General features: G+C 57.0%; 43 protein-coding genes, 2 tRNA genes and 3 rRNA genes (2 of these 48 cut by a window edge). 26 read left to right on the top strand and 22 right to left on the bottom strand.

All coding sequences use genetic code 11. The annotated features are described in order from the left end of the window. Together uvrA and NXF97_RS07050 are read left to right on the top strand one after the other, a co-directional pair. Positions 1 to 2,153: the final stretch of an excinuclease ABC subunit UvrA gene (gene uvrA, locus NXF97_RS07055; protein ID WP_274955554.1), read on the top strand. The gene continues 3,670 nt to the left of window position 1, outside the view; 2,153 of the gene's 5,823 nt are visible here — the last part of the coding sequence; its start codon lies beyond the left edge, outside the window; it ends in the stop codon at positions 2,151 to 2,153. Then, positions 2,153 to 3,256: a CCA-adding protein gene (locus NXF97_RS07050; RefSeq protein ID WP_274955553.1), complete on the top strand. Its 1,104-nt coding sequence runs from the start codon at positions 2,153 to 2,155 to the stop codon at positions 3,254 to 3,256. The genes uvrA and NXF97_RS07050 overlap by 1 nt, the downstream gene beginning before the upstream one ends. Positions 3,257 to 3,258: 2 nt before the next feature. On the opposite strand, the gene NXF97_RS07045 is transcribed toward NXF97_RS07050, so the two are convergent. Beyond that, positions 3,259 to 3,450 carry a DUF2905 domain-containing protein gene (locus NXF97_RS07045; RefSeq protein ID WP_022372521.1) on the bottom strand — a complete coding sequence of 64 codons (192 nt, stop codon included), beginning with the start codon at positions 3,448 to 3,450 and terminating at the stop codon, positions 3,259 to 3,261. A 49-nt stretch (positions 3,451 to 3,499) separates the two neighbouring features. Here NXF97_RS07045 and NXF97_RS07040 point away from each other — a divergent pair, with 49 nt between their 5' ends. The 6 genes from NXF97_RS07040 (at position 3,500) to NXF97_RS07015 (ending at position 7,951) form a co-directional block, all read left to right on the top strand. Further along, entirely contained in the window at positions 3,500 to 3,895 is a 396-nt protein-coding gene (locus tag NXF97_RS07040) for a dihydroneopterin aldolase (protein ID WP_274955552.1), read from the top strand. After that, positions 3,892 to 4,827: a tRNA 2-thiocytidine(32) synthetase TtcA gene (gene ttcA / locus NXF97_RS07035; RefSeq protein WP_274955551.1), complete on the top strand. Its 936-nt coding sequence runs from the start codon at positions 3,892 to 3,894 to the stop codon at positions 4,825 to 4,827. Before NXF97_RS07040 ends, ttcA begins: the two co-directional genes overlap by 4 nt. 18 nt (positions 4,828 to 4,845) lie before the next feature. Then, on the top strand, positions 4,846 to 5,316 hold the full coding sequence (locus NXF97_RS07030; RefSeq protein ID WP_274955550.1) for a YbhB/YbcL family Raf kinase inhibitor-like protein: 471 nt from the start codon (positions 4,846 to 4,848) through the stop codon (positions 5,314 to 5,316). A 190-nt stretch (positions 5,317 to 5,506) separates the two neighbouring features. Then, entirely contained in the window at positions 5,507 to 6,286 is a 780-nt protein-coding gene (locus tag NXF97_RS07025) for a basic amino acid ABC transporter substrate-binding protein (RefSeq protein ID WP_274955549.1), read from the top strand. 178 nt (positions 6,287 to 6,464) lie between these two features. After that, positions 6,465 to 7,214, top strand: a complete 750-nt coding sequence (locus NXF97_RS07020) for an amino acid ABC transporter permease (RefSeq protein WP_022372526.1) — start codon at positions 6,465 to 6,467, stop codon at positions 7,212 to 7,214. After that, positions 7,211 to 7,951: an amino acid ABC transporter ATP-binding protein gene (locus NXF97_RS07015; protein ID WP_022372527.1), complete on the top strand. Its 741-nt coding sequence runs from the start codon at positions 7,211 to 7,213 to the stop codon at positions 7,949 to 7,951. The genes NXF97_RS07020 and NXF97_RS07015 overlap by 4 nt, the downstream gene beginning before the upstream one ends. Before the next feature lie 140 nt (positions 7,952 to 8,091). Here the strand turns inward: NXF97_RS07015 and NXF97_RS07010 are convergent, their stop codons facing one another. Beyond that, a complete protein-coding gene (locus NXF97_RS07010) occupies positions 8,092 to 8,469 on the bottom strand; it encodes a cytochrome c3 family protein (RefSeq protein ID WP_274955548.1) in 378 nt (125 codons plus the stop codon). A gap of 224 nt (positions 8,470 to 8,693) precedes the next feature. Here NXF97_RS07010 and NXF97_RS07005 point away from each other — a divergent pair, with 224 nt between their 5' ends. Next, positions 8,694 to 10,253, top strand: a complete 1,560-nt coding sequence (locus NXF97_RS07005; RefSeq protein ID WP_274955547.1) for an FAD-dependent oxidoreductase — start codon at positions 8,694 to 8,696, stop codon at positions 10,251 to 10,253. Positions 10,254 to 10,326: 73 nt separating this feature from the next. Here NXF97_RS07005 and NXF97_RS07000 read toward each other — a convergent pair whose 3' ends face one another. The 3 genes from NXF97_RS07000 to NXF97_RS06990 are packed head-to-tail and all read right to left on the bottom strand — an operon-like array spanning position 10,327 to position 14,209. Then, complete coding sequence (locus tag NXF97_RS07000) at positions 10,327 to 11,751, bottom strand: FAD-dependent oxidoreductase (protein ID WP_274955546.1); 1,425 nt, start codon at positions 11,749 to 11,751, stop codon at positions 10,327 to 10,329. After that, positions 11,748 to 12,395 carry a response regulator transcription factor gene (locus NXF97_RS06995; RefSeq protein WP_274955545.1) on the bottom strand — a complete coding sequence of 216 codons (648 nt, stop codon included), beginning with the start codon at positions 12,393 to 12,395 and terminating at the stop codon, positions 11,748 to 11,750. The genes NXF97_RS07000 and NXF97_RS06995 overlap by 4 nt, the downstream gene beginning before the upstream one ends. Next, the gene (locus NXF97_RS06990; protein ID WP_274955544.1) at positions 12,392 to 14,209 is read right to left on the bottom strand and encodes a PhnD/SsuA/transferrin family substrate-binding protein; all 1,818 of its coding nucleotides are present in this window, start codon (positions 14,207 to 14,209) and stop codon (positions 12,392 to 12,394) included. Before NXF97_RS06990 ends, NXF97_RS06995 begins: the two co-directional genes overlap by 4 nt. 190 nt (positions 14,210 to 14,399) lie before the next feature. Between NXF97_RS06990 and NXF97_RS06985 the strand changes: the two genes are divergently transcribed. Continuing rightward, the gene (locus NXF97_RS06985) at positions 14,400 to 16,796 is read left to right on the top strand and encodes a penicillin-binding protein 1A (RefSeq protein WP_274955543.1); all 2,397 of its coding nucleotides are present in this window, start codon (positions 14,400 to 14,402) and stop codon (positions 16,794 to 16,796) included. On the opposite strand, the gene cyaY is transcribed toward NXF97_RS06985, so the two are convergent. Next, positions 16,797 to 17,126 (bottom strand): iron donor protein CyaY, encoded by a 330-nt coding sequence (gene cyaY / locus NXF97_RS06980; RefSeq protein WP_274955542.1) that lies wholly within the window; start codon positions 17,124 to 17,126, stop codon positions 16,797 to 16,799. A 38-nt stretch (positions 17,127 to 17,164) separates the two neighbouring features. On the opposite strand from cyaY, the gene lptM reads away from it, so the two are divergent. The 3 genes from lptM to NXF97_RS06970 all read left to right on the top strand — a co-directional run bounded on the left by lptM (position 17,165) and on the right by NXF97_RS06970 (position 19,744). Continuing rightward, entirely contained in the window at positions 17,165 to 17,296 is a 132-nt protein-coding gene (gene lptM, locus NXF97_RS10800) for an LPS translocon maturation chaperone LptM (RefSeq protein WP_022372288.1), read from the top strand. Between the two features lie 29 nt (positions 17,297 to 17,325). Then, positions 17,326 to 18,603 (top strand): diaminopimelate decarboxylase, encoded by a 1,278-nt coding sequence (gene lysA, locus NXF97_RS06975; RefSeq protein WP_274955541.1) that lies wholly within the window; start codon positions 17,326 to 17,328, stop codon positions 18,601 to 18,603. A gap of 100 nt (positions 18,604 to 18,703) precedes the next feature. After that, entirely contained in the window at positions 18,704 to 19,744 is a 1,041-nt protein-coding gene (locus tag NXF97_RS06970) for a GMP reductase (RefSeq protein WP_022372286.1), read from the top strand. A gap of 3 nt (positions 19,745 to 19,747) precedes the next feature. Here NXF97_RS06970 and slmA read toward each other — a convergent pair whose 3' ends face one another. The 6 genes from slmA to NXF97_RS06940 all read right to left on the bottom strand — a co-directional run bounded on the left by slmA (position 19,748) and on the right by NXF97_RS06940 (position 25,661). After that, positions 19,748 to 20,377 (bottom strand): nucleoid occlusion factor SlmA, encoded by a 630-nt coding sequence (gene slmA / locus NXF97_RS06965; protein ID WP_274955540.1) that lies wholly within the window; start codon positions 20,375 to 20,377, stop codon positions 19,748 to 19,750. A gap of 68 nt (positions 20,378 to 20,445) precedes the next feature. Further along, positions 20,446 to 20,560: ribosomal RNA gene (rrf, locus tag NXF97_RS06960) — 5S ribosomal RNA — on the bottom strand. 158 nt (positions 20,561 to 20,718) lie between these two features. Then, positions 20,719 to 23,601, bottom strand: a 23S ribosomal RNA gene (locus NXF97_RS06955). A 265-nt stretch (positions 23,602 to 23,866) separates the two neighbouring features. Continuing rightward, positions 23,867 to 23,942 (bottom strand) — tRNA-Ala (locus tag NXF97_RS06950). A 21-nt stretch (positions 23,943 to 23,963) separates the two neighbouring features. Next, positions 23,964 to 24,040 (bottom strand) — tRNA-Ile (locus NXF97_RS06945). Between the two features lie 87 nt (positions 24,041 to 24,127). Continuing rightward, positions 24,128 to 25,661: ribosomal RNA gene (locus NXF97_RS06940) — 16S ribosomal RNA — on the bottom strand. Together the 16S, 23S and 5S rRNA genes with 2 tRNA genes alongside form the textbook arrangement of a ribosomal RNA operon. A gap of 388 nt (positions 25,662 to 26,049) precedes the next feature. On the opposite strand from NXF97_RS06940, the gene NXF97_RS06935 reads away from it, so the two are divergent. Continuing rightward, a complete protein-coding gene (locus tag NXF97_RS06935; RefSeq protein WP_274955539.1) occupies positions 26,050 to 27,840 on the top strand; it encodes a M61 family metallopeptidase in 1,791 nt (596 codons plus the stop codon). A 64-nt stretch (positions 27,841 to 27,904) separates the two neighbouring features. Here the strand turns inward: NXF97_RS06935 and NXF97_RS06930 are convergent, their stop codons facing one another. From NXF97_RS06930 to NXF97_RS06915, 4 genes are all read right to left on the bottom strand, one after another. Next, positions 27,905 to 29,404 carry a glutamate synthase subunit beta gene (locus NXF97_RS06930; RefSeq protein WP_274955538.1) on the bottom strand — a complete coding sequence of 500 codons (1,500 nt, stop codon included), beginning with the start codon at positions 29,402 to 29,404 and terminating at the stop codon, positions 27,905 to 27,907. 12 nt (positions 29,405 to 29,416) lie between these two features. After that, positions 29,417 to 34,090 (bottom strand): glutamate synthase-related protein, encoded by a 4,674-nt coding sequence (locus NXF97_RS06925; RefSeq protein ID WP_274955537.1) that lies wholly within the window; start codon positions 34,088 to 34,090, stop codon positions 29,417 to 29,419. Between the two features lie 308 nt (positions 34,091 to 34,398). Beyond that, complete coding sequence (gene aroB, locus NXF97_RS06920) at positions 34,399 to 35,481, bottom strand: 3-dehydroquinate synthase (protein ID WP_074008551.1); 1,083 nt, start codon at positions 35,479 to 35,481, stop codon at positions 34,399 to 34,401. Further along, positions 35,478 to 36,062: a shikimate kinase gene (locus tag NXF97_RS06915; protein WP_022372393.1), complete on the bottom strand. Its 585-nt coding sequence runs from the start codon at positions 36,060 to 36,062 to the stop codon at positions 35,478 to 35,480. Before NXF97_RS06915 ends, aroB begins: the two co-directional genes overlap by 4 nt. 189 nt (positions 36,063 to 36,251) lie before the next feature. On the opposite strand from NXF97_RS06915, the gene ahcY reads away from it, so the two are divergent. Then, complete coding sequence (gene ahcY / locus NXF97_RS06910) at positions 36,252 to 37,652, top strand: adenosylhomocysteinase (protein ID WP_022372394.1); 1,401 nt, start codon at positions 36,252 to 36,254, stop codon at positions 37,650 to 37,652. Positions 37,653 to 37,723: 71 nt separating this feature from the next. Here the strand turns inward: ahcY and NXF97_RS06905 are convergent, their stop codons facing one another. Continuing rightward, positions 37,724 to 38,293, bottom strand: coding sequence for a 5-formyltetrahydrofolate cyclo-ligase (locus NXF97_RS06905; protein WP_274955536.1), 570 nt, complete (start codon positions 38,291 to 38,293; stop codon positions 37,724 to 37,726). An 83-nt stretch (positions 38,294 to 38,376) separates the two neighbouring features. Between NXF97_RS06905 and NXF97_RS06900 the strand changes: the two genes are divergently transcribed. From NXF97_RS06900 to hydF, 9 genes are all read left to right on the top strand, one after another. After that, positions 38,377 to 40,614 carry a lytic transglycosylase domain-containing protein gene (locus NXF97_RS06900; RefSeq protein WP_274955535.1) on the top strand — a complete coding sequence of 746 codons (2,238 nt, stop codon included), beginning with the start codon at positions 38,377 to 38,379 and terminating at the stop codon, positions 40,612 to 40,614. 80 nt (positions 40,615 to 40,694) lie between these two features. Beyond that, positions 40,695 to 41,276: a hypothetical protein gene (locus tag NXF97_RS06895; RefSeq protein WP_274955534.1), complete on the top strand. Its 582-nt coding sequence runs from the start codon at positions 40,695 to 40,697 to the stop codon at positions 41,274 to 41,276. A 28-nt stretch (positions 41,277 to 41,304) separates the two neighbouring features. Continuing rightward, the gene (gene cysK, locus NXF97_RS06890; protein WP_022372323.1) at positions 41,305 to 42,231 is read left to right on the top strand and encodes a cysteine synthase A; all 927 of its coding nucleotides are present in this window, start codon (positions 41,305 to 41,307) and stop codon (positions 42,229 to 42,231) included. A gap of 197 nt (positions 42,232 to 42,428) precedes the next feature. Further along, the gene (locus NXF97_RS06885; RefSeq protein WP_274955533.1) at positions 42,429 to 44,279 is read left to right on the top strand and encodes an AMP-dependent synthetase/ligase; all 1,851 of its coding nucleotides are present in this window, start codon (positions 42,429 to 42,431) and stop codon (positions 44,277 to 44,279) included. A 153-nt stretch (positions 44,280 to 44,432) separates the two neighbouring features. After that, positions 44,433 to 45,743, top strand: a complete 1,311-nt coding sequence (locus NXF97_RS06880) for a coproporphyrinogen III oxidase family protein (RefSeq protein ID WP_022372325.1) — start codon at positions 44,433 to 44,435, stop codon at positions 45,741 to 45,743. Between the two features lie 326 nt (positions 45,744 to 46,069). Further along, positions 46,070 to 47,446 (top strand): [Fe-Fe] hydrogenase large subunit C-terminal domain-containing protein, encoded by a 1,377-nt coding sequence (locus NXF97_RS06875; RefSeq protein WP_022372326.1) that lies wholly within the window; start codon positions 46,070 to 46,072, stop codon positions 47,444 to 47,446. Positions 47,447 to 47,448: 2 nt separating this feature from the next. Then, positions 47,449 to 47,787: an iron hydrogenase small subunit gene (locus tag NXF97_RS06870; RefSeq protein WP_274955532.1), complete on the top strand. Its 339-nt coding sequence runs from the start codon at positions 47,449 to 47,451 to the stop codon at positions 47,785 to 47,787. Between the two features lie 15 nt (positions 47,788 to 47,802). Continuing rightward, on the top strand, positions 47,803 to 48,480 hold the full coding sequence (locus NXF97_RS06865; protein ID WP_022372328.1) for a cytochrome b/b6 domain-containing protein: 678 nt from the start codon (positions 47,803 to 47,805) through the stop codon (positions 48,478 to 48,480). A gap of 122 nt (positions 48,481 to 48,602) precedes the next feature. Then, a complete protein-coding gene (gene hydF / locus NXF97_RS06860) occupies positions 48,603 to 49,886 on the top strand; it encodes a [FeFe] hydrogenase H-cluster maturation GTPase HydF (RefSeq protein WP_074008558.1) in 1,284 nt (427 codons plus the stop codon). A 3-nt stretch (positions 49,887 to 49,889) separates the two neighbouring features. On the opposite strand, the gene NXF97_RS06855 is transcribed toward hydF, so the two are convergent. From NXF97_RS06855 to NXF97_RS06845, 3 genes are read right to left on the bottom strand one after another with little or no spacing between them, the layout of a single operon-like run. Next, positions 49,890 to 50,561, bottom strand: a complete 672-nt coding sequence (locus NXF97_RS06855) for an HAD-IA family hydrolase (protein WP_274955531.1) — start codon at positions 50,559 to 50,561, stop codon at positions 49,890 to 49,892. A gap of 14 nt (positions 50,562 to 50,575) precedes the next feature. Next, on the bottom strand, positions 50,576 to 51,070 hold the full coding sequence (locus NXF97_RS06850; RefSeq protein ID WP_022372331.1) for a GNAT family N-acetyltransferase: 495 nt from the start codon (positions 51,068 to 51,070) through the stop codon (positions 50,576 to 50,578). 14 nt (positions 51,071 to 51,084) lie between these two features. Continuing rightward, entirely contained in the window at positions 51,085 to 52,683 is a 1,599-nt protein-coding gene (locus NXF97_RS06845; RefSeq protein WP_022372332.1) for a peptide chain release factor 3, read from the bottom strand. A 284-nt stretch (positions 52,684 to 52,967) separates the two neighbouring features. Between NXF97_RS06845 and NXF97_RS06840 the strand changes: the two genes are divergently transcribed. After that, positions 52,968 to 54,245 (top strand): solute carrier family 23 protein, encoded by a 1,278-nt coding sequence (locus tag NXF97_RS06840; RefSeq protein ID WP_022372333.1) that lies wholly within the window; start codon positions 52,968 to 52,970, stop codon positions 54,243 to 54,245. Between the two features lie 62 nt (positions 54,246 to 54,307). Beyond that, on the top strand, positions 54,308 to 55,216 hold the full coding sequence (locus NXF97_RS06835) for a DMT family transporter (RefSeq protein WP_274955530.1): 909 nt from the start codon (positions 54,308 to 54,310) through the stop codon (positions 55,214 to 55,216). Positions 55,217 to 55,283: 67 nt separating this feature from the next. Here the strand turns inward: NXF97_RS06835 and NXF97_RS06830 are convergent, their stop codons facing one another. Together NXF97_RS06830 and NXF97_RS06825 are read right to left on the bottom strand one after the other, a co-directional pair. After that, entirely contained in the window at positions 55,284 to 56,564 is a 1,281-nt protein-coding gene (locus NXF97_RS06830) for a M20/M25/M40 family metallo-hydrolase (RefSeq protein ID WP_022372335.1), read from the bottom strand. A 62-nt stretch (positions 56,565 to 56,626) separates the two neighbouring features. Next, positions 56,627 to 57,671, bottom strand: partial view of a Tex family protein gene (locus NXF97_RS06825; protein WP_274955529.1) — the 3' end only. The gene runs 1,271 nt beyond the window's last position; the window shows 1,045 of its 2,316 coding nt (coding positions 1,272-2,316); its start codon lies off the right edge, out of view; its stop codon occupies positions 56,627 to 56,629.

The following is a 57,671-nucleotide window of genomic DNA, read 5'->3' as shown; positions in this document are numbered from 1 at the left end:
CCGAAGGCGTGGTGAGAATAACACCTGAAAACGAAAAGGAACTGCGGCGGCTCATCAGCGCGGCGCTTGCCCGCGGCAAAGGCACGATCCGCCTCTTTCCCGATCCGGAAAAAACAAAGAGCTGCTCCGCTTTGGGCGTTTACTCCACGGTACGGGCCTGTCCGGAATGCGGCAGAAGTTTTCCTGACCCCGATCCCCGGCTTTTCTCCTACAACAACCGTATGGGGTGGTGTCCGACCTGTTTGGGTTCGGGCGTCGTGTCCGACAAGGGCGGGGCCGCCCCCGAAGACGCGACCTTTGCCTACGCGCATGAACACAAAGGCGACATGGCCGACTTCATGGACAGCGACGAAAACATCACGGCAGCCGAAGGCACACACGTCTGCCCGGACTGCGGCGGCGCACGCTTAAACGCCGTTGCCCGCAATGTGCTGTTTGCCGGACGCTCCATCTGCGAAACAACAGCGCTGCCGGTGGACGAATCACTGGCTGCCCTCAAAGCCGTCCGGCTTAAGGGCCGGGAAAAACTGATCGGCGAAGACGCCCTCAGGGAAATCGTCTCGCGCCTTGCGTTTTTAAAGTCCGTGGGGCTCGGCTACATCGCGCTGGACCGTGCTTCGCCCACGCTTTCGGGCGGCGAAGCGCAGCGTATCCGCCTTGCCGCGCAGCTGGGCAGCAACCTGCAGGGGGTCTGCTATGTACTCGATGAACCCACAATCGGCCTTCATTCCCGCGACAACAAGCGCCTCATCGAAAGTCTTGTGGGACTCAGACAAAAAGGCAACACCGTGCTTGTTGTGGAGCACGACGAGGACACGATCCGCGCGGCCGAACATATCGTTGACATCGGCCCGGGCGCCGGAAGCCGCGGCGGCGAACTCATTTTCGAAGGAAGTTTCAAGGACCTTCTGAAAAACAAAAAGAGCGTCACCGCGCAGATGCTGAGAAACCCCTTAAAGCACACGGGTGTGGCCCAGCGCAAAACCACGAAGGAGACGCCCGCAATCACCGTACGCGGCGCGTTCCTGCATAACCTCAAGGATCTCACCGTGAGGCTGCCCCTGGGGCGCCTGATTGTGCTTTCCGGCGTTTCCGGCTCCGGAAAATCGACGCTTGCGCACGACGTGGTGGGCGCTAGCCTTGAAGCCGGGCTCACGAACCTCAAGGAAGTCAGGCGTCTGACGCGTGCCGGAAAAACGCGTTTTCCGGTCTTTACTCCTGCGGGCTGCAAAGCTGTTGACGGGATTGAACAGATCGCACGCGTGCTTGAAGTCGATCAGACCCCGATCGGCAAGACACCGCGCTCGTGCCCTGCGACCTACGTGGAATTTTTTAACCGCATCCGCGATATTTTTGCCAACACCAATGAGGCGCAGGAGAGGGGCTTTAGCGCAACACGCTTTTCCTTTAACACCGAAGAAGGGCGCTGCCCGGTCTGCGCGGGCCAGGGACAGATCCGGGAGGAAATGAACTTCCTGCCGGACGTCACGATGACGTGCGAAGCCTGCAAAGGCATGCGCTTTGACGAAGACACCCTTTCCATTAAGTGGCACGAGCGCTCGATCGGCGAAATTCTCAACATGTCGGTGGACGACGCGCTCGAATTTTTCGCCGCGCAGCCCGCGGTCTCCCATCCCCTGCAGCTCATGCAGGACGTGGGGCTCGGATACCTCAGGCTCGGTCAACCCTCCAACACGCTCTCCGGAGGCGAAGCGCAGCGTATCAAACTCGTGACGGAACTTGCGAAAGCCGGACGTCCCGGCGAGCAGATCCGGCAGAGAAAAACGCCGCACACCTTCTACATCCTGGATGAACCGACGGTGGGGCTTCATATGGCCGACGTTGCCAAACTCATCAACGTCCTGCAGCGACTGACCGCGGCCGGCAACACCGTGCTTGTGGTCGAACATAATCTCGACGTGATTGCCGAAGCCGACTGGGTGATTGATTTGGGCCCCGAGGGCGGCCCCGAAGGCGGCCGCATCGCCGCGCAGGGCGAACCTGTTGATGTAGCTAAAGCCGACACCCCGACGGGCCTGGCGCTTGCGGAATTTCTTGCGCAGCACAAGGGCTCTGAAAAGCCGGAAAACAAACCTCCGAAAAAGGCACCTGCCAAGCCGAAAGCCAAACGCAAACCCACGGAGGCATCCTGATGACAATTGAGATATTTCGTGTCGGAGGCTGCGTCAGAGACCTGCTGCTCAGAAAGGAGGGTCTTGACATTCCCGAGGGCGACCGTGACTGGGTGGTAACGGGTGCCACACCCGAAGACATGGTCTCCAAGGGCTATCTCCCGGTGGGCGCGGACTTTCCGGTCTTTCTGCATCCCGAAACGCATGAGGAATATGCGCTTGCCCGAACCGAGCGCAAAACCGCAGCGGGTTACCACGGCTTTCAGTTTTATGCGGCACCCGACGTGACGCTTACTGACGACTTAAGGCGGCGCGACCTCACCATCAACGCAATGGCCCAAAGTGCTGACGGTACGATCATTGACCCCTACGGAGGACAGAAGGATCTCAAAGCGCGGCTTTTGCGGCACGTAAGTAGCGCGTTTGCCGAAGACCCCGTGCGCATTCTGCGGATTGCCCGCTTTGCCGCCAAGCTTCCGGGCTTTACCGTGGCACCGGAAACCATGGTGCTTCTCAGAAAAATGGTGGCCTGCGGCGAAGCCGATGCACTTGTTGCAGAGCGCGTCTGGGCGGAATTTAAAAAGGGACTGATGTCGGCGGACCCCGCTGCGATGATTGCGGTGCTGAAAGCCTGCGGCTACTGGGAAAGGGCTTTCCCCGAAGTACCTGCTTCCGGCAACGAAATCCGTGCGCTCACGCGGGCCACGAAAGCCGGTTTTCCCCTCACTGTGCGCGCCGTGCTTCTTTTTGAAACAGCCGGCGAAGACGAAAGCGCCGTGCGCAGACGCTTTAAGGCGCTCAGGGCTCCCGCTGACGTGACGGAACTCGCGCTGCTTGACAACCGGTTAAGAGACGCCGTCACGACTGCCTCAACACCCGAAGCCATGGCCGACGTCCTGGAAAAAAGCGATGTGCTGCGGCGTCCGGCCCGTTTTGAAGCGCTTTTGGAGGCGGCAGAGGCAAGGCACCCGGACTTTAATCCCGAGAAACTCAGAAAAGCCGCAGCGCTTTGGTGCGCGGTTGACGCCGGTAGTGTTGCCCGCGAAGCGGTCAGCGAAGGTAAGCCCGCTGAAATTGCCGCGCGCGTTGCTGCCGCACGCCGCAAGGCTCTTATGCAGCCATAGTCTCAGAGAATGCGCGCAATAAGCCACGCTCCGATGAAAATAAGGAGCGTGCTTGCAAGCGGAATGCTGATTTTGCGGCGCCCGAGCATGAAATTGATGTCTCCGGGGAGCCTTCCGAGCCCGAATTTCGAAAGCCACGGCACGGCCGTCATCAGCACCATCAGAACAATTAAAATCGTGAAAATCCAGCGCATGAGCGCATTCTAACGAGCAGCCGCTGCAAAAAAAACGACTGTTGACACAATGTCCGATATTTTCGATGAGCTGCGGCTCACCTGCCGCAGACTCACGTTAAACCGCTACCATAAAGAAGCCGCCATCGGCGCTTTAACGAAGGAACACGGCCGCACGCAACCCGTCATTCTCACGATCGACGTGTGGGTCGGAAACACCCTTAAAAACGACCGGCTCGATGCGGTCTACGACTACCGTCTTCTTCCCGCGGCCGCCGACACTGTGATTGCCGCGGGGCACATTGAACTGCAGGAAACACTCGTTGAACGCATCGCGCAGACGCTCCTCGCAGACGACCGCGTCAGAGCCGTGCGCGTTTATTCCGTTAAACCTGAAGCCTATGAAAACTGTGACGGGATCGGGGTGGAAATCTTCCGCCTTGCCCGTCCGGGAAAGACGCTATGACAGACACCGTTGAGGAAAAACCCGTTGCCTGGCCCGCCGCGCCCAAAATGACCAAAAGCGGCGAAGACAATAAAAAGTGTGTTGAAGCAGCACCCGGCCGCCACGTCAAAGCCTCCGTTTCCGTGAGAAAACTCGAAAAGCGCATCGTGCGTCTTACCGCACAGGCCATTGCCGACTACGACATGATCCGTGAAGGCGACAAAGTGATGGTCGCGATGAGCGGGGGCAAAGACAGTTACGTGCTTCTTGAAGTGCTCCGGAAACTCCAGGCCCGCGCGCCCGTACACTTTGACATCATTGCCGTGCACGTCAATCAGCACATTCCGGGCGGGCCTACGCCCATTGTGGAAAAGTTTCTGGCGGGTGCGGGCGTCCCCTATCACATCGAGGATCAGGACACCAATTCCATCATCGAGCGGCTGATTCCCTCCGGTAAAAACGTCTGTTCGCTCTGCGCCCGGCTGCGGCGCGGCATTCTTTACCGCGTTGCCAAAGAACTCGGCTGCACCAAGATTGCACTCGGGCATCAGATGGATGACGTTGTCTCGACGCTCCTTCTTAATATGTTTTACGGCGGACGCATCAAGGCAATGCCCCCGGTTTTGTTCAGTGACGATCACAACAACACCGTTATCCGGCCGCTCATTTACGTACGGGAATACGAAAACCTCAAGTGGGCCAAAATCCAGGAGTATCCGCTAGCGCCCAAGGACCTGTGCGGGGCCGGAGAAAACAAGAAGCGGCGCGAAATCAAGGAACTCATGGCTGAGTGGGACAGAAAGTACGACAGCCGCATCTACAATCTCTTCATGAGCACCACGCGCGTCTCACCCTCGCAGCTTGCGGACAAAACGCTCTGGAACTTCTTTAACCGGGAAGCGGGCGGCGTGCGCATTGCGCCCGAGGCGCCGGGCGATGATGACGATGTCTGAAATTTTGGAGCAACACCTATGCGTATCTACAGCACTGCTTTTGCCGAAGGCGGCGAAATCCCCGTGAAAAACACGCAGGAAGCCGAAGACCTCTCGCCCGAGCTCGTCTTTGAAGACATTCCGGCGGGCACCAAGAGTCTGGTTCTCATTGCCGATGATCCGGACGCTCCCGACCCCAAGGCCCCGAAGTACCTGTGGCTTCACTGGCTCGTCATTAATCTGCCGGCAGACACCAAAGGTCTGCCCGAAGGTGTTAAGCAACTTCCGGCAAAGGCCCGCGCCGGCATCAACGACTGTGATGTTGAGGGTTGGTCGGGACCCCGTCCTCCCATCGGCGTGCACCGCTACTACTTTCACCTGTTTGCGCTTGATACGGAACTGACGCTTTCCGCGGGCTTTAAACGTGCTGACGTCGAAAAAGCGATGAAGGGGCACATCCTTGCCAAGGCTCAGACCTTCGGGACGTATCTGCTGCTTGCGAATCGGTGAGAGTACCTAAGAGGTGACTGTTTTCTCAAGCTTTTTCCTGAGAGAACAGTCCCGCTTCTTGCCGCACTCCGAAATATTCTTCAGAATTACGCCCTGAAGTGCGGCGCTTTCGGCCTGTGTCGGGCCTGCGGCGCCCGTCTTTGTTCAGGAATGTGTCCTGTTCGGCACTCTTTCAATAAATCTGACGCCTATGTCCATCAAAAATCTGCTTGTGGCAGCCGCTGCCGCCGCCACGATTTTCACGGGTTCCGCCAATGCCGCTCCGGTTGAATACACGGTCGGCACGGGTGCAACCTACCGTCCTTTCGAATTCCAGGCGCCCACGAAGGAAATCGTCGGCTTTGACATCGATCTGATGAAGGAGATCGCCAAGGCTCAGGGCTTTAAGGTGAAGTTTGTGAACACCCTCTGGGGCGTGATTTTTGAATCGGTAAAAAACGGCGACCGTGACATCATCATGAGCGGCATCACGATTACGCCGCAGCGCAAGGAGTCCGTTGACTTCTCCTATCCGTACTTTGCCGCGCACCAGCTCATCCTCACGCAGAAAAACCTGAAGGTGAACTCCCTTGCGGAACTCAAGGGCAAAAACATTGCCGTGTGCGCCAATTCCGCCGGTGACATTATTTCCAGCAAGGCTTTCGGCAAGGCTTCCCCCAACATCAAGCGCTTTGACAACACGCCCCTCGCCCTTGAAGAACTCAACGCGGGCGGCGTTGACGCTGCCGTGGGCGACGTCGGTGTCTTTGCCTACTATGCGCAGCAGAACCCCGACAAAGACTTCAACATGACGCGCGACACAAGCTTTGAAGATCAGTATTTCGGTATTGCCGTGCGTAAGGGCAACACCGAACTGCTCAACAAGATCAACGAAGGCCTCAAGAAGGTGATCGCTTCCGGCGCCTACGAGAAGGTCTACCGCAAGTGGTTCGGCGCCAAGGCTCCGATTCCCACACTGCCGATCCCGTAAAATAACAGTCTGACCGGATAAGAAACGCGCCCCGAAGCAGTCACAGCGCTGCACTTTCGGGGCTCTTTCGTATATAAAAACCCGTCATCCGGCACCGTTTGTCCGTGCCGGCGGCAGTCACAGAAAGAGCTGCAGCCGGCGCTTTCCGTCGTTTCGTCAACCAGAGGGGAACCTATCCATGAGCGGTTTTCGCTTAGACGTTCTTGCCGAATACTGGCCGCTTTTTGTCGAAGGCGCCGCCATGACGATCAAGCTCACCGTAGCCTGCGTCGTCTGCGGCGTGATGCTCGGCATGCTTCTCGGCATGGCCCGCATGGCTTCCGCGCGCCACGATCCCTGGAAATCGATTCTTTACTACGGCGTGCGCTGGCCCGTGACGATCTGGGTGAGCTTTTTCCGCGGCACGCCGCTTTTTGTGCAGATCTTTCTGATGTACTTTGCAGTGCTGCCGATCTTTATTCATCCGGTCGACGGCCTCATCATCAGCGGTTCGCTCGCCCGGGAACTGCGCGGCAGCTACGGCGCTCTGATTGCCGGCTTTCTGGCGATTTCGTTAAACGCCGGCGCCTACATGAGTGAAGTCTTCCGCGCCGGCATCCAGTCCCTGGACAAAGGCCAGAGCGAAGCGGCCAGAAGCGTCGGCATGAGCTACTGGCAGTGCATGCGCCACATCATCCTGCCGCAGGCCTTCCGCCGGATGCTTCCGGCCCTGGGCAACAACGCCATCGCTATTTTGAAGGACTCTTCTCTGGTGTCGGCAATCGGCCTGACGGAACTCGCGTACGCCGCGCGTACCGTTGCCGGCGCTTCGGCACGCTACTGGGAGCCCTACCTCACCATTTCCATCATGTACTGGGTGATGACGCTCGGCCTTGCCTGGCTCATCCGCCTTCTGGAGCAGCGCCTCGGTAAGGGAGACGACAAATGAGTGACGCACCCGTGATGATTTCCATCCGCAATCTCAAAAAAAGTTTCGGCGACCTGCACGTGTTAAAGGGCATTGACCTTGACGTGCGCCGCGGTGAAAAAGTGGTGGTTCTCGGCCCCTCAGGCTCAGGCAAGTCCACGATGCTTCGCTGCATCAATGCGCTGGAAGACGCCGACAGCGGCACGATCACGGTGGACGGCGTGGAAGTCACCAGCCGCCGCACCAACATCAACCGCCTGCGCGAGCACTTGGGTATGGTGTTTCAGCGCTTTAACCTGTGGCCGCACAAGACCGTGCTTGAAAACGTCATGCTCGGCCAGATGGTGGTCTCGGGCCGTTCAAAGGCAGAGGCCCGCGAGCGGGCTCTGAAAATGCTCGAGCGCGTGGGGCTTGCCGCCAAGGCCGACGAATATCCCGTGCGGCTTTCGGGCGGCCAGCAGCAGCGCGTCGGCATTGCCCGTGCGCTTGCCATGGATCCCAAGGCGATTCTTTTTGACGAACCCACATCAGCCCTTGACCCGGAACTTGTGGGCGAAGTGCTTGCCGTCATGAAAAGCCTCGCCGACGAAGGCATGACGATGATCGTGGTCACGCACGAAATCACCTTTGCCCGTGAGGTTGCCGACCGCGTGATCTTCATGGACGGCGGCGTGATTGTCGAGCAGGGCAATCCCGAAGACGTTCTCGTGCACCCCAAGGAAGAGCGCACCCGCGCCTTCTTAAAGCGCGTGCTCTAAGAGCATCCAGGCCTGTCCGCAAAGCCGGTACCCGTTTGGGGAACCGGCTTTTTCTTTACGACAAAAAAAGGGGCGGAAGTCCGGAGAATTCCGCCCGAAAAACGAAAGCAAGGAGAAGGAGAAATCTGGCTTTCGGTGTATTACGGCACTTTGAAATCAAACTGGTGGCACTGATTGCAGAAGTTTTCCGAGGGCTGGTGCCCGAGGTGGCAGTTCGTGCAGTCAAGCGAATCCTGATAGTGCGGGGACACATGGGGATTGACGGGCTTGACGTTCTTGGTTTTGGCAACAAGAGCCTTCACGTTATGGCAGGCCGTGCAGGTCGCGGTCGTCGGTTCCTGAGGATTGGCCTTATCGGGCCCGTGGCAGACCGTGCACTGCACGCCCTTGGCAACATGGCGGTCGGCAAGCATCGGAGCGGCCGTGACGGTAGAGACGGCTGCGGCTAAAAGGGCCGCGGTAAACACGGCGGTCATTGTCTTTTTCATGGCGGGATCTCTGTTATTGTCAGCCTTCATGTGCTGGCGACTCTTTTTGAGTGCCGCAGCACTGACTGCGTGAGACGCATCCTAAAGAGAGGTGCAAAGCCGCACTACATCCCAAAGCATGGGATACCTATCCCGCGGGATGTAGTCACTTTGCCGCTTTGATTTCAGAATGCTCCCCGTCACACAACAAAGGACGCCGGCCACGCCTTTCAATGCACACGGCGCCCGAACTCAACGAAAGAAGAGGAAACACCATGGATATGATTGATTCAAGCCGCCGCGGTTTTCTGAAGTCCGCTGTTGCCGCCGGTGCCGCCGTGATGGCTTCGGCTGCCGCCAATGCCGGCATTCCGGCCTCGAGCGTCAAAAAGTACGACGAAACCTTTGACGTCGTCATCATCGGTTCCGGCTTTGCCGGCATGGCCTGCGCCTATAAGGCTGCTCAGGCGGGGCTGAAGATCCTGATGCTCGAAAAGATGAGCGTCGTGGGCGGCAACTCCGCCATCTGCGGCGGCAACGTCGCCTGCCCGAACAACCCCGTGCAGAAAGCCCTGGGCATCAAGGACAGCAAGGAACTCTTCATCGCCGACTGCATGAAGGACGGCCTCGGCATCAACTATCCGGACCTCTTGGGCACGATCGCTGACCGCTGCAACGACACCATCAAGATGGTGGTCGATCTCGGCTGCGAATTCGTTCCCAACCACATGCTCTTTGAAGGCGGCCACTCCGTTCCGCGTTCTTATGAAATCAAGGCCGGCACCGGTTCCGGTTACATCCGCCCGATGCACGCCGCGTTGCAGAAGCTTCCCAACGTCGTGATCCGCACCCGCGCCAAGTTCGATGACTTCATCATCGGCGCCGACGGTGCCGTCGAAGGCGTCACCTACCGCTCCGGCTACCGCTTCAACAGCAAACTGGAAAGCGACGATCTGGAAAATAAGACCGGCCGCACCAAGACCGTTCGTGCCCTCAAGGGCGTGATGCTTGCCGCAGGCGGCTTCTCCCGCGACATCTGGTTCCGCCAGACGCAGGATCCGCGCGTTGTGCCCACGACGGACTCCACCAACCAGCCCGGCGCCACCGCAGGCGTTCTCACCAAGGCGCTCGGGATCGGTGCTGCCCCGGTGCAGCTTTGCTGGCTGCAGTTCCTGCCCTACTGCAATCCCCGTGAAAAGGGATTCGGCGTTTCCGTGAACTTCACCAACCACGCCTGCATGGACCTCGGCATGGTTGTCGACCGTAAGACCGGCAAGCGCTTCATGGACGAACACGCCGGCCGCAAGATCAAGTCCGACGCCCTCTTTAAGGTGATCGGCACGGATGAAAACTACCCGATCGCCGTCTGCGATGATGCGATTGTGAAGGCAATCAACCCATCCTTTGTGAAGCTGCCGCTGGAAATGGGGACGGTGAAGAAGTTCAACACCCTCGAAGAACTCGCCGATTACTTCAAGATCAACAAGGCCGCGTTCCTTGAAGAAGTCAAGCGCTTCAACGGCTTTGTGAAGACGGGCGAAGACAAGGACTTCCACCGTATTCTGAAGTTCAACAAGGGGCTCGATGTCTCCAAGCCCCCGTTCTACGGCATCGAATGCTGCCCGAAGATTCACCACACCATGGGCGGCGTGAAGATCAACCCGAAGGCTCAGGTGATTTCCGACGTGACGCACAAGCCCATCAAGGGGCTCTACGCCGGCGGCGAAATCGTGGGCGGTGTGCACGGCGCCTCGCGCCTCGGCACGGTCGCCGTGATCGATGCCCTTACCTTCGGCATGATCGCCGGTGAACAGTTCGCTGCGATGGCGAAGTAATTAAAAGAAAACGGCTCCTCCGAAAGAACGGAGGGCACCACGGTTTGTCCCGGTGCCCTCCGTCTTTTTTGCCTCAGAGTTTTTGTAAAGCCCGTTGTGCCGCTTCGCGCCCTGCGGTGCGCCCCATCACAAAGCACGCTGTCATTTGCATGCCGCCCAAGCGGTCACGGCCGAAAATGCCGCCCGCGGTTTCACCGGCCGCGTAAAGCCCCTCAATCACGCCGCCTCCGACTTTGCGCACGCGGCAGGCCGTGTCAGTGCTGATGCCTCCGAGCGTGTTGTGCACGCTTAAAACTTCTTTTCCCCAGTAAAAGGGGGGCTTTTCAATCGTCTGCAGGAAAACGGTTTTGCCGAAATCGGCATCTTTTTTCTCTGCGACGGCCTTGTTGTAGCGCGCAAGCGTGCGTCTTAACACAAAGGGCTCAATGTCCATGCCGCGCGCCATCGCCTCAAGCGTTTCGGACTTATGCACGTAGCCGTTGGCCAGCTTAATGCCGAGCGAGGTCCCCTTAAAGGAGCGTGCGTCCGTAATCACCCACATCGCTTTTTCCGGGAGGTCAAAAATCGCGTCGGAAATTTCGCCGGTGGAAGCCCCTTCATTGACAAAGCGCTTACCCTGCATGGTGAGATAGATTTCTGCGCCTGCGTATTCAAGTAGCCTGCCCCCGGAATAGGCAAGCAGCAGAATATTTTCCATGCCGGCAAGCTGCGCGCCGAGCTTGTCGGCAAGCGCTATGCCGTCGCCTGTTGCCCCGTCAAAATAAAGCCCCTGAGGATTGGCCGTCGTGGGCATTGCCATATCGATTCTCGGATCCCAGCGCATGCGCATCGCGGTGTTGGCGGTAAAGCCGCCGCAGGCGAGAATCACCGTGCGCGCCAGGCCCGTGTGCCGGCTGCCGTCGCGGGTATTGAGGACGGTAAAGCGCCAAAGCCCGTTTTCATGCGTGAGGTTTTCGAGCTTATGCATGAGCCTCAGCTCACAGCCGAGCTCCCGCACCCTGCGGTTTAAGACCGTGATGTAGTGCCGGCCGCCCGCGCTGCCCGCGGGACTGATGCAGCGCGGCCTTAAGCCCCCGAGCGCCTGAAAGACGACGGAAGAAAATTCCACGCCCTGCGCCTCAAGCCAGTCGGCTGCTTCTTCGGAGTGTTCGGCCAGAAACCGCACCATCGGCACGTCAATGCTGCCGCCGATACGACGGGCCTCTTCGGTGAGAATGCCGGCGGAGTCTTCAATCCCCTGCGGCTTTTGCCGCCGGGGGCTAACGACTGCCAGTGACCCGCTGCTGTAAACGCTGTGCCCGCCCACCAGGGGCCCTTTTTCAAGTATCAGCACGCGCGAAGCTCCCGCTTCCCGGGCGGTGGCGGCGGCCGTGAGGCCCGCTGCGCCGCTGCCGGCCACAAGAACGTCCCAGGGCGCTTCCTCTTCTGAGGCAAAAGCCTTCTGTCCGAGAAGAGCCGCGGCCAAAGCCGCCTTTGCCACTGTCCGGCGGGCAATCATCGCAAGCCTCCCGGTAAATCGTCCTTCTCACGGATAATGCCGAGCGCCGTAAGCAGCCGGTAGGCTTCCAGGGGACTTTTCACACCCAGTTTGGCAAAGGCGTTGGCGCGGTGCATTTTGACCGTGGGCTCACTGATCCCCAAGGCCTGCGCAATAGCCTCATTGGCCGTATCAAAGGCCGCAAGTTCAATCACCTCGCGCTCTCTGGGGGTGAGCTCATCGTAAACCGCCCGGCGTTTGTTGAGTTCGTCGCGGGCGCGCTGTGCCTCGCAGGACGCTACAACGGCTTTTTTGACGGCCGCGATAAGGACCTCGGGCTTAACGGGCTTTTCCAGAAAGTCGCTTGCTCCGTTACGCATTGTTTGCACGGCCATACTGACGTCGCCGTGCCCGGTGAGAAAAATCATCGGCAGCGAAAAGCGCCGCGTCTGCAGCACTTTCTGCAGATCAAGCCCCGTGAGTCCGGGCATGCGCACGTCGGCAATGAGGCACCCCGGGCGCGTCATCAGGTCGTGTTCCAGAAACGCTTCGGCGCTTGCGTAAGACACCGTCTCAAAGCCGCAGGTCTGCAGCAGCAGTTTCTGCGACATCAGAAAGATTTCATCGTCGTCCACGAGCCGCACCAAGGGCGTTAAATCCGTCATTTGTCTTCTCCGTTTTTCTTTTCCTGATGTTTCTCCGGCGCCGCGTCCGTCACAAACCGTACCGTGAGCCCCCCGGAAGGCCGCCGCTCAAAGGTGAGCGTCGCCCCGTGACTGTCGGCAATGCCCCGGACAATTGAGAGACCGAGCCCCAGGCCTTCGGGCTTCACGCTTTGCATGAGCGACTGCAGCCGGCTGAATTTTTCGTCCGTCAGATACGGGCCGTTATCCGTCACTTCAAGCCGCCAGTTGCCTTCATCATCGGCGGCAAGCGTCACGGCAACGGCAGGCCGTACGGTTCCCTCAAGCGCCTCGGCGGCGTTTTTAAGGAGATTGAAAACGAGGAGCTCAAGTTCCAGGGCATCCCCGATCACGGGCGCATGCTCCGGCACCGATACCGTCACGGGAACAGGGCTTCTGAGCGAACTCTTCATGCTGCGTACGGCGCGCCTCACCGATTCAGCAAGGTCGCACTCCGTATGCGCGAGTTTCTGGGACTTGGCGTAGCTGCGGACGCGGTTCACGATGCCGGCGATCCGTTCGGCCTCGGTTTGAATCCCCTCCAGGGCCGTATGCACGGTTTTTTCCTCTTTGACGTCTGCGGGCAGCACAAAGCCCAGAATTGCCCTGAAGTTACAGATTGCCCCCACCGGAGTCTTCACCTCGTGGGCAATCATCGCCGACATCTGGCTCACGATATTGCGCCGCTCGAGGCTCCCCAGCCGTTCGCGGTCAAGCCTTGCCTCCTCTTCCACAATATCGCGGCGCTTTAAGGCTTCCGACAACTGCGCCGTTCTGCGGCGCACCAGTACCTGAAGCCGTATTTCATAAGCAATGAGGATCACGAGCACAAGAAGCGCCGCGTGCACGATGCCGCTGTAGCGGTTGTAAAGGCCTTTTAAGGAGTAGTCGCGCAGATAACTGTAGGGGCCGATTTTAAGGGCCTGGTAAAGTGCGTCGACTGAACCGTGCGGCACAAAACTCAGCCACTCAAAGGTCTGCGCAGCAGGCGCCGTAAGAAGCGCCACGGCAACGCCTCTTACTGACTTCTCACTTGTCCACTCAAAGCCCCAGAGGCTTACGTCCGGAAAAAGGGCCGTTGATCGCCGGCACGCAAGCGCCCCGTCGGTTTTTTCGCCGACGACTTTGAGCGCATCGGTAAGAACAGCGCCGCTTTGGTGCAGTCTCTCAAGCGCACAGGCCGGAAAGACAGCCGCGTCGACCGCACCGTTAAGAAGCGCCGACACCACGTTGGGGTAAACGGCATTTAAAAAGAGCGTTTTGGCAAAAAATGTCGCGGGGTCAAATCCTGCGCGCCGCACTTCATCTTCAGCCGCAAGCCACCCCGGCAGCGACGTCGGCAGCGTTGCCGCAACAGTTTTTCCCTTTAAGTCCGCCAGCGTTTTAATGTCGTCCCGGTCGGCCCGGACAACAAAAAGAGCACCCGCCGAGCGCGCGGCGTCAGCAGCAAGCGTTGTCTTTCGCGTTGCCACACGAAAAGGCGCGGTTTTATTCTGTTCCCGGAAGCGCTGATCGAGGTCAGCCGCGGCAAGCACAAAGTCAGGCCTCAGCTTTTCAATGCCGGTGACGATGTCGGCGCCCTGAATCGGCACGACGTTCACCAACCAGTCCTGCGGCAGCTGCCGGGCTAAAAGCGCCTTCATGCCTTCATGAGCTTCGGCGTCAAGCAGGGTGTCCGACACCGCCACCGTCACAACTTCCGAAGCGGATGCTTCTGCCGCCTGCAGCCCCGGCAACAAACTGCAAAACAGGGCTACTGCAGCCAAAAATCCTGACATGAGCTTTCGCCCCGGCATAACGCTTACCTTCAAACTCCACGACTCCGAGTCTACCTGCAAAAATGCGCCTTCTTGTTGCCCTCTGCCACAATTTCACACCTTCGGACAACAATCCCTCTCTTTATAATCGTCCCCTCAATTGTCTTTTCATCCTGAGTGTGCAAGCCGGTCAACCGGAGTGGTGCCGCTTCGCCGGGGAATCTGTCGCGTGAAATCCTCCAAATCCAAATTCGGCCTTTCTTTTTGGGGTAAAGCCGCTGCCTGGGCCGCGGGCCTTGCCGTCTGCGGCGCCGTCTGTGCGGTCTCAGGCTTTCTGATCATCTTTTCGATCGTTTATTCACAGCTGCCCCCGATTGATTCGCTCACGGATTACCGTCCGAAGGTGCCGCTGCGCGTTTACAGCGCCGAAGGCACGTTAATCGGCGAATTCGGCGAAGAACGCCGCGACTTCGTGCACTTAAAGGATATTCCGCTCTTTGTGCGGCATGCGGTACTCGCCGCTGAAGACAATGGCTTTTACGAGCATTCCGGCATTGAATTTTCAGGTATCGCCCGCGCAGCCATCTCCAACGTCATCTCCGGCCGCAAGGGTCAGGGCGGCTCCACCATCACCATGCAGGTGGCCCGCAACTTCTTTCTGTCTTCGGAAAGAACGTACACCCGTAAGCTCTACGAAGTGGCAATGGCCTATAAGATCGAGAAAAACCTGACGAAGGATCAGATTTTTGAGGTCTATCTCAATCAGATCTATCTTGGACAGCGCGCCTACGGTTTTTCCGCTGCCGCCCAGATTTATTTCGGCAAGAAGCTCTCGGAACTCACGATCGGTGAAGCTGCTGCGATCGCAGGGCTTCCCGTGGCACCTTCGGCCTATAACCCGATTGTCAATCCCAAACGCGCGGTGATGCGTAAAAACTACGTACTCACCCGCATGTACGACCTGGGCTACATCAGTGAAGACGAGTACAACGCGCAGAAAGCCGCACCGCTTGTCACCTACAACAAAAAAGCCGATGAAGACAAGGCTGCCATCGACTCCATTCACGCCGATTACGCAGCCGAACTCGCGCGCATGCTGGTCTACGACACCTTTAAGGAAGACACCTACACGCTCGGGCTCAATGTCTACACCACCATCCGTGATGCCGACCAGACCGCAGCCTGGAAAACCGTTACGGACCACCTGATTGCCTACGACCGCAAGTACGGCTACAGGGGCCCGGTGGGACACATCGATATTTCCGATCCGGCCACACGGGAAAAGAACATTGAAAGGGCGCTTTCGCGGCTGGCCTCCGTACCGGAGCTGCCGCCCGCGGTTATCACCGATATCCGTGCGCTCATCGTGAAAAACACCGCCAAACCCGGGAGAGGCCAAAAAGCCGCTCCCACGACCACGGCGCACGTGATGACCGCCGTCCTTGAAAACGGGACAACGGTAGAGCTCGAGCCCGATGAGAAATTCGCAGCCAAGTACTTTACGGCGGCAGCAAAAGATAAAGAGCTCAAACCGGGCAGCGTCATCCGCATCATGAAAACGGACACGGGCCGCTGGACTCTGGCGCAGGTACCTGAAGTGCAGGCAGGCTTTATCAGCTCGGAATTTAATACCGGTGCCGTGCGTGCTTTGGTAGGCGGCTTTGACTTTAACCTCAATAAGTTCAACCACGTCACGCAGGCGCTGCGTCAGCCGGGCTCATCCTTTAAGCCCTTCATTTACTCGGCTGCGCTCGATAAAGGCTTTAACCCGGCAACCGTCATCAACGACGCCCCGATCTTTATTGATCCGCGCTTAACGGGCGGAGAGCTGTGGGAACCCCGCAACTACGACAACCGCTTTGACGGTCCGATGACGCTTGCCACCGGGCTTAAAAAATCCAAGAACCTTGTCTCAATCCGCGTGATGCAGGCCATCGGCGCGCGCTATGCGCAGCAGTACGTGGGTAAGTTCGGCTTTCCGCCGGAGCGCACCCCCGCGCAGCTCACCACGGCTCTGGGCGCCGGTTCCACCACGCCCTGGGAAATGGCAGGCGCCTATTCGGTCTTTGCCAACGGCGGCTACCGCGTCAAGCCTTACCTCATTGACCGCGTCACCGACAACGAGGGCAAAGTTCTCATGAAAGTGCACAACCCGCAGGCAGGCGACGAAACGATCCGCGCCATTGATGAGCGCAACGCCTTCATCATGCACACCCTTTTAAACGGCGTGATCCGCGGCGGCACCGGTGCGCGCGCCTATCGTGAGTTAAAACGCGTGGATATGGGCGGCAAGACCGGTACGACGAACAATTCTTATGACGCCTGGTTTGCCGGATACGCCGGCCCCCTGGTGGCCGTGGGCTGGATGGGGTACGACCAGATGCGTCCGCTCGGAAACCGCGAAACAGGGGGCGGCCTGATGCTGCCGATTTGGGTTGACTACATGAGAACGGCACTTAAAAACGAACCGCTTTACCGGCGTCAGCAGCCTTCCAGCGTCGTTCTCATCAACGGCAACTACTACTATGCCGACAGTGTGGACGCCTCGGTGCGGGATGTGCCGCTTTCCGGCAAGATTGAAGAGCGCAACAGAGCCCGCGATATTCTCAGGGATCAGATTTTCTGATCAGAGTCCGGCCGGAGCCTTCACCGCCACGGATTCACCGGTGATGAAGCTGACTGCTTCTGAGAGCGCATCCCAAAAATCCCGGCCGTCACGGGTGGAAATCCAGCGGCCGTTATCATAGGAAAAGTGCAGGCCTCCCTTGCGGCTGGCAAGCCACACCTGCTGAGTCGGCGTATGAAGGTTCACAACGGCCTCTTCGCCGCTGTCGGCTTCAATCGTGAGGACGTTACCCGAGCGCTCGGTCTCCACATCGGCTCCGGCCGCATCAAGCGCTGTTTCAATACCGGCAAAAAGCGCTTCGGCACGTTCCACAAATTCTGTTTCGGTCATAATATTGTTCTTTCTTGAAAAAATAACGGAGCACATTCATGCTGCGGACAATCGTCGCCATTGTATGCCTTGCGACTTTGACGGCCTGCGGCCTTAAAGGCCCGCTTTATCTTTCTGACAGTCAGGCCGGCACTCAGGCCCAGACACAGACTGCACCTGACGCCCGATAACCACACTTTTTGCCTGAGCGACACTCACCATGACCGACGTTGCACACCTGCCCGGTTTCTCGCGCCGCAACGGCACGCTTTACTGCGAAGCGCTTGCCGTCAGAAATCTTGCCGAACGTTTCGGCACACCCCTGTACCTCTATTCCCGCCAGGGCTTAGAAACCGCCGCCGCTGACTGGCTTAACGGCATCAAAGGGACGCACCACCGCGTCTTTTTTGCCGTCAAGTCCTGCTCCACGCTCGCCGTTCTCCGTCTTTTTGACCGCCTGGGTCTCGGCTTTGACATTGTGAGTGGCGGAGAACTCGCCCGGTGTCTCGCTGCAGGCGTTGCTGCCGAAAAAATCGTTTATTCCGGTGTCGGCAAAACGCGGCAGGAAATCCGTGCGGCTCTGACCGCCGGCATCGGGTGCTTTAATCTCGAAAACCCGCAGGAACTCGACCGCGTGCAGCAGGAGGCCGAAGCGCTCGGGGTCACCGCCAATATCTCCTTCCGTGTCAATCCTGATGTGGACGCCAAAACCCACCCCTATATCTCGACCGGATTAAAGGACAACAAGTTCGGCGTGTCCTACAAGGAAGCGCTTGCTCTCTACCGCCGCGCCCAGAGCCTGCCCAATATCCGCATTTCCGGCATTGACTGCCATGTGGGCAGTCAGATCACGCAGATTGAGCCCTTTATTGAAGCCTGCCGCTGCATGCTCGACATTGTCGCAGCGCTTAAAAGTAACGGCATTACGCTGGACCATATTGATTTCGGCGGGGGCCTTGGTGTTCAGTACAACCAGGAGACGCCGCCCACAGCGTGCGGGGTGATCAGCCGCATGGCAGAGATCTGCCGGGAAAAGGCTTTCGGAGATCTGAGCCTTTGGTTTGAGCCCGGCCGCTCGCTTTCGGCACGCGCCGGGATGCTCGCCATGACCGTGGAGTACCTCAAACCCACCGAAGAAAAAAACTTCTGCATTGTCGACACCGGCATGAACGACATGCTGCGGCCCGCGCTCTACCAGGCCGATATGGCCGTGATTGCCGCAGAAGACCGAAGTGACACGAAAGCGGAGACCTACGATGTCGTGGGCCCCATCTGCGAATCCAGTGACTGGCTGAGCAAAAACAGACGTCTAGCCGTGAAAGAAGGCGACACGCTGGTCATGACCTGTGCCGGCGCCTACGGCATGACAATGGGCAGTAACTACAACACCCGCCCGAGAGCCGCCGAGGTGCTCGTTGACGGCGGCAAAGTCTCCCTTATCCGGGAACGGGAAACCGTCGGAGAGCTTTTTAAAGCCGAAACGATTCCTGCTTTCTGACGGGCACTCTGCTAAACTCAATCAACGCCGGAATGACGCTTTTTGCGCTTCCCGGCGTTTTTTGTGCGCACCTGCTGCGCGTGATACACCGGAGTCTGCCATGCATATCGACAATGAACCCAAACTCGACTTCAAGGATGTCCTGATCCGCCCGAAGCGCTCAACACTCACGAGCCGCAGCCAGGTCGACATCACGCGTGAAATCAAATTTCATCATACGAGGGAAGTTTTTCATGCCGTCCCGGTGATTGCCGCCAACATGGATACGACGGGCACCTTTGAAATGGCCCGGGTGCTTGGCTCACACGGCATGATGACGGCGCTACACAAGCACTATGCGCCCGAAGAGTACATTGAATTTTTCCGCAGCCTCAAAAACAAATCCGATGCTTTTTATTCGATGGGCATCGGAGACGCGGATTACCGGAAGTTTGAAACGGTCATGAAAGCTGTTCCCGGCGAAATCCGCTACGTCTGCATTGATGTTGCCAACGGCTACACCGAAGCGTTCGTGTCCTTCGTTAAAAAGGTCCGCGACACATATCCCGACCTTGTCATCATGGCCGGTAACGTCGTCACCGGGGACATGACTGAAGAACTGGTTCTCGCCGGTGCCGATATCGTCAAGGTCGGGATCGGCCCCGGGTCAGTGTGCACCACCCGAAAAATGACGGGGGTCGGTTACCCGCAGCTTTCCGCCGTGATTGAATGCGCCGACGCAGCGCACGGCCTCGGCGGCCGCATCTGCTCCGACGGCGGCTGCACGCAGCCCGGTGACGTCGCCAAAGCCTTCGGCGGCGGCGCTGACTTTGTGATGCTCGGCGGCATGTTTGCCGGTCACAATGAATCGGGCGGTGAGGTCCGTGAAATCAACGGCAAGCGCATGCGCGGCTTTTACGGCATGAGCTCCAAAACCGCCATGGACAAATATTCGGGCGGCGTAGCGAAGTACCGGGCGGCCGAAGGTAAGCTCGTCTGGATTGAAGACCGGGGCCCGGTGGAACAGACCTGCCAGGACATTCTCGGGGGAGTACGTTCAGCCTGCACCTACGTAGGGGCAAAGCGCCTGAAGGAACTCACGATGCGCACGACCTTTGTGCGTGTTTCCCAGCAGTTAAACGAGATCTTCGGCAAGTCCTGAGCCTCAGAGTTCGGTGAGTGACAGAAGCGCCTCTGCAAAGCTCCAGCCCTCCGTGGGGCGCTTCGTAAAGCCTGACTGCGAAAAACGCAGCCAGCGGCCCGTCACAAAACTCACGTACACCTCTGCACAGCGTGCGACATTGGTATCAGCTGCGATTTCCCGGTTGACCACCGCAAGCTTGAGCGTTTGACGGACCGACGTTTCCGCCTTGCTGATGACGTGTGTCATGTACTGCTGTACCCGGTCCTCCTCAAAGACCAAGGCCTCCCCAGTCATCAGGCGCGTGAGCCCCGGATTTTTCTCCGCAAACTCAAGCAGCGCCCTCACCTTGGCGGTTGCTCTTTGCGTATAGGTCAGCCCCTCAACGGCATCGAGTTCTGAAAACATCGTCATCACGGATGTTTCGCAAAACCCGATCAGACTCATCAAAACCTCCGCCTTGCTGCTGAAGTGCCGGTACAGGCACGCTTCCGATACCCCGCACAGAGCCGCTATTTCCTTCGTGGTGAAGCGTTCGGGCTTCGGATTACTCAGAAGCATCACCACCGCCGTCAGAATGTCCTGACGGCGTTCTTTGCCGCGTTTGTACTGACGCTTGCCAACCGGTGTGATTTCTTCTTTGTCTTCAGTCATCATCGATTTTTTGCGGGTAAAGAAAAACCCCCGAGACCGTTTTGATCCCGAGGGTTTTAAATGGTAAAGCCCGGCAGTGTCCTACTTTCACTGGAAATACAACCAACTATCATCGGCCCAGAAGCGTTTCACTGTCCTGTTCGGAATGGGAAGGAGTGGTACCGCCACGGTATGGCCGCCGGGCAAAGCCTGTTGTCTCAGAAGTTCATCAATTGAACTCCCGTGACGAAGTCTTTGCAAAAAGAAGTAAGCGTCGGAATGCGATTATTTGCATTCACTGCGCTTCAAAATCCATTGTCCGTTTCTCAACTGCCTTACATTAGGCTAGGCAGCACGGTTATAGGATCAAGCCTCACGAGCAATTAGTATCAGTCAGCTCAACGCCTCACAGCGCTTGCACTCCTGACCTATCAACGTCCTGGTCTCGAACGACTCTTCTGGGAGGTCTAGCCTCCGGGAAGACTTATCTTCAGGCAAGTTTCCCGCTTAGATGCTTTCAGCGGTTATCTCTTCCGCACATAGCTACCCGGCTGTGCCACTGGCGTGACAACCGGTACACCAGAGGTGCGTCCACTCCGGTCCTCTCGTACTAGGAGCAGCCCCCGTCAATCTTCCAGCGCCCGCGGCAGATAGGGACCAAACTGTCTCACGACGTTTTAAACCCAGCTCACGTACCTCTTTAAATGGCGAACAGCCATACCCTTGGGACCGGCTACAGCCCCAGGATGAGATGAGCCGACATCGAGGTGCCAAACACCGCCGTCGATATGAACTCTTGGGCGGTATCAGCCTGTTATCCCCAGAGTACCTTTTATCCGTTGAGCGATGGCCCTTCCATTCAGTGCCACCGGATCACTATGACCTGCTTTCGCATCTGCTCGACTTGTCGGTCTCGCAGTCAAGCACGCTTGCGCCATTGCACTATCAGCACGATTTCCGACCGTACCTAGCGTACCTTTGTACTCCTCCGTTACCCTTTAGGAGGAGACCGCCCCAGTCAAACTGCCTACCATGCACGGTCCCGGAACAGGTTTACTGTCCGCGGTTAGAACCTCAAACAAATCAGGGCGGTATTTCAACGTCGGCTCCCCAAAGACTGGCGTCCTCGGTTCTCTGCCTCCCGCCTATCCTACACAGATCGGTTCAAAGTCCAATGCAAAGCTGCAGTAAAGGTTCATGGGGTCTTTCCGTCTAGCCGCGGGGAGATTGCATCATCACAAACATTTCAACTTCACTGAGTCTCGGGAGGAGACAGTGTGGCCATCATTATGCCATTCGTGCAGGTCGGAACTTACCCGACAAGGAATTTCGCTACCTTAGGACCGTTATAGTTACGGCCGCCGTTTACCGGGACTTCGATCAGGAGCTCTCACCCCATCACTTAATCTTCCGGCACCGGGCAGGCATCACACCCTATACGTCGACTTTCGTCTTTGCAGAGTGCTGTGTTTTTAGTAAACAGTTGCAGCCACCTATTCTCTGTGACCTCTTCATGCTCGGAGTGTTTCACTCTTCACACTACAAAGGCACACCTTATCCCGAAGTTACGGTGTCAATTTGCCGAGTTCCTTCTCCCGAGTTCTCTCAAGCGCCTGAGTATATTCAACTCGCCCACCTGTGTCGGTTTACGGTACGGTCGACATTAAGCTATAGCTTAGAGGCTTTTCCTGGAAGTTCATCCCATCACTTCACTGCAAAATGCAGCTCGATGCTTTGTCTCGGAGATATGCCGGCGGATTTGCCTGCCGGCCTCCTACACGCACAAACCGGGACATCCAACACCCGGATGATGCTCAAAACTCCGTCCCCCCTTCGCACTTAACGTCGGTGCAGAAATCTTAATCTGCTTCCCATCAGCTACGCTTCTCAGCCTGGCCTTAGGGGCCGACTCACCCTGCTCCGATGAACGTAGAGCAGGAAACCTTGGGCTTACGGCGAGCGGGCTTTTCACCCGCTTTATCGTTACTCATGTCAGCATTCGCACTTCTGATACCTCCGGCATGCGTTACCACACACCTTCGCAGGCTTACAGAACGCTCCCCTACCACTTGCACTTGCGTGCAAATCCGCGCTTTCGGTTACAGACTTAGCCCCGTTACATCTTCCGCGCATGAGGACTCGATCAGTGAGCTATTACGCTTTCTTTGAAGGATGGCTGCTTCTAAGCCAACTTCCTGACTGTCTTAGCCTTCACACTTCGTTTTCCACTTAGCCTGTATTTGGGACCTTAAACGGCGGTCTGGGTTGTTTCCCTTTTGAGTCCGGACGTTAGCACCCGGTGCTCTGTCTCCCGTGATTCAACTTCCGGGTATTCGGAGTTTGCCATGGTTTGGTAAGACGCCATGTCCCCCTAGCCATAACAGTGCTCTACCCCCCGGAGTCAGTCACGAGGCACTACCTCAATAGTTTTCGGGGAGAACCAGCTATCTCCAGATTTGTTAAGCCTTTCACCCCTAACCACAGCTCATCCGCCGGTTTTGCAACACCGGTCGGTTCGGTCCTCCAGTGTGTGTTACCACACCTTCAACCTGGCCATGGTTAGCTCATCTGGTTTCGGGTCTACGCCTTACGACTCTATCGCTCTGTTCGAACTCGCTTTCGCTGCGCCTCCCCTACTCGGTTAAGCTTGCCGCAAAACGTAAGTCGCTGACCCATTATGCAAAAGGTACGCAGTCACCCCGTAGGGCTCCTACTGTTTGTATGTATGCGGTTTCAGGTTCTATTTCACTCCCCTCCCGGGGTTCTTTTCGCCTTTCCTTCACAGTACTGGTTCGCTATCGGTCGATCATGAGTATTTAGCCTTGGAGGATGGTCCCCCCATCTTCGGACAGGATGTCACGTGTCCCGCCCTACTTATCGTCTTTTTAGTACCATGCACCGGACTTCGCATACGGGGCTGTCACCCACTATGGCCGGCCTTTCCAGACCGTTCTGCTGTCACCATGCATTATCAAAGACTAGGCTGTTGCGGTTTCGCTCGCCGCTACTGCCGCAATCTCGGTTGATTTCTTTTCCTGCAGTTACTTAGATGTTTCAGTTCACTGCGTTCGCCTCACAAACCTATGTATTCAGTTTGTGATACCGGTTACCCGGTGAGTTTCCTCATTCGGACATCTGCGGATCAAAGTCTTTTTGCCGACTCCCCGCAGCTTTTCGCAGGCTTACACGTCCTTCATCGCCTATGATCGCCAAGGCATCCACCACATACACTTAGTCACTTGATCCTATAACCCTGCAGCCTTTTGCCCGCAGAGTATTCACGTGACTGATTTCGTAACGTGCTGTTCTCTTGGTTAATTCGTTGAGATTCTCGTTCAATGAAGATTTGAAACTCAGTTCAAATGCAATCACATCCCGTTTCAGCGTCTCATCAACGCTGAAATTGAACGCTTTACTTCTTTTTCCAAATTTTTAAAGAGCTCGGTGCATCTTCGTACTGAAGACACTCCGTTTAAAAACTCTCATACAAGAGCTTTTGAACTGAATGTCTGGTGGAGACAAACGGGATCGAACCGTTGACCCCCTGCTTGCAAAGCAGGTGCTCTCCCAGCTGAGCTATGCCCCCGCGTGTTTCATGCACTGCGTTTGGTGGGTCTTGATGGACTCGAACCATCGACCCCCGCCTTATCAAGACGATGCTCTAACCAGCTGAGCTAAAGACCCAACCGCATTACAACTTCAACAGACTCAACCGATAAGTGTGGGAACTTCCTTCTTTTACTGCAGTCCCTTTTCAGAAACTTTCTCTAGAAAGGAGGTGATCCAGTCGCACCTTCCGGTACGACTACCTTGTTACGACTTCACCCCAGTCATGAAACCCACCGTGGGCGCCGCCTTCCTTGCGGTTGGGCAAACGTCTTCTGGTGAACCCCACTCCCATGGTGTGACGGGCGGTGTGTACAAGACCCGGGAACGTATTCACCGCGGCATGCTGATCCGCGATTACTAGCGATTCCGACTTCATGCAGTCGAGTTGCAGACTGCAATCCGGACTACGATCGGTTTTCTGGGATTGGCTTCACCTCGCGGCTTCGCTGCCCTCTGTTCCGACCATTGTATGACGTGTGAGGCCCCAGCCATAAGGGCCATGAGGACTTGACGTCATCCCCACCTTCCTCCGGTTTGTCACCGGCAGTCTCATCAGAGTGCCCTTTCGTAGCAACTGATGACAAGGGTTGCGCTCGTTGCGGGACTTAACCCAACATCTCACGACACGAGCTGACGACAGCCATGCAGCACCTGTGCTCAGGTTCCCTTGCGGGCACTGCCTCATCTCCGAGGCATTCCTGACATGTCAAGGCTGGGTAAGGTTTTTCGCGTTGCATCGAATTAATCCACATCATCCACCGCTTGTGCGGGTCCCCGTCAATTCCTTTGAGTTTTAATCTTGCGACCGTACTCCCCAGGCGGTCTGCTTCACGCGTTGGCTTCGTTACTGAGAATTAAATTCCCAACAACCAGCAGACATCGTTTAGGGCGTGGACTACCAGGGTATCTAATCCTGTTTGCTCCCCACGCTTTCGTGCATGAGCGTCAGTTGCGTCCCAGGGGGCTGCCTTCGCCATCGGTGTTCTTCCACATATCTACGCATTTCACTGCTACACGTGGAATTCCACCCCCCTCTGACGTACTCCAGTCGGACAGTCACAAATGCAGTTCCCAGGTTAAGCCCGGGGATTTCACATCTGTCTTACCCAACCGCCTGCGCACGCTTTACGCCCAGTAATTCCGATTAACGCTTGCACCCTACGTATTACCGCGGCTGCTGGCACGTAGTTAGCCGGTGCTTATTCTTCAGGTACCGTCAGCACTCCGGCATATTACTCCGGAGCTTTTCGTCCCTGACAAAAGCGGTTTACAACCCGAAGGCCTTCTTCCCGCACGCGGCATGGCTGGATCAGGGTTGCCCCCATTGTCCAAAATTCCCCACTGCTGCCTCCCGTAGGAGTCTGGACCGTGTCTCAGTTCCAGTGTGGCTGGTCGTCCTCTCAGACCAGCTATTGATCGTCGCCTTGGTGAGCCTTTACCTCCCCAACTAGCTAATCAAGCATCGGCCGCTCCGTCTGCGCCGGGCCTTGCGGTCCCCGGCTTTCACCCTCAGGTCTTATGCGGTATTAGCCATCCTTTCGGACGGTTGTCCCCCACAAACGGACACGTTCCGATGTATTACTCACCCGTTCGCCACTCGCCATCAGAGAGCAAGCTCTCCATGCTGCCGTTCGACTTGCATGTGTAAGGCATGCCGCCAGCGTTCAATCTGAGCCAGGATCAAACTCTTCACTTGAATCCTGCTTTTTGGTCGTACTCAAATCACTCGCAGAAACTGACTGAGATAAATCTCAATCATTTCTTTGGCTTAAAGTCTGAGTACTTCCGATTTTTTTGCGTTTCCATGAAGAAACTGCATTTTTCAGAAGCACCCACACTTATCGGTTCGTCTGTTTCAGATTTTTAAAGAGCGTTTGTTGCCGTTTCGTCGGCGACAAGGTTGCGTATATTACACAACCGTTTTTCGTTTTGCAAGTCCGTCGGAAAATTTTTTGTTTTCTTTCGGCTTTGCGCCTTCGTCTTAACGGCGAAGGGTGCGCATTATGCAGACTCTTTTAGTCTCTGTCAACTCCCTGCGATAATTTCGCCTGTCAAATCTTTTCTCAGCCCGAAGGTGTTCACTCATGCTGCGCTACGACATCAGTCCTCTGGATCCTGAAGCTCATCTTTTCATTATCGGCATCACTGTCTCAGATCCCACGCCCAACGAACAGTTTCTGAGGCTTCCCGCCTGGATTTCCGGCTCTTACCTTGTGCGTGACTTTGCTGGAAACGTACAGAACGAGAGAGCCGACATTGCCGGGCGTCCCGTTCCGATGGACAAAGTCGACAAAAGCACGTGGCGCATTCCCACCAAGGGCATCAAGGATGGTGAGGTACTGCACGTTTTCTACGAAGTCTGGGCATTTGACAATTCCGTACGGACCGCCTACCTCGATGAATGCCGCGGATTTTTCAATCCCGGCTGCGTGTTTATGGAAGTGCTCGGCATCAAACCGGAAAAGAAAATTTCCGTCATGATCCGTCAGCCCGAGGATCAGACGCGTGCCGAACAATCTGACTGGAGTGTGGCCACCGCGTTAAAGCAGGCAAAAGGGACGGAGCGCTTCGGCTGGGGACTTTATGAAGCCAGCGACTACGATGAGCTCATTGACAGCCCCGTTGAACTCGGCACCTTTACCGCCGTCACCTTTAAGGCGCACGGCACAAGGCACGATGTTGTTTTTTCCGATACACCGGTCAACTTCGACATTGAAAAAACCATGGAAGACATGCGGGCCATCTGCGAGCATGAAATCGCCTTTTGGGACCCTGAGAGCAAAAAAGCGCCGATGCGCGAGTATGTCTTTTTAGTCAATGTCACCAGCGCCTCCTACGGCGGGCTGGAGCACCGTGCAAGTACGGCATTGCAGATTCCGGCGCGCTGTCTGCCGTCCGTACACGACAAGTCCCGCACCGAAGACTATGTACAGTTTCTCGGACTTGTGGCACACGAATACTTCCATACCTGGAACGTCAAACGCATCAAACCCGCCGAATTCACCGATATCGACTTCAGCACCGAAATACCGACAGAACTGCTCTGGTTCTTTGAAGGGTTCACAAGCTACTACGATGATCTCATCGTGCGGCGCTGCGGTCTCACGGATAACGACGGTTACGCCAAGCTTCTCACTTCAGTAGTCCGCTCCGTTCTTGAAACCAATGCGCAGACAGTGCAGACGCTCGCTCAGGCAAGTTTTGACACCTGGATCAAGTTCTACAAGCCTTCCGCCAATACCGCAAACGCCAATGTTTCCTACTACCGTCAGGGGGCATTGGCTGCCTGGGTCATTGATGCCGCAATCCGCGCAGAAAGTAAGGGAGCAGCCTCTCTTGACGATGTGATGCGGGCTCTCTGGCAGCAGTTCTGTGAAGCCGGCAAAGACTACGCAGGGCTTACGGAAGAAACATTTCTTGAGACAGTGGCTGAAACAACCGGATGTGACCTCACGGATCTCATCGGAAAGCTTATCCACACCACGGAGCGCCCCGACTATCAGAAGCTGCTGAAACCCCTCGGAGTTACCTTTGAAGAAACAAAAACCGATACGGTGAGAAGTCTGCTCGGTCTTTCAGGCATCGGTTCGGAAGCCGGTTTTACCGTGAAAAACGTCTACGACAAGGAAGCCGCTCAGTGGGCCGGCATTTCCGCCGGTGATGTCCTTATTGCCCTGGACGGCGTGAGGATCAAAAACAACAATCTCGAAAAGCTGCTTACACGCTACGGTGAAGGCGATGAGATGGTGGTGCACGCCTTCCGGGATGATGCGCTGATGGTCTGGGCACTGCTGCTCGGGCACTCTCAGCCGTGCCGCTCGACGGTGTCACTGAAAAAACCGACTGCCCTCGGTAAAAAGTGGCTTGAAGCCTGACGGAACGATCCGCATCTGAAGCGGGAAAAAATCTCCCGCTTCAGATGCGGTGACTGCGGTCAGATCAGGCTGCTTCCTGCTGAGGCTGAGAAAGATACCTGTCAACGGCGTCAGCACAGCGCAGACCTTCGCGCAGGGCTCTCACCACAAGCGACTGTCCGCTGCGGGTATCGCCGCAGGCAAAGACTCTCGCGTCCGACGTGACAAAGGGGTTCATCCCGTTTTCCGGCTGCGCCAAAGCGTTGCCGCGGGCGTCCTTTGCCAGAGCAAAGGCATCAAGCAGCCCCTGAGAGGGCTGCGTAAAGCCCATCGCCAGAAAGACACGCTGCGCGGGAATTTCAAAGGCACTGTCAGGAACCTCCTTCGGCGTAAAGCGCCCTGTGGCCGGATCCTTTGCCCATTCAATCTTCACGCAGCGCACTGCACGGACATTGCCTTTGTCATCAAGAAGGATTTCCTTGGTGGAGGTCTGCCACATCCGCTCACAGCCCTCTTCGTGCGAGGTAGAGGTTCTCAGAATGCGGGGCCACTCGGGCCAGGTCGCTTCCTTATCCTCTTTTTCGGGCGGCATCGGCATCAGGTCGAGCTGATAGATCTTGCCCGCCCCCTGGCGGCGCGCCGTTCCGACGCAGTCGCTGCCGGTATCACCGCCGCCGATCACAACAACGTCGCAGCCGGCACAGTCAACCGCCGTTTTCTTTACTTCACCGGCAACCTGACGGTTCTGTTCCTGCAGCAGATCCAGCGCAAAGTAAACACCCTTGCCGTCTCTGCCGGGAACATTAAGGTCACGCGGCGTTTCTGATCCGCAGGCAAGCACCACGGCATCAAACTGCGCAAGCATTGTTTTTGCCTGCACAAATTTGCGCGCCGCACTGTGAATCCCTTTTTCGAATTCGCGCACTCCGACGGCCGTATTCATCTCAAAGCGCACCCCCTCTTCCTGCATCTGAGAAAGGCGCTTATCGATGAGATCCTTCGTGAGCTTAAAGTCGGGAATACCGTAACGCAGCAGACCGCCCGCCTTGGGTGCCTTATCAAAGAGCACGACATCGTGTCCGGCACGGACCAGGCGCTGGGCGCAGGCCATGCCGGCGGGGCCGCTGCCCACCACCGCAACCGATTTTCCGGTCTTTGCCAGCGGCGGCAGAGGCTTCACCCAGCCCGCTTTCCATGCTCTGTCGATAATTGCGCGTTCAATCGTCTTGATGCCGACAGCAGCATCCTCCATCAGATACTGCGTGCAGCCGGGCTCACAAAGGGCCGGACACACGCGGCTGGTGAATTCCGGAAAGGGATTCGTGGTCGTCAGGCACTCCCAGGCGGAGTGCCACTTACCCTCACGGACGAGGAGATTGAAATCAACTGGACGGTTGTGCAGCGGACACATCGCCGAACAATAAGGCGTACCGCAGTGCAGGCAGCGCCGGCTCTGCTGATTCACGCTTTTTTCATCAAGCGCAATCGTGAAATCACGGAAATGCTGAATGCGCTTTTCAACGGGCTCATGTCCGAACTCAATACGCACGAGCTTATTCTGTTTTGTTTCTTTAACCGGGATCATCCGTTTGTCTCCTTATTTGGCACGTGCCTGCAGAACTTCGCGATACTGCAGCGGAATCACTTTCACAAAGCGGGCTCTGGAACTGGCCCAGTTTCTGAGCAGCTCTTCAGCCAGAGCCGATCCCGTGTATTTGAGGTGATTGCCGATAAGGCGGCGCAGAATTTCTTCGTCGCTTTGTCCCATATGCCAGGTTTCGGACGAACTCATGCGTGCCTGCTCCTCAGAGCTCACAACACGTTCAAGCGCAACCATGGACGTGTTGCAGTGCGCTTCAAAGTCCCCGTTTTCATCGAACACGTAGGCGACGCCGCCCGACATACCGGAAGCAAAATTGCGGCCGGTTTTACCGAGCACGACAACAGTGCCACCTGTCATGTATTCGCAGCCGTGGTCGCCGGTCCCTTCGACGACGGCTTCCGCGCCCGAAAGGCGCACGGCAAAGCGTTCACCGGCAACGCCGTTAAAGTAGGCCTCGCCGGAAGTCGCGCCGTAAAGCGTCGTATTGCCTGCAATCATGTTCTGACGACGGTCGCCGTGGAAGTCCGCCGGCGCACGCACGATGATGCAGGCGCCGGAAAGGCCCTTACCGACATAGTCATTGGCTTCACCCACGAGGTCAAGCGTCATACCGCGGCAGGCAAAGGCTCCGAAAGACTGGCCGGCCGTGCCGTGAAATTCCAGATGCACCGTATCGTCAGGCAGTCCCTCGGCGCCGTAACGGCGCACGATCTCGGCTGAAATCTGCGTGCCTGCCGTACGGTTGACGTTGCAGATATCCGTGGTGAGCGTCACGGCTTCACCTGCCTCAATGGACTTCAGAAGCTTCGGCAAAAGCCGTGCGTCAAGCGAAATCTCCAGCTTGTGATCCTGGCCGCTTGTATGACGGATATGCTCCGCAACCGTATCCGGACGGTAAAGCAGACGGTTGAGGTCAATGCCTTCAAGTTTGGGATTGCCTTCGGGCAGCGCCTGCTCCAGCAGATCACTGCGGCCGATCAGATCCTCGAACCGGGCAATGCCGAGGCTTGCCATGATCTCGCGGACTTCTTCAGCAACAAAGAAGAAATAATTCACAACGCTCGAGGGCTTACCCTTAAAGCGCTTTCTGAGTTCAGGATCCTGTGTAGCGATACCGACCGGGCAGGTGTTGAGATGGCACTGACGCATCATCAGACAGCCCTCCACCACCAGCGGTGCCGTTGCAAAGCCGAATTCATCGGCCCCGAGAAGCGCTCCGATCACCACGTCGCGCCCGGTCTTTATCTGACCGTCGACCTGCACCACCACGCGGTCGCGCAGATGATTGAGCACGAGCGTCTGCTGCGTCTCAGACAGACCGAGTTCCCAGGGGCTGCCCGCGTGCTTAACAGAAGAAATGGGGCTTGCCCCCGTGCCGCCGTCGTGGCCGGCGATCACGATGTGATCGGCCTTGGCTTTGGCCACACCCGCAGCCACCGTACCCACGCCGTTTTCGCTTACGAGCTTGACGGAAATATCTGCCCGGCTGTTGGCGTTTTTCAGATCGTGGATAAGCTGCGCTAGATCTTCGATCGAGTAAATATCATGATGCGGAGGGGGCGAAATCAGTCCCACGCCGGGAACGGAGTAACGCATCTCGGCGATGTACTCCGTCACCTTGTGCCCGGGCAGCTGACCGCCTTCACCGGGCTTAGCCCCCTGCGCCATCTTGATCTGAATCTGGTCGGCACTGATCAGGTACTGCTCCGTCACGCCGAAACGGCCGGAGGCGACCTGCTTGATGCGGCTTCTGAGACTGTCGCCCTTTTCAAGCGGCACCTCCGCCACAATGCGGTCCTTACCGAGAATATCCGCAAGCGTCTGGCCTGCCTTTACCGGGCTCTTGCCGAGACGCAGTTCCTCGGTGTAACGGCGCGGATCTTCACCGCCTTCGCCGGTATTGGACTTACCGCCAATGCGGTTCATTGCCACAGCCAGTGTTGCGTGAGCTTCCGCGGAAATCGACCCAAGCGACATGGCGCCCGTGGCAAAGCGGCGGACAATGTCCTTTGCCGGTTCCACCGACTCGAGCGGAATCGGCGTACGGCCTTCGGTCTTAAAGCGCAGCAGGCCGCGCAGCGTCATCTGACGGCGGCTCTGGTCGTTGATGATGCGGGCGTATTCCTGATAGGTCTTGTAATTCTTTTCACGCGACGCTTTCTGCAGTTTGACGATCGCCTGAGGCGTCCACATGTGCTCTTCGCCTTCAGCGCGCCACGCGTACTGTCCGCCCACGTCAAGTTCACCCTTGGCGTCCGGATTAATGCCGTAAGCGGCGGCGTGCTTGTCAACGGCTTCCTGCATGACGTCAAAAAGCCCGAGACCCTCAATACGCGAGGGAGTTCCGCGGAAATACCGTTCCACGAAACTGCTCTTTAAGCCGACGGCTTCAAAAATACGGGCACCGCGGTAGCTCATCAGGGTGGAAATACCCATCTTTGCCATGACTTTGGTGAGACCCTTGCCGACCGCCTTAATGTAGTGCGCAACGGCTTCATCGGCTGACGTGCCGCGAAGCGCCGCACCGGCTCTGAGCGTTGCCAGCGCCAGAAACGGATGAACGGCTTCCGCTCCGTACCCCATCAGCAGCGCCACGTCATGCGTTTCCATTACGGCGCCCGAATCAACCACAAGACCCACGTCAGTGCGCATGCCTTCACTGATCAGGTGCTGATGCAGCGCGCTCACCGCAAGCAGCACCGGAATTGCCACACGGTCGCGGCTTACGGCACGGTCAGAGACGATGAGGATGTTAAAGCCCATCTTGACGGCGTCGACAGCCTGCGCGCAGATGCCGGCAAGGCTTGCCTCAACACCGGCCTTACCCCAGGAAGCCGGATAAGTGATGTCAAGCGTCTTGCTGCGGAACTTACCGTCGGTGTAGTCGGCGATATCGTGGAGCTTGGCCATATCGCGTTCCGTGAGAATGGGCTGCGGAACCTCGATACGGCGCGGCGGATTGACGTTGTTGACGTCAAGCAGATTGGGCTTGGGTCCGATAAAGCTGATGAGACTCGTGACAAGCTCCTCCCGGATCGGGTCAATCGGAGGATTGGTGACCTGAGCAAAAAGCTGCTTGAAGTAGTCAAAAAAGGACTCGCTCTTTTTGGAAAGAACAGGAAGCGCCGCATCGTTACCCATACTGCCGATCGGTTCCTGCCCCTTTTCAGCCATGGGCATCAGGATGAGATCGATGTCTTCCTGCGTGACGGCAAAAGCCTTCTGCAACTCAAAAAGCCGTTCAGCCGGCAACACTGCTTCTTCAGGCGTGCCCGCCTTGTTTTCCAGATCCCCGAGGCGCAGATTAAGGCGCTCAACCCATTCGCGGTAGGGCTTGGCAAGCACTGACTGATTTTTGATTTCAGCGTCTTCAATGATGCGCCCCTGCACCGTATCGATCAAAAGCATCTTGCCGGGCTCAAGACGCCACTTACGGCGGATCCGGCTCTCGGGGACCTTCACGGTCCCGGCTTCACTTGCCAGAATCAGCGTATCTTCATCCGTGAGCATATAGCGCGCCGGACGCAACCCGTTTCGGTCAAGCGCCGCACCGATCTGCACACCGTCGGTAAAGACAATCGCCGCAGGTCCGTCCCAGGCTTCCATCATCGGCGCGTAGTAGGCATAAAACGCCTGGCGGTCCGGATCCATCGTGCTTGCTTTTTCCCAGGGCTCAGGCACAAGCATCATCATGGCCTGCGATAGCGAATAGCCCGACATCACGAGAAGTTCCAGGGCGTTATCAAGACAGGCCGTGTCAGACTGCCCCTCGTAGATAAGCGGCGTGAGCTTTCGGACGTCCTTGCCGAGAACCGGCGACTCCCACGTGTTTTCGCGGGCCCGAATCCAGTTGTAGTTGCCCTTGACGGTATTGATTTCGCCGTTATGGGCGATGTAGCGGTACGGATGAGCAAGTTCCCAGGAGGGGAAGGTATTGGTTGAGAAGCGCTGGTGCACGACGGCAATTGCGGACTTCACCTTGGGGTTTTGCAAATCCGTGTAGTACTGCCCCACCTGATCGGCAAGCAGCAACCCCTTGTAAACCACGGTGCGGGTGCTCATCGAGGGCACGAAATATTCCCGCCCGTGAGTGAGGTTGAGTGCCTTGATGCGGTGAGAAGCCGCCTTACGGATCACGTAGAGCTTTCGTTCAAGAGCATCCTGCACCATAACGTCCGGTCCGCGCCCGATAAAGATCTGACGGATGACGGGCGCGCTTTTGCGGACGGTCTCGCTCATGCGCATCGTGTCATCGACAGGCACATCGCGCCAGCCGAGAACAACCTGCCCCTCGCTGCGCACTGTTCTTTCAAGCTCCTGCTCGCAGGCAGCTCTTGAAGCCCTCTCGCGCGGCAGAAAAATCATGCCGACGCCGTAATCCCCGGGCGCAGGCAGCTCCACCGACTGCCTGGCCATTTCCTCACGGTAAAAGGCATCCGGAATCTGAATCAGAATACCGGCGCCGTCACCGCACAGGGGATCGGCACCCACGGCGCCGCGGTGATCAAGATTGCGCAAAATCCCCAGAGCCTGCTCAATGACGTCGTGTGACACGCGTCCCTTGATGTTGGCCACAAATCCGACACCGCACGCATCATGCTCCTCACTGCGGCGGTACAACCCCTTTTCCTCAGCAATCCTGACGGCCTGCTGCTGCGTCGCTGACATTTGACTGTGCCCCCTGTCTTGTTTGAATTGTCTGTCCGTGAGCCGCCGCAAAACGGGCCGGGCTCCGTCCTTTTTGAATAACCATATTGCAACAGGTGATGCTGCGATAAATGCCGGGCAGCAGTATTTCGACACACAATCCCCTATATACGGGATGGCAATCTGCCTAATTTTTTCCTTTTTTCTTAAGGTATTGAAATTAGAAAGCGTTGTTTTTTGACAAAACAGCGACAAAAAAACCTTCTCCGGCCGCGACCTCAAAGGTTCTCCGGAGAAGGTTTTTCGGCGGCTTCCGCAAGCCCGGGCAACTAAACCCAGCCGCAGCGCTTCATCGTCTTAAAAACAAGTTCAGGCTGCACTGTCTGGATCTGCGTGTCCCCGATGCGGTTCATCACAACAAAACGGATCACGCCGGCAAGCGACTTCTTGTCCCCCTGCATGGCCTTATAAGCCGCCTCCTGACTGATTCCGGGAATTTCAACGGGCAAACCGCTTGTGGCAACAAGCTTTCTCACCCGCTCTACGTCAGCCGGGCCGATGTTGCCGAGTTCCTCGCTCAGAACAGCCGCCATGACGATACCGGTTCCGACAGCCTCACCGTGCAGCCAATGGCCGTAACCGGAGAGCTTTTCAACGGCGTGACCGAACGTGTGTCCGAGATTAAGTTTGGCTCTCACGCCGGATTCCCGCTCATCTTCATGTACGATCTCCGCCTTCATGCGGCAGCAGCGCGCGACCACCTCCGAAACAACATCCGTGTCAAGCGCCCTGAGCGCCGGCATCACTTTTTCCAGTGTTTCGACAAACGTCTCGTCTCCCAGAAAACCGTACTTGATGATTTCGGCAATGCCGGCACTGATCTGCCGCTCGGGTAGTGTTTTCAAAACATCCGTATCAATCAGCACGGATCCCGGCTGATGAAATGCACCGATCAGATTTTTCCCCGCAGGAACGTTGACTCCGGTCTTGCCGCCCACACTGCTGTCAACCTGTGCCAAAAGTGTTGTCGGGACCTGAATAAAACGGATACCGCGCATCCAGATTGCCGCGGCAAACCCGGCCATATCCCCCACAACACCGCCGCCCAAAGCCACGATGACGCTGTGACGGTCAAGTCCGGCCTCTGCCGCCGCCGTCAGAATCTGATTCAGGTGCCCGAGATCCTTAAATTCCTCACCGTCGGGAAGCTCACAAACTGAAAACGGAATTTCTGTCTGAGCAACCGATGCTGCCGCCTTTTGCGCGTAAAGAGGCCCGACGGTTGTGTTCGTGACGATCAGAGCCCTGGTTGCTTTGAGGCGCTGCAGTTCTGCTCCGAGCATCGATAAGGTGCCCGAACCGATATGAATCGGATAGGAGCGCTCAGCCAAATCCACAACATAAGTAATCACGATTGTTTCTCCCGTTTGTCTTTGCCGAGTCTTTTCTCAGCCTCCCGGACAACGTCCTGCACTTCCTTCATTGCGAGAATTCTGTCAGCCACAACCTCAGGATGCGTGCGTGTGGTGCTCACCTCAACGTCGCTTACCTCAGCGTAGACCGGTTCTCTTGCCAGCATCAGCTCCCGGATTTTTGCCACCGGATCCTCGGACCTCAAAAGCGGTCGTGTCGTGTCAAAGCGTGTTCTTTCCAAAACGTCAGAGACCGTTGAGAGAAGCCTCACCACCAGGCCGCGCTTTAAAAGTTTTCTGTTGACTTCAAAAAGCGGGGCACCTCCGCCCATGGCGACAATGCAGCCGGGGCGGATCGTGAGTTCCGCCATCATTTCCGTTTCACGGCGGCGGAAACCCGCTTCCCCTTCCTTCTCAAAGATTTCAGCCACCGTCACGCCGGTACGCCGTTCGACTTCCCTGTCCACGTCAAAAAAGTCCCAGCCGAGCCTGGCGGCAAGCGCCTTACCGACCGTGCTTTTTCCGCTGGCCATCATGCCGATCAGAAACAGTGCTGACGGTTTATGTGTGTTTTCCTGCATCTTCAGACAGTTTTTTCTTTGTTGTCCGGACGAAAGATTATATGGACGGGCCGCCGCCCGCACCCGAATCCTCCGGATAGCCTCGCCTTATAATGCCGCATCCCGCGGGTACGCAGTTGATACGGCGCGTTTTTTAAGTTGCCGGCGCCCCCGGTTCCGACGGACTTCAACCTCACTTAATTTTTCGCCATGAATGCTTATCCTAAGTATGTCGTTGCCGACATGAACCTGGCCGACTGGGGCCGCAAGGAAATCGCCATTGCCGAGACTGAAATGCCCGGCCTGATGGCAATCCGCAAGGAGTATGCCGGTCAAAAACCGCTGGCCGGCGCCCGTATTTCCGGTTCTCTTCACATGACCATTCAGACGGCGGTACTCATTGAAACACTCACGGCTTTGGGTGCTGAGGTCCGCTGGGCTTCCTGCAACATCTTCTCCACGCAGGACCATGCAGCGGCCGCGATCGCCGCTGACGGCGTGTCGGTGTTTGCCGTCAAGGGTGAGTCGCTCAACGACTACTGGGAATACACCCACCGCATCTTTGAGTGGGATGACGAAGGCTTTTCCAACATGATCCTCGACGACGGCGGTGACGCGACGCTTCTGCTGCACTTGGGTGTTAAGGCTGAAAAGGATCCTTCCGTTGTGGCGCAGCCCGCAAGCGAAGAGGAAACCGCGCTTTTTGCGGCCGTCAAACGCCACCTGGCCGCAGATCCCCACTGGTACTCCAAGCGCATGGCGCACATCAAGGGCGTGAGCGAGGAAACAACCACGGGCGTGCACCGTCTCTATCAGATGGCTGCCCGCGGCGAACTGAAGTTTCCCGCCATCAACGTCAACGACTCCGTCACCAAGTCCAAGTTTGACAACCTCTACGGCTGCCGTGAATCGCTCGTTGACGGCATCAAGCGCGCCACGGACGTCATGGTCGCAGGCAAAGTGGCCGTTGTTGTCGGTTACGGTGACGTGGGTAAGGGCTGTGCGCAGGCACTGCGCGCGCTTTCAGCTCAGGTCTGGGTGGTTGAAATCGACCCGATCTGCGCACTTCAGGCCGCCATGGAAGGCTACCGTGTGGTGACAATGGACTGGGCCTGTGACAAGGCCGACATCTTCGTTACCGCCACCGGCAACTACCACGTCATCACCCATGACCATATGATCAGGATGAAGGATCAGGCCATTGTCTGCAATATCGGTCACTTTGACAGTGAAATTGATGTTGCCTCGATGCGTGCCTACCCCTGGGAAAACATCAAACCTCAGGTCGACCACATCCGTCTGCCTTCCGGCAACTCCATCATTCTTCTGGCCGAAGGCCGTCTTGTGAATCTGGGCTGCGCCACGGGGCATCCCTCTTATGTGATGTCAAGCTCCTTTGCCAACCAGGTGCTCGCTCAGATTGAGCTCTTCGAACACACCGACAAGTATCCGGTCGGCGTGTACGTGCTGCCCAAGATTCTTGATGAAAAAGTGGCGCGTCTGCAGCTCACCAAACTCAACGCGGAACTTTCTGTTCTCACGCAGAAGCAGGCTGACTACATCGGTGTGAAGGTCGAAGGTCCTTATAAGAGCGAAAACTACCGCTACTGATGCTGCGTTCGGGCTGCCCGCGCCTGCGCGCAGCCCGTGAGCGCTTGTTCCCAAGGGCGTTGCGAAGGATCTCAGAGAGCCTTTACAACGCCCTTTTCTGTTGCCGTCCAACCAAAGGCAACATCATGGGGCTCCGAGGCAAAGGCATCCGTTAAAAGTGCTTCATACCCGACCGCAACGGCCTGCGGCGCCGCAGCACGCACCTGCGGCAGCATCAGATACCGGTCGAAAAAACCCTTGCCGTTACCGAGCCTGAAGCCCCGACGGTTAAAAGCAACGCAGGGCGAAAAAATCACATCCGGAAAAACTTCCGCGGTCTCCCCGGGCTCCGCAATCCCATAGACATTCTTTCTGAGTTCCCCCGCCGGCGACCAAAGGGCATAGTGCATCTCTGAGCGCTCGGCCGAATCAATCACGGGCAGTGCCGCGGACTGTGCCCGCCCGCAGCTCAGAGCCGCAACCACAGCCGGCGTTATATCCGGCTCGCCGCGAAAAGGTGCATAAAAACCGATGCACCGGAAATATTTGTCCGACAGCCAAAGGCTCACGGCCCGGCAAAGTGCCTCAGACGTCTGCGGGTCGTTTTCAGTAATACCCCGACGTACGGCAAGAAAGTGTTTCCTTAAAAGACTTTTTTCCATCCCCGCTCCCGATCGCAAGCGCTGCGCGGGTATTATTGGGCGGATTCACAGGTACGGCAACTCTTTGTTCGGATGAGAAGTCAATGGCTGTTTTTTCTACTTTCAGGCTCCTTGCTGCCGGTATTGCCGCTGCTGCCGCTCTGACTTCACACGTCCTGCCGGCGCGGGAACTTCTCACGCCCGCCGTAGCCGCTTACGATGAGCTTGCGCCGGATCTCACTGAGCCTGAAGACACCACGCTTTCCGAGGGTGCGGTCACGATTCCGGTTCCTCTGCCTGAAGAAGGTTCCGTCACAATCTCGCAGGCAGCGCCAAATACGCCGCCCGCAGCTCACACCCCGGCAGTTGCTCCCGTGACGCCCGCGCAGGCGGCCGCATCCGTCAAAATCCCGTCCGGGCCGCTTGTAACAGACTCCCTTTTTACGGATGCCTACCGGGCCTACCGTAAAGGAAATCTTGACGAACTTCTCAGACTGCAGCCGCAGCTCACAGGCCACCCGCTTGCCTCCTACGTTGATCTTTGGGTGCTGCTTTTAAATGCACAGGCAAACCCGAAGGATCAGGAAACCGTCCGGCAACTTGACCGCTTTATCTCCACCCGCCAAAACGATTATGTTGCGGAACGCGCCCGTGCCGACTGGGCACGGATTGCCGCCAAAAACGACGATGCCCGGCTTTTTTACCGCCTCTACAAAAAACTGGAATGGAACCGTGAAGAGCCGGATCTTGTCTGCAGCAAGGCCCGTTTTGACCTGAAGACCGGCGACAGAAAAAAGACCGCGGCACTTGCCGCCGCCCGTACGACGCTCCGGGACACGCCGCTTGCGGCTGACCCCGCCTGTGTGCGCCTTCGGAACGACTATCTGGCGCTGCGCCCCAAAGATGCCTGGCCTCAGCTTCTGGTCCTTTTACAGCAAAAACGCTTTCAGCCCGCGCGTGACATCATTGCCCGCTACAGCCGGCAGCTTCCTGCCGCCCGCGGCACACTGCTTGCCGTTCTGAATAACCCGTCCAAGTGGTACCGGAACAATAAAAACCGGCTCGCGCGCCAAAAGGCCGCGGTTTTGCTGTTTGCCGGACTGCGTCTGGCAGGGACTGATCCTGAAGCGGCAGCCCGCATTGCCTCAACCGCTCAGAAAAAACTTTCGCAGTCCCGGGCTGCGCTTTTGTGGAGCCGCGTTGCCTATGAATCCGCCCTGGATCTGGAAGACAACGCACCGCGCTGGTACAGAAAAGCCGGCCGCAAACCGGGCAGTGCCCCCGATACGGTCGGCCAAAGCAATATTCTGCTCTGGCAGGCGCGTACCGCTTTACGTACCGGCAACTGGCACAGCGTCAGAAGGGCTGTTGAAGAGCTGCCCGCGTCAATCCGAAACACCAATGACTGGCTCTACTGGAAGGCCCGTGCTCTGGAAAAAACAGGGCAGCCGCGCACGGCACAGTCTCTGATGCAGAAAGTGAGCCGCACCAACGGCTTTTACGGACTTCTTGCCCGGGATGCGCTCAAAAAGAGCTATTACGACGCCCATGATGCCGGAACTCCGGTTCCTGCCGATGCAGCGGTCTTTGGGCGCTTTGCTTCCGATCCTTCCGTTCTTCGTGCGCTGCGCTTTTATGAGCTCGGTCTCACCATGGAAGGCAACCGCGAATGGAACTGGGCTTTAAGAAAAATGGACAAGTCCGAGCGGCTGCTCTTTGCCGGATTTGCCGAGTCCCTTGCACTGACACACCGTCAGATCAACACCTCGGAGAGCACCCGCACTTTTGTTTTTGAACAGCAGTACCCGCGGCCGCACCGGGAAGAAATCGAATCAGCTGCCCGCAATGCAGGTCTTGAACCCGAATGGATTTTCGGCCTGATCCGGCAGGAATCCCGCTTTCTGCGCATGGCCGAAAGCACCGTCGGCGCGCGGGGGCTGATGCAGGTGATGCCGAGAACCGCCCGCTGGGTTGCCAGGCAAAAAGCCCTGCAGAATTTTGAAGACGGCAAACTCACCGATCTTGCCACCAATCTCACCATCGGCTGCGAATACCTCAGACTGGTTGCCGATGCTTTCTCCGGCAGCAAGCCCCTTGCCACGGCGGCCTACAACGCCGGTCCTTCGCGGGCCGTAAGCTGGAGAGCAAAACTCGATCATCGGACGGAAGGGGCTGTTTTTGTCGAAACCATTCCGTTTAATGAGACCAGAAACTATGTCAAACTGGTTCTGGCCAATACGATGCACTACGCGTTTTATTACAAAAAAAGCAACAAAACGACACTGTCGGACGTGCTCGGAGACATTGATCCGAAAGCGGAACAACCCGTCTTTCTGCCGTAACGACAGATTTCTCACAGTATTTCCCGCATTCCTCCCGGGGCTTGAGCCCCGGGAGGAATGCGGGCTTTCGAAATTTTTTAATGGAGAAGAACTCATACAAAGCATTTCAGAGAGCCGGATACGGCAAGAGTTTGGGCAAAAGCGGTATTGCAGGATTGATAACCCGGATGACAAGTAAGGCTGAAAGCGCCGGCTGTTGTGTGGTGAAAGTCAGTCCCCGGAAACTGCGCCCGAGTCAGCACGATCCCGAAACGGGAACATACCGGAAGAAAGCTCTTTGGGAGAGAAGTCATCAGTTGGGAGATACGGACTGGTACATGGACCGCGACCTTGCGGCCGCCATGAACCCGTATTTTGCGGATCCCGCCACTGACAGCTACGATCTGAAGGCTGAGCAATCAGCGCTTGCGAGGCTCAAACAAGTCTCAGGGAACGCCGGATCGATAGTGCAGTACAAACCAGCGAATCGGCAAGACGAAGCAGTCCTTCGCCGGAACCTACGGATCGAGCTGATGAAGCCCGTACCCGTAGAGCGGTTGCGTTTTAAATGTTCCTGTGGTGCAGGGGACGCCCGGGCAGACAAGGCCTCAAAAACCTTGCCTGTTGCGGGAAAGCCTGCACTGTGTCAGGAAACCCCGCGCTTTCAAGCGCGGGTTGTTTAGAGGGACTAAAAAAAGGGAGGCATTAAAAATGCGCGTTTTCAACAACATCACCGGTCTGATCGGACACACGCCGCTTGTGGAAATCAACCGCTTCACCGAAAAACTCGGTCTAAAGGCACGAATTCTCGTCAAGCTCGAACTCTTTAACCCTGCCGGCAGCGTCAAGGACCGTATTGCGCTTTCGATGATCGAAGATGCCGAGAAAAAAGGACTTCTCAAACCCGGCAGCGTCATCATTGAACCCACAAGCGGCAACACCGGCATCGGTCTGGCAAGCATTGCCGCGAGCAAAGGTTACCGTGCCGTTTTTACGATGCCTGAAACCATGAGCGCGGAACGTCGCAAACTGCTGCAGGCCTACGGCGCTGAAATCGTTCTCACCGAAGGTGCCAAGGGCATGAAAGGCGCCATTGCCAAGGCGGAAGAGCTGGCGCGTCAGACCCCGGGGAGCTTTATTCCGGGCCAGTTCGTCAACCCCGCCAACCCCGAAGCGCACGTGCGCACAACAGGCCCCGAAATCTGGGACGACACCGACGGTAAAGTCGACATCTTTGTGGCCGGTGTCGGTACCGGCGGCACCGTGACCGGCACGGGCCGCTATCTGAAGTCCAAAAATCCGGCCGTCCGCGTGGTGGCTGTTGAACCGGCCGCCTCACCCGTGCTCACGCAGGGCAAGGCCGGCCCGCACGCCATTCAGGGGATCGGCGCCGGGTTCGTGCCGGAAGTGCTTGACACCAAGATCTACGATGAGGTGATTGACGTCACCAACGAAGACGCTCTTGCCACCGGCCGGGAAATCGCGCGCAAGGAAGGCTTCCTTGTGGGTATCAGCTCCGGCGCTGCGCTTTTTGCCGCCGTTGAGCTCGCACGCCGCCCTGAAAATGCCGGCAAACTCATTGTGGCCCTGCTGCCCGATAACGGTGACCGTTATCTTTCCACGAAACTCTTTGAGTAATCAGTGACGCAAACCGCTTTGTCTGCGCCGCGCTTTCACAGACGGAGCAGACAAAACCAAGGGTTATCACCTAATTTTCATGTGCTCTGCAATGCTGATTTACGGGTAACTTATAAGGATCATCGGAAATTGCGCCCGAAGCCGCGCAGCTTTTTTGTCTGTGCCGGTTTCGCTCACTGTTCATCGAAAGTTCGTAAATGACCAATTCTGTAAATTCTGACGCACGCCTGGAACAACTGAAGAAATGCAGCACGCTGAGTGAATTCGTGCCGTTGCGGGCTAAAACCCATCCGGACATGATCGCCCTGCGGCAGTACGACCGCGCAAAAAGCGCCTGGACTGAAGTGAGCTACAAAGAACTCCAGGACCGCATTACGGCATGGCGCAGAAGTTTTTCATCCCTTGAACTGAACAGAGGCGCGCGCGTTGCCATCCTTCTGAATAATTCAGTCGATGCGGTTTTATCCGACCAGGCCGTGATGGCCGATGCGCTCATCCCCGTGCCGCTGCACGCAATTGATACGCCTGCGTCGTCAGCCTACATCATCGCCGACAGCGGTGCCTCCTGCTTTGTCACCAACAAGCTCGAGCGCTGGAATCTGATCAAATCCGCCGGCATTGAAATGCCCGGGCTCAAATTCGTGGTGCTCACGGAAGAGACGCTGGAACCCCGCAGCATTGACGGCGTTGAAATCTCCGGCCTTGCCGCCTGGCTCAAACGCGGTGAGTCCGTCAGAGACCTTCCCCGGTCGCCGCAAGCCGAAGAGCTTGCAGCCATTGTCTACACCTCCGGCACCACGGGCAAACCCAAGGGCGTGATGCTGACGCATCACAACATTGTGACCAACGTCATTGCCACACTTGATCACATCAAGCCGATGCCTCCGGCCGGATTCAAGTTTCTTTCTTTCCTGCCGCTGTCACACACGTTTGAAAGAACCTGCGGTTATTACCTTGCGCTCGGCATGGCCTGTACGGTGACCTACAACCGTTCGATCATGCTTTTAAGCGAAGATCTCAAGATCGTTAAGCCCGATGTACTGATCTCCGTACCCCGCATTTACGAACGCATCTATGCCCGCATCAACGACAAGCTTTCGAAAGCGCCCTCCTATGCGCGCTGGCTTTTCAACACCGCTGTTGCCGTAGGCTGGCGCCGCTTCTGCCGTGCCAACAAAATGAAGCCCGAGGCAAGCGCCTGGTCATTTCTTGACCCGGTGACCGGTCCTCTTCTGGACAAACTGGTTTCAGCAAAAATCCGCGAACAGTTCGGCGGCAACCTCAAAATTGCCATCTCCGGCGGTGCGTCCATCAGCCACAAAGTTGCCCGGACATTCTGCGCGCTGGGTCTTGCGCCGATTCAAGGCTACGGGATGACTGAAGCCTCCCCCATCATTGCAGGCAACAGCCTGACACTTAACCAGCCCGATACGGTGGGCATTCCCATCGGGACGGAAATCCGCCTTGCCGAGCAGACCCGTGAAATTCAGGTCCGGGGACCTTCCGTCATGAAGGGTTACTGGAACCGCCCGGAAGACACGGCCCGCACCTTTACCGAGGACGGGTGGCTCAAGACCGGCGATATCGGTGAGTACAACGAGACGGGATTGCTCCGTATCCGCGGCCGCATCAAGGAAATCATCGTCACCAGTACCGGCGAAAAGATTCCTCCTGTGGATCTGGAACTTGCGATTGAAACGGATCCGATTTTTGCTCAGACCTATGTGGTGGGTGATGACCGGCCGTTTATCAGCCTTGTGACGGTTCTTAACCCCGACGAGTGGAAGAAACTCGCGGCAACTCTGAACCTCAATCCCGAGGATCCGGAATCCCTGAAAACAACGGCTGTGCGAAACGCACTGCTGCGCCGCGCAAAAGCCGCCGCAAGTGACTTCCCGCACTATGCTCTGCCGCGAAACGTCACGGCTGAGCTTGAGCCCTGGACCATTGAAAACGGGCTGCTTACGCCGACTCTGAAATTAAAGCGCGCACCGCTTCACAAGAAGTTTGCCGAACAGATTGAAGCGATGTACGCATCCCACAAATAATCAGGCAGGCTTAACAAAATCCGCTGTACCGAAAGACTCAAATAAGGGTGCCTCATTACAATGGCACCCTCGTTTTTTCCGTAATGTCCGGACTGTAACCGCAGACCCGGCACTTTTCCGGACCACTGACCGTTGCTTTTTTAATTCAGAACCATGACAGAGAGCACTTACCGCCCCGTCGGCAAACTGATGCCTGACTGGATGATCAACTGTACTGAACGCATCATGCAGTACTACATTGACCGCTATCTCAACTGTGACCCTGTCATTCTGGACCGGCCGCCTGCTCCGCAGGAGGGACACCAGTATCTGCTCTACGCGCACATTCCGTTCTGTAAGACGCTGTGCACCTACTGCACCTTCCACCGCTTCCTTTTCAAGGAACCCAAGGCCCGTGAATACTTTGTGAATCTGCGCAAAGAGATGGACTACGTGAAAGCCCTGGGCTACGACTTTCAGAGCATGTATATCGGCGGCGGCACGACAACGATCATTGAAGACGAGCTCATCAAAACAATTGAGCACGCCCGCACGCTTTTCCCGGGAATCAAAGAAATTTCCTGCGAAACAGACCCGGCGCAGATTGCCACGCCCACTTTCCGGCGGCTTAAAGGCTATGTGGACCGCATGAGTATCGGGGTGCAGAGTTTTGACGACTCGATCCTCAAGCTCACGGACCGCTACGACAAGTTCGGTTCGGGCGCACAGATTTACGAGCGCCTCGGCGAAGCCCTGGAACTGTTTCCGACCACCAACGTCGACATGATGTTCGGTTTCCGCGGTCAGAGCCTGGAGATGCTGCAGCGTGACATGGATCTGCTCGTCAAACTCAATCCCCGCCAGATCACAACGTACCCGCTGATGGTGACCTCTCAGACCCGAAAGAGCGTCAAAGGCACCATCGCCGCGCCCGGCAACGAACTTGCCGAACAGTACCGCATCATCATGAATACGCTCGGGGGCAACTACCGGCAGCTCACGAGTTGGACCTTCGGCCGCACCCACGACGAGGGCTTTGATGAGTACGTGGTGGATCACGATGAGTATCTCGGCGTCGGCTCCGGCGCCTTTTCCTTCCTCGGCTCCAACCTCTACGTAAACACCTTCAGTCTGCGCCGCTACGGGGAGCGCATTGCCAAGGGGCAGACCGGAGTGGAGCGTCAGCGCTACTTCAACAAGCACGCCGTTTTACAGTACCGCCTGATGCTCGGCATCTTCTCGGCACGTCTGTCACGGCGTTACTTCCGGGAAGTGCACGGCGTCAACCTCGACCGGACGCTCTTTAAGGAAATGGCAGGCCTTAAACTGATCGGCGCCATTAAGGACGACCCCAACGACCCCGACAACATCATCGTGACCGAGCGCGGCAAATTCCTGGGTCTGGTGATGATGAAGGCGTTTTACTCCGGCATGGACAACGTCCGCGCTGAACTGAGAAAACCGCTCAAGGAAATCGACATGTAAGGCTGACGGGAAATCCCGTCAAATTGTCAGCACACAGGGGCTTTTTTGACAGAAGGCAACTTTTTGTCAAAAAGGCCCCTGTTTTTTCCGTGCATTTTCACCCGAGTACCTCCGAGTACTCCTTTAGAACTAGCAACAAGTACCTGCATTACCTTAAAATTACCTTGCGTTTAAAAGGAAATATATCCTGCTGATAGAGAATTGAATGCAGCTGTGCCCAGGTACGGAGCGTGGGGCACGGCTGATTTTGTTCCTTGAACTCAGATAAAGCACACGCAATTTTTGCTTTCGAGCAAGACCCAAAAGTAATCAGGAGACCCGTCAAAATGACAGGAAAAACAATCAAAATCAAGACCTTTGCCCCGCAGCCCGGCTGCCGCGGCGAAAATGGTCCGGATTTTGTCGGTACGCTGCGCAAGGGTGAACTGCGCGGTGTTATCAAGATCAACGAGGATTTGTGCGAAGCCTGCGACACCTGCCGCAAGGTCTGCCCGGTTGACGCCATTGACGGCGGCATCGGTGCCAAGCACAAGATCAATGACCAGAAGTGCCTTTCCTGCGGTCAGTGCCTCATTTCCTGCCCGTTCAATGCCATCGAACAGATGAGCTTCGTGGACGAAGTGGAAAAGATGCTCGCCGATCCGTCTCTCGTTGTTGTGGCGCATCCCTCGCCTGCTGTCCGCGTTTCCATCGCCGAAGAATTCGGCGCCGAAGCCGGCACCCTCTCCACGGACCAGTTCTTCAATGCGCTTGAAAAGCTCGGCTTCCGTACCTACGACGTGAACAACTCTGCCGACCAGACCATCATGGAAGAAGGCACGGAGTTCGTGAAGAAGATCCAGTACTGGGTGCTCGGCAAGCGCGGCCCCGAACTGGAACGCGCCTCGCACCATCCGCTGCCGCACTTCACCTCCTGCTGCCCGGCCTGGGTCCGCGAGATGGAAATCATGGCGGCCGACATGATGCCGCACGTCTCCACCGCCAAGTCCCCGATCGGCATGGGCGGCGTTCTCGCCAAGGTTTGGGGCAGTGAACACCTCTACAAGACCGATCCCCGCAACGTCCGCGTTGTGGCGGTGACCCCCTGCACGGCAAAGATTCAGGAAGCAAGCCGTCCGGAACTGTCCTCTGCCTGGGAGTTCCTGCGTAAGGAAGGCCGCATTCCGACCGATACTCCGCGCTTCCCGGACGTTGATGCCGTCATCACGGCCCGTGAAATTGCGGAACTGTTCCGCCGCAAGGGCATCAATCCGCTGGAAATGCCCAAGGAACGCACCCGCAAGGATCTCGATATCTACACCGGCGCCGGCACGATTTTCGGTTGCTCCGGCGGCGTGATGGAAGCGGCACTGCGTACCGCCTACCGCGCTCTGATCGGCAAGGATCTCGACAACGCCGACATCATCCCGGTGCGCGGTCTCGACAATTCTTACGTTGAAGCCACGATCAAGCTGCCCCTGCCTGAGCTCGGCGGCAAGACCTTTGACCTGCGCGTCTGCGTGGTTAACGGCTCCAACCAGGCTCTCAAACGCGTTCTGGACACTGTGCGTTCCGACCCCAACCGCTGGCACTTCATTGAAGTCATGAACTGCCCGGGCGGCTGCGTCAACGGCGGCGGTCAGCCTGTGCAACCCGTCGGAACCGGCTGGCTCAATCCCCTGTTCCCCCTGTCTGCCAGTGTCTACCCGATTGAAAGGATTTAATGATGTCCCGTACTTTCCAATACACCGAACGTCCCTGCGGCGTTGTTCTCGGCCGTCGCGGCCTCATCAAGGTTGTCGGCGTCTGTGCGGTCGTAGCCGGTGCCACCGGCTGGGGCGTTGTCGAACTGCTTGCCAACCGCAACTGCATTTTGCTGGCCCGTCAGGCCGGCCTTTATAAGGACGACAAACTCTGCCAGAAGCAGCAGCTCACCAGTTCGCACGACAACCCCACGGTCCGCCGCATCTACAAAGACTTCTCGGCTTCTCCGATGGACGACAAAATGTACAGCCTGCTGCACACGCATTTCTCGCAGCGTTCACTGCTGGCACTTCAGCACTAATCAGGAGAATACGTCATGTCTGAAAACAACAATGCCCGCATTCTTCGCTTCCACCTTCCCGACAAGGTGTTCCACTCGATGAATGCCATCCTGTGGTTTGCTCTGGTCATCACCGGCGCCATCGTGTACCTGTGTGATCTGGATGCTTCCACCGGCGAAATGCTGATGACCTGGCATATCGGCCTCGGCATCGCCTTTACGTTCTGCCTGTTCGGCTACATCTTCTTTGCGCCGGACCGCTTTGCCATGATGATGCATGCCTGCATGACATGGGATAAGAACACGATCCTCTGGTTCCGCAACTTCGGCGGTTACCCGCGTCGTTTCTTCCACATTCCGCTCGGACCCGTGGAAGTGCCACCGCAGGGCCGCTACAACGGCGGTCAGAAGGCCTCTTATCTGCTTTTCATGGCTTCTATTTACATTCTGATCGTCACCGGCTGGCTGCTGTGGATCTTCGCTCCGGCCATCGGCAAGGAAATGTTTGTGACGTTCTTCTACGTGCACGTGTGGGGTTCGCTCTTTATCACGCTGCTCGTGGTCTGCGCTCACATTCCGCTTGCCCTGCTGTCGATGTCTCACTTCCTCGGCATCTGGCGTATCGGTGCGGGCGACATCAGCTGGGAAGCTGCTGAACATCATGCGCCGACCTGGCTTGAAAAGGATGTTGTCAGAACGAATATCGAAAAGTAATCTGATTCCGGTCTGATCATCTGAAACGCCCGAAGGACTTCTGCCTTCGGGCGTTTTTCTTATCCGCAGCTTGTGGAAGTTTCTAAAATCCGTGGTGTGACACACAACCGGACTTTCTGCAAATGCCTGCTGAACTTAATATTCCTACACGGCTTGAAACACCCAAGGGACTGCGTATCCATATCGGTCTTTTCGGGCGCCGCAACGCCGGTAAATCCTCCCTGATCAATGCGCTGACGAATCAGCAGATTGCCATTGTCAGTGACGTTCCCGGCACCACCACGGACCCCGTGGAAAAAGCCTGTGAACTCGCCCCCGTCGGTCCTGTTGTTTTCATCGATACCGCCGGTATCGATGACGTCGGTAAGCTCGGACACTTAAGAACCGACCGCACGATGTCGGTTTTAGGCTGGATGGACCTTGCGCTCATTGTCTGCGATGCGGCCGGTATCACAGACTATGAAAAAGAACTTTTCCGGATTGTCACCGCCAACAAAACGCCGGCCATTGTGGTGCTCAACAAAACGGATCTGCATGCGCCGGAAGCGCCGGTCATCAGCACCATCAAGAGTTTTAATCTGCCGTTTGTGAGCGTTTCGGCTTCTGAGCACATCGGCATTGACACATTGCGCTCGGCCATCATCCGCACGATTCAGGAAGAGACGGAGCCGGACCGCCCGATGATGGAAGGGTTAATCAGCCCGGGCGACACCGTTCTCATGGTGACCCCCATCGATACCGGGGCACCCAAGGGCCGGATGATTCTGCCGCAGGTTCAGGCAATCCGCGAAACGCTTGACAGTGACGCCCTCTGCCTCACCGTGCGTGAAAACCGCGTTGCGCAGGCAATCAGTCAGCAGACCGTGCCGCCCAAGTTTGTCATTACCGACAGTCAGGCCGTGGAAAAGGTCTGCGCCGCCACACCGAAAACCATCCCGGTGACAACCTTCTCCATTCAGATGGCTTACTGTAAGTCTGACCTTGTGGAAATGGCTCGCGGCGCCGCCATGATCGGCTTTTTAAAGCCCGGCGACAAAGTCATGATCTGCGAGACCTGCTCGCACCATCCGCAGCCTGATGATATCGGCCGCAAAAAACTGCCCCGGTGGCTTGAAAAAACCGTGGGAGGAAAACTCGACATCGAAGTGGTGGTCGGCAAGGACTTCCCCGCGGATCTCACGCCCTACAAGCTCATTTTGCAATGCGGAGGCTGTGTGGTCACGCGGCGCCATATGCTCTCGCGGGTACGCGCCGCCGTTGCGCAGAACGTCCCCATGACCAACTACGGTGTGGCCATCAGTTATCTGCAGGGTGTTTTGGAAAGAGCGCTTGAGCTGCATCCGGCCGCTTACGCCGCATTCCGGGAAGCGCAGGAAAATCTGAAAACCAAGGGCAGCATCCGCTGACGGTCAACAGAGTCCGGCGACGGCCTGTGCTGTCGCCGGAAACGGCGCGTCAAAGCTGTTGGCCTGAGCCCACTGTCCGATCGGCTCACCTTCGTTATACCCGCAGGCAACAAGGCGCACGGTCATCTTTGCACTGCGTGCCGCAAGCGCATCGTTGCGGGAGTCTCCGACCATCACACAATCCGCGGCAGACGCCCCGAGCGCCGCGGCCGCAGCCAGGAGCATATCGGGTGCCGGTTTCGGCGTATGCCCGTCATCTCCGGCCACAACCACATCAAAAAGCGGAGCAAGGCCCTTGTCTGCCAAAAGCGAGAGCGTCATTGCCCGGCTCTTGTTGGTGACAAGCGCGGTCTTAATGCCTTTGGATCGCAAAGCCCCGAGCGCTTCAGCAACGCCCGGAAACACCCGGGTCTTCCCGTTACCGGTTTTCAGGCACTGCGCAATGTAGTCTTTAACAGCCGCGTCAAACGATGCCCCGGCAAGTCTCACCTGCCGGCAGGCAAACGCCTTTTGCAGCAGTACCCGGACGCCCTTACCCACCATGTCGGAGACTTCTTTTTCCGTAAAAGGCGCCTTACCGAGCGCTGCGAGATAGGCGTTTAAGCTGCAGGTGAGCGTCGGCAGCGAATCCACCAGCGTCCCGTCCAGATCAAACAACACGGCCCTTGTCTGCATCGCACTGCCTCCGGCTAAAACGTGATGCGCATGTCGTACCAGACGGCGCCGCCGTGCACGGAGGCTGAAAGCCCGCAGTTCTTAAATCCGAAGCGCGCGTAGTAGTGAATCAGCGCTTCCTTACAGGTGAGAATCACACCGCGGCGTCCCTCACTGCGAGCCTGTGCAATGATCTGTTCAATAAGCCGCCCGGCAAAACCGCGCCTGCGGTACTGCGGCAGAACATTCAGCCCGAAAATCGCCTGCCAGGCGCCCGAGGGCACATGCAGTGACGCATCGGCAAACATCTCGTCATCAATCACGTCACTGTCGGTGACCATGCCGTCAATAAACCCGACGGGCTTACCCTGGTAAAAGAAAATCCAGAAGTGATCAGCATAAGCGGCAAGTCTTGCGGCAAACTGCTCCCGCGTCGCGGCTTCCGCGGCAGGGAAACACTCGGCCTCAATGGCCGTCACCAAATCAAGGTCCTCAAGCGTTGCCTGACGGATTGTGATGTCGTTGTCCATGAAGTCACTCCCTCTTACTCAAACTTCTGTCCCTGCTCGCGGGTTGTCAGAAACTGCACCTGCGGCCAGTGCTTCTGGGTGGTCATCAGGTTATATACCGAGGTTGCCATGTAGCAGAGATTGCCCTCACAATCCCGGGCCAGCCGTGCCGACTGCTCGTCAATGAAGTCTTTCTTTGTCTGCTCGTCCGGAAACACCAGCCAACGGGCCGTGGACACATCGGTCGCCTCATAAATGGCATCAACCTTGTACTCCGTCTTTAAGCGTTCCGCGACGATTTCAAACTGCAGCTGACCGACGGCACCGAGCATCAGATTGCCGAATTCACCTTCAAAGACCTGAATAGCGCCTTCTTCACCCAGTTCCTTTAAACCCTGATGCAGCTGCTTGCCCTTTAAGGGGTCGCGGGCACGGGCCGAGCGAAAGAGTTCCGGCGCAAAGTAAGGAATTCCGGTAAAGCCGAGTGTTTCCCCTTCGGTGAGCGTGTCACCGATATGCAGCTGCCCGTGGTTGTAAATACCGATGATGTCACCGGCATAGGCCGCATCCATATGCACGCGTTCATTGGCCATAAAGGTGAGCGCATTGGCAATCTTCATCTCACGGTCTTCGCGGATATGGCGCACCTTCATGCCGGGGCTGTAGCAGCCCGAGCAGACACGGAAAAAGGCAATACGGTCGCGGTGGCGCGGATCCATATTGGCCTGAATCTTGAAGACAAAACCTGTGAAGGGCTCTTCCGTGGGCTCAACCCGGCGTACGCCGCCGTCACGGGGCTGGGGCGAAGGCGCCCACTGCACCAGGGCCTGAAGCACATCCTCAACACCGAAGTTATTCACACCGGAACCGAAAAAGACGGGGCTCTGATCACCGGAGAGAAACTTATTGAGGTCAAAGGGGTCGCTTGCGCCCTGAACGAGTTCAATGGACTCTCTGACGTAGGGCATTTCCATCGGAAACAGTGCGTCAAGTCTCGGATTATCGAGCCCCTCAATATTTTCCGATTCCGTTGCCACCTTTTCCGTACCCGGCGCAAAGCGGTGCAGGCGGTTGTGCAGCAGAGAAAAAACGCCCCGGAACGTCTTGCCCATGCCGATGGGCCAGGTAATGGGCACGCACTGCAGCTTTAAAACATCCTCAATTTCACCGAGCAGATCGAGGGGATCGCGGACTTCGCGGTCGAGCTTATTGATGAAGGTGATGATCGGGGTCTTTCTCAGACGGCAGACATTGAGAAGCTTGATGGTCTGCGCTTCCACGCCCTTTGCCGCATCAATTACCATCACAGCGGCATCCACAGCTGTAAGAACACGGTAGGTGTCTTCGGAAAAGTCTTCGTGCCCCGGGGTATCAAGCAAATTAATGATGTGATCCTGATACTCAAACTGCATCACGGAACTGGTGACCGAAATACCGCGCTGCTTTTCCACTTCCATCCAGTCACTCGTGGCATGACGGGCGGCCTTGCGGCCCTTGACGGCACCGGCGAGCTGAATGGCGCCGCCGAAAAGCAGGAGCTTTTCGGTCAGTGTTGTTTTACCAGCGTCAGGGTGCGAAATAATGGCAAACGTACGGCGACGCTTGACCTCGCGGAGAATGGCTTGCTTGGACATCCGTAATGTATTCCGGTGAAAAATTCTCAGGCCGTCCCGTAAAAAAACATAAAGCGCTTCGACTCACATATTCCCGGACCGGGAAATGAGGTTAAGAACTCTGAACGTACGGGGAAAACGGCAGGCGGCGTATTTTCCCGCATTTTGGCTGTCCGTGCCAAACAAAAAGCGGTCTGATGCGGCAGTTTTCCTTTTTCTTTCACCTACAATTCCGAAAACCGTTCGAACGGTTCGGACCGGTCGAAAAAACAAAAGAACAATTCTCGGATAATCAAAGGGGCATCATGAGTTACTTCCCGCAGTGGCGCTTAAAAACAGACGGCATCATCGGACCCGATGAAAGACTTCCCTCCGGCCAGATGGTCGCTTTGGGTATTCAGCACGTCGTGGCAATGTTCGGTTCCACCATCCTGGCTCCGCTGCTGATGGGGTTTGACCCGAACGTGGCCGTCCTCATGAGCGGTATCGGCACGATTCTCTTCTTTCTGATCGTAGGCGGCCACGTCCCGAGTTACCTCGGTTCCTCCTTTGCCTTTATCGGCGTCGTGATCGCCGCAACGGGTTACGTTGCCGGAAGCGGCGCCAACGCCAATATTCCGCTGGCTTTGGGCGGCATCATTACCTGCGGCATCATCTATGCCGTTGTGGGCCTGATCGTCATGTGGACGGGCGTCGCCTGGATTGAAAAGCTCATGCCTCCGGTTGTGACGGGTGCCGTTGTGGCGGTCATCGGTCTGAACCTGGCTCCCACAGCCGTGCGCAGCGTGGGAGGCACGGACTTTGACCACTGGATGGCGCTTCTCACGGTGCTCTGCGTGGGCGGCGTTGCCGTCTATACGAGGGGCCTGCTGCAAAAGCTCCTCATTCTGGCCGGCCTTGTGCTCGCCTACTTCATCTACATGATCCTTTCCAACGGCCTGGGCCTTGGCAAACCCATTGATTTCAGCATCATTGCCAACGCTGCCTGGATCGGTCTGCCGCAGTTTCACGCTCCGGTCTTCTCGGTGGACGCCATGTTTCTGATTGCTCCGGTCGTGATCATTCTGATTGCCGAGAACCTCGGCCACGTCAAAGCCGTCACGGCAATGACCGGCAAAAACCTCGATCCGTACATGGGCCGTGCCTTTCTCGGTGACGGCCTTGCAACGATCCTCGCTGGCAGTGTGGGCGGCACGGGTGTGACGACTTACGGTGAAAACATCGGTGTTATGGCCGCAAACCGCGTTTATTCCACGCTGCTTTTTGTGATTGCCGCATGCTTTGCCATCCTGCTGGGTTTCTCCCCCAAGTTCGGCGCCGTCATTCAGACGATTCCGCAGCCGATTCTGGGCGGCACTTCCATCGTGGTCTTCGGTCTGATTGCCATTGCAGGTGCCCGTATCTGGGTTGTCAACCAGGTCGATTTCGGCGACAACCGCAACCTCATTGTGGCAGCCGTGACGCTCATTCTGGGCGGCGGTGACTTTTCGCTCAACCTCTTCGGCTTTACCTTCGGCGGTATCGGTACGGCAACGTTCGGTGCCATCATTCTTAATGCCGTAATGAGCCGGTCACGCCGGTAGTTTTTCTTTACGGGCAGGAAGCTGCGGCTGCCTGCCCTTTACGTTTACTGCAGTAGCTTTTTATGTTTTCCCAGTCTTTGTGGGCCCTCGCTGCAGCCGCGCTCTTTTCCCTGATGGCGACCTTCATCAAAATGAGCGCAGGACACTTCGGCACGTTTGAGCTGGTGTTTTACCGGTCGCTTTTCGGCGTGTTTTTTATTGCGTCCTACGTCTGGATGCACGGCCTCACCTTAAAAACCGTGCATGTCTTCGGACACATCAAACGCTCGGTACTGGGAACGCTTTCGGTGGCGGTCTGGTTCTTTTCGCTCGGCCTTTTACCGTTAAGCACCAACATCACGCTGACCTACACAACACCGCTATTCATGGCGGTAAATATCATCGTGCTCGCTTTTTTACGGCACAAAAAGGCACCCTGGACATTGTCGGTTGCGATTGTTGCGGGTTTTATGGGGGTTCTCATCACGCTGCAGCCGAGTTTCGGCAAGGAAACGCTTCTGCCGGGACTGCTCTGCCTTTCCGTTGCGCTTATTGACCTTGTCACCTACTGGCAGATCAAAGAGCTCGGAGAGATGCACGAACCCTCCTGGCGCATCGTTTTTTATTTCACAGTGTTCGGTACCGTCTTCGGCCTGATCGGCACGCTGCTGACAACCGGGTTTCATGCCATTACGACGGAGTCGGGGCTACTGCTTGCCGGCATCGGCGTCTGCGCCACACTTGCGCAGCTTTGCACAACGCGCTCTTATGCCTCAGGCAATATGCTTCTTTCATCCTGCCTGGGCTTTTCCTCCATCCCGTTTTCAGCGGTATTAAGCTGCCTCTTTTTCTCGGATTCGATTTCACTGACGATGGCCTGCGGCATGAGCCTCATTGTGGCGGCCGGCATCCTGGCCACGGTTTCCGTCAAGCGTCGGGAAGCTCAGGAAAAACGGGAAAAAGAAAACGCCGCCTCAGCGCAGAGCCGATGAGCATCTCTGCGCCGAAACGGCGTCATGCCGGAGACCGGAAATAAACCCGGCCTCATTTTTCAGGCTGTCAGGAGCGTCTGGGCAGCAGCGGCTCCGTGAGACCGGCAACACCGGTGAGAACGAGCGACATCAGCAGCGCAAGCTGCGGACCCTGCCATCCGTCCTTCGGGTCATACCATTCCTTCACGTTATGGTTGTTGCCTTCAGCGCCGCCCCCGCCGATCGTGGTGGCGGGAACACCGCAGTTAATGGCGATATTATGATCCGTGGAGGCCGCGTCATAGCGCTTGAGTTCAAGGCCGAGTTCCTGCATGGCCGCCCGCGCTGCCTGCAGCACGGGCGAATCATCGGACTGCTGGCCGCCGGGACGGTGTCCGATCGGCTCAAGACGCAGCTTCACCGCCTTCTCGCCTTCGGCGTTCCAGCGTGCATTTTCTTCCTTGCAGGCCTGTTCAAAAAGCGGCAGGATCTTCGCTTCAAGTTCATCGAGTTCCTTGCTGCCGGCGCTGCGCATATCAAGTTCCATCTCGCAGTGCGCCGCAATGGAATTCACCGTGGTGCCGCCCGCGATGGTGCCGCAGGTAAAGGTCGATCTCGGATCGGGGCAGGGCTGCACATCGGCCACCTTGGCAATGGCCCGACCCATGGCATGAATCGCTGAGGGCGTACCGAAATCCTTCCAGGAGTGTCCGCCCGGGCCGTCAAAGTGAATACGGTAGCGCTTGGAACCGGTGGCTGCGCAGAGCAGACGCCCCACGTCCACACCGTCAACGGAAATAAAGCCGTCGATTCTGATGCCGGACTTGTGGAAAAGGAACTTGGAACCTCTCAGATCCCCGTTGCCTTCTTCACCGACCGTACAGGTGAAATAGATGTCGCCGACGGTCTCAATTTTCTTTTCCTGCAGGGTGCGCAGCACCTGAAGAATGACCGCAAGACCGCGGGCATCGTCGCTGATGCCGGGGGCATGGCAGACACCGTTTTCGTCGATACGGACCTTGACGTCGGTGCCGGCCGGGAAAACCGTATCCTGGTGCGCTGCAAGCACCAGATGCGGGCCTTCGCCCTTTAAGGTGCCGCGGCGGATGCCGATGACATTGCCTTCACTGTCCATGGACACTTCGGTAAGGCCCAGCTCCTTCAGGCGGCGCATCAGATCCTGACCGCGAACAGTCTCATGAAAGGGGGGCGACTCAATCTCGGTGAGTGCAATCTGGTCCTTCAGGGTCAGATCGGCATCGCGCTTTACTGCCTCCAGACAGTCGGCAATACGCTGATCCGCCTTCAGCTTGGCGGCCGCTGCCGCCACATCCGCATGCACTGCGGCGAGTTCGGAAGGTTTTGTCATACGTCATTCTCCAAAAATAACTCACCGCATGATACTACACACTATTACCTAAGCCGGCAGAATCAGTGTTTCAGTTTCAGACCGGCAAAAGCCGCAGCCATGGCGCCTGCCGGCATCTTCGCAGGAAGCTTGATGTGAAGCTCATGTTTGGCGGCCGGCTTGTGGTGTTTCACCGGTGCGCCCTTACCGGTTTTCATGCTGAGGGCAATACGCTTTCTTACCGTATCCACATCAAGCACGCGCACATGCACAATGTCACCCACCTTCACCACATCCCGGGGGTCTTTCACGAAGCGGTCGGCAAGCTCCGAAACATGCACCAGGCCGTCCTGATGCACACCGATGTCAACAAAGGCTCCGAAAGCCGCCACGTTCGTGACGACGCCCTCAAGCTGCATGCCCGGGGTGAGATCCTTAAGTTCGTGCACACCTTCGGCAAACTTGGCCGTTTTAAATTCAGGACGCGGATCGCGCCCCGGCTTTTCCAGTTCGACAATGATGTCGGTCACTGTCGGAAGCCCAAAACGGTCATCCGTGAAGTCTGCGGCATTAAGACCGTGAAGCACTTTCGTGTTGCCGATCAGAGAAGTCACGGAAAGTCCCGTCTTTTCAACGATTTTTTCAACCACAGGATACGATTCGGGGTGTACGGCCGAGGCGTCCAGCGGATTTGTCCCGCCCGGAATTCTCAGAAAGCCCGCGGCCTGCTCAAACGTCTTGGCGCCGAGCCTTGGCACGTTCATCAGCGACTGACGGTCGGCAAAAGCGCCGTTGGCGTCACGGTAGGCAACAATGGCTTTGGCTTGCGAGGCGCTCAATCCGGCAACACGCCCCAAAAGAGCGGCTGACGCAGTGTTGACGTCAACCCCGACGGCATTGACGCAGTCTTCGACCACCGCGTCAAGCTTGCGTGCAAGTTCCGTCTGATTCACGTCGTGTTGATACTGCCCCACGCCGATTGCCTTGGGATCGATCTTCACCAGTTCGGCCAAGGGATCCTGCAGGCGCCGGGCAATGGAAACGGCACCGCGGTAACTGACATCGAGTTCCGGCAGTTCCGCCGCCGCTTCGGCAGAAGCCGAATAAACGGAGGCCCCGGCTTCGCTG

The organism is Duodenibacillus massiliensis (assembly GCF_928721995.1).
Lineage (GTDB): Bacteria > Pseudomonadota > Gammaproteobacteria > Burkholderiales > Burkholderiaceae_F > Duodenibacillus > Duodenibacillus massiliensis.
Note: the sequence above shows the minus strand (reverse complement) of the source record. Positions and strands in the feature narration are given on the sequence as shown.

What these genes read in the sequence shown, in the direction of transcription:
- NXF97_RS07050 (WP_274955553.1), top strand. Translation starts at nt 2,153, where the DNA reads ATGACAATTGAGATATTTCGTGTCGGAGGCTGCGTCAGAGACCTGCTG.
- NXF97_RS07045 (WP_022372521.1), bottom strand. Translation starts at nt 3,450, where the DNA reads ATGCGCTGGATTTTCACGATTTTAATTGTTCTGATGGTGCTGATGACG.
- NXF97_RS07040 (WP_274955552.1), top strand. Translation starts at nt 3,500, where the DNA reads ATGTCCGATATTTTCGATGAGCTGCGGCTCACCTGCCGCAGACTCACG.
- ttcA (WP_274955551.1), top strand. Translation starts at nt 3,892, where the DNA reads ATGACAGACACCGTTGAGGAAAAACCCGTTGCCTGGCCCGCCGCGCCC.
- NXF97_RS07030 (WP_274955550.1), top strand. Translation starts at nt 4,846, where the DNA reads ATGCGTATCTACAGCACTGCTTTTGCCGAAGGCGGCGAAATCCCCGTG.
- NXF97_RS07025 (WP_274955549.1), top strand. Translation starts at nt 5,507, where the DNA reads ATGTCCATCAAAAATCTGCTTGTGGCAGCCGCTGCCGCCGCCACGATT.
- NXF97_RS07020 (WP_022372526.1), top strand. Translation starts at nt 6,465, where the DNA reads ATGAGCGGTTTTCGCTTAGACGTTCTTGCCGAATACTGGCCGCTTTTT.
- NXF97_RS07015 (WP_022372527.1), top strand. Translation starts at nt 7,211, where the DNA reads ATGAGTGACGCACCCGTGATGATTTCCATCCGCAATCTCAAAAAAAGT.
- NXF97_RS07010 (WP_274955548.1), bottom strand. Translation starts at nt 8,469, where the DNA reads ATGAAGGCTGACAATAACAGAGATCCCGCCATGAAAAAGACAATGACC.
- NXF97_RS07005 (WP_274955547.1), top strand. Translation starts at nt 8,694, where the DNA reads ATGGATATGATTGATTCAAGCCGCCGCGGTTTTCTGAAGTCCGCTGTT.
- NXF97_RS07000 (WP_274955546.1), bottom strand. Translation starts at nt 11,751, where the DNA reads ATGATTGCCCGCCGGACAGTGGCAAAGGCGGCTTTGGCCGCGGCTCTT.
- NXF97_RS06995 (WP_274955545.1), bottom strand. Translation starts at nt 12,395, where the DNA reads ATGACGGATTTAACGCCCTTGGTGCGGCTCGTGGACGACGATGAAATC.
- NXF97_RS06990 (WP_274955544.1), bottom strand. Translation starts at nt 14,209, where the DNA reads ATGCCGGGGCGAAAGCTCATGTCAGGATTTTTGGCTGCAGTAGCCCTG.
- cyaY (WP_274955542.1), bottom strand. Translation starts at nt 17,126, where the DNA reads ATGACCGAAACAGAATTTGTGGAACGTGCCGAAGCGCTTTTTGCCGGT.
- lptM (WP_022372288.1), top strand. Translation starts at nt 17,165, where the DNA reads ATGCTGCGGACAATCGTCGCCATTGTATGCCTTGCGACTTTGACGGCC.
- lysA (WP_274955541.1), top strand. Translation starts at nt 17,326, where the DNA reads ATGACCGACGTTGCACACCTGCCCGGTTTCTCGCGCCGCAACGGCACG.
- NXF97_RS06970 (WP_022372286.1), top strand. Translation starts at nt 18,704, where the DNA reads ATGCATATCGACAATGAACCCAAACTCGACTTCAAGGATGTCCTGATC.
- slmA (WP_274955540.1), bottom strand. Translation starts at nt 20,377, where the DNA reads ATGACTGAAGACAAAGAAGAAATCACACCGGTTGGCAAGCGTCAGTAC.
- NXF97_RS06935 (WP_274955539.1), top strand. Translation starts at nt 26,050, where the DNA reads ATGCTGCGCTACGACATCAGTCCTCTGGATCCTGAAGCTCATCTTTTC.
- NXF97_RS06930 (WP_274955538.1), bottom strand. Translation starts at nt 29,404, where the DNA reads ATGATCCCGGTTAAAGAAACAAAACAGAATAAGCTCGTGCGTATTGAG.
- NXF97_RS06925 (WP_274955537.1), bottom strand. Translation starts at nt 34,090, where the DNA reads ATGTCAGCGACGCAGCAGCAGGCCGTCAGGATTGCTGAGGAAAAGGGG.
- NXF97_RS06915 (WP_022372393.1), bottom strand. Translation starts at nt 36,062, where the DNA reads ATGCAGGAAAACACACATAAACCGTCAGCACTGTTTCTGATCGGCATG.
- ahcY (WP_022372394.1), top strand. Translation starts at nt 36,252, where the DNA reads ATGAATGCTTATCCTAAGTATGTCGTTGCCGACATGAACCTGGCCGAC.
- NXF97_RS06905 (WP_274955536.1), bottom strand. Translation starts at nt 38,293, where the DNA reads ATGGAAAAAAGTCTTTTAAGGAAACACTTTCTTGCCGTACGTCGGGGT.
- NXF97_RS06900 (WP_274955535.1), top strand. Translation starts at nt 38,377, where the DNA reads ATGGCTGTTTTTTCTACTTTCAGGCTCCTTGCTGCCGGTATTGCCGCT.
- NXF97_RS06895 (WP_274955534.1), top strand. Translation starts at nt 40,695, where the DNA reads ATGGAGAAGAACTCATACAAAGCATTTCAGAGAGCCGGATACGGCAAG.
- cysK (WP_022372323.1), top strand. Translation starts at nt 41,305, where the DNA reads ATGCGCGTTTTCAACAACATCACCGGTCTGATCGGACACACGCCGCTT.
- NXF97_RS06885 (WP_274955533.1), top strand. Translation starts at nt 42,429, where the DNA reads ATGACCAATTCTGTAAATTCTGACGCACGCCTGGAACAACTGAAGAAA.
- NXF97_RS06880 (WP_022372325.1), top strand. Translation starts at nt 44,433, where the DNA reads ATGACAGAGAGCACTTACCGCCCCGTCGGCAAACTGATGCCTGACTGG.
- NXF97_RS06875 (WP_022372326.1), top strand. Translation starts at nt 46,070, where the DNA reads ATGACAGGAAAAACAATCAAAATCAAGACCTTTGCCCCGCAGCCCGGC.
- NXF97_RS06870 (WP_274955532.1), top strand. Translation starts at nt 47,449, where the DNA reads ATGTCCCGTACTTTCCAATACACCGAACGTCCCTGCGGCGTTGTTCTC.
- NXF97_RS06865 (WP_022372328.1), top strand. Translation starts at nt 47,803, where the DNA reads ATGTCTGAAAACAACAATGCCCGCATTCTTCGCTTCCACCTTCCCGAC.
- hydF (WP_074008558.1), top strand. Translation starts at nt 48,603, where the DNA reads ATGCCTGCTGAACTTAATATTCCTACACGGCTTGAAACACCCAAGGGA.
- NXF97_RS06855 (WP_274955531.1), bottom strand. Translation starts at nt 50,561, where the DNA reads ATGCAGACAAGGGCCGTGTTGTTTGATCTGGACGGGACGCTGGTGGAT.
- NXF97_RS06850 (WP_022372331.1), bottom strand. Translation starts at nt 51,070, where the DNA reads ATGGACAACGACATCACAATCCGTCAGGCAACGCTTGAGGACCTTGAT.
- NXF97_RS06845 (WP_022372332.1), bottom strand. Translation starts at nt 52,683, where the DNA reads ATGTCCAAGCAAGCCATTCTCCGCGAGGTCAAGCGTCGCCGTACGTTT.
- NXF97_RS06840 (WP_022372333.1), top strand. Translation starts at nt 52,968, where the DNA reads ATGAGTTACTTCCCGCAGTGGCGCTTAAAAACAGACGGCATCATCGGA.
- NXF97_RS06835 (WP_274955530.1), top strand. Translation starts at nt 54,308, where the DNA reads ATGTTTTCCCAGTCTTTGTGGGCCCTCGCTGCAGCCGCGCTCTTTTCC.
- NXF97_RS06830 (WP_022372335.1), bottom strand. Translation starts at nt 56,564, where the DNA reads ATGACAAAACCTTCCGAACTCGCCGCAGTGCATGCGGATGTGGCGGCA.